We start from the raw sequence: 57671 nt of genomic DNA on the forward strand, positions 1-57671 counted from the left end.
GAGCCGGCAAAAGGGATGCGGGATGATGTCGGCAGCCGCCTTGGGGTTGACTCGATTGTGCTGTTGCAAAGTTTTGCCAAGCCATTGTTGAAAAAAATCCAGACAGGGACAATTGGGAAGCATCTGATTATCCGGGCTTTCAATAAGCTATATAAACGCAATGTTCCGATTCCCCAACGTGAATATCCTGAAGATGATTTTCCAGCTGATGATAGCGATGCATTGGTCGCTGAGATGGAAGAGTTGTTGCCCCATGATGATATGAGCGGTGGAGAAACCCAAGCGAACGCTGAAAAAGGTGACGGTGAGGAAAAGAATCTTAAACTGGACTTTACCGATAAGCATATGCACTAACGTCTTGTCATCACAAGAAGGTCAGCTCATCAATATTGCCAGATGCTATCCTGCCCGCGTGGCAGGATAGCGCAACGAAAGCATCAGACTGTCTTCTGGTGCTCTGCCTGACAGACTGCTGCGGTGAACACAACATCTGTTGAACTGTTTAGCGCGGTTTCTGCTGAATCTTGAATCACGCCGATAATAAATCCGACTGCAACGACCTGCATTGCTACATCATTGGAGATGCCGAAAAGGCCACACGCCAGCGGGATAAGGAGTAGAGAGCCTCCGGCAACACCCGAAGCGCCACAAGCCGATATCGCGGCAACAAGGCTGAGCAGTAATGCACTCATCATATCGACTTCAATCCCCAGCGTATTGACCGCAGCCAGTGTCAGAACTGTGATGGTGATAGCAGCACCTGCCATGTTAATTGTCGCACCGAGAGGAATCGATACAGAGTAGGTATCCTCATCCAATCCCAGTTTGTCACACAGGTTTAGGTTGACCGGAATATTGGCAGCACTCGAACGGGTGAAGAATGCAGTCACACCACTTTCACGCAGACATTGCAAAACCAGCGGATAAGGGTTGCGACGCGTTTTAACATAAACAATCAGTGGATTGACGATCAGAGCGATAATCAGCATTGATGCCAGCAAGACGGCGAGCAGATGGGTATAGCCCGCAAGTGCCGAAAATCCGGTTGTCGCAAATGTCGAAGCCACCAGACCAAAGATACCGAACGGGGCGAGGCGAATCACGAAACGGACAATCATGGCAACACCGTGACTGAGATCTTCGAGCATCGCTTTGGTCGATGCACTGGCATGGTGTAAGGCTAATCCTAAACCGATCGCCCAAGCCAGAATGCCGATATAGTTGGCTTGAACAATGGCATTGATTGGATTATCGACAATCTTAAACAGAAGGGTATGAAGCACTTCTGTGATGCCTTGTGGGGGTGTTGCACCATCAGCACCGGCAACCAGTGTCAATGTGGTTGGAAACATAAAACTTAACACGACTGCGGTGAGTGCAGCGGTAAATGTCCCCAGTAAATACAATCCCACAATAGGGCGCATAAAGGTGTGTTGGTTTCTCTTCTGATTGGCAATTGAAGCCGCAACTAAAACGAAAACGAGAACGGGTGCGACGGCTTTCAATGCACTGACAAAAAAGCTACCCAGCAAGCCGGCTTTATTGGCGGTTTCGGGAGCGAATGTCGCCAGAAGTGCTCCGAGAACAATGCCTGCGATGATTTGCAGCACTAAGTTGCCTCGGGCAAAACGAGCGAAGATGTTGTTGCTTTGCATACTAATTCCTGCGATTTAGTGATGGGGGGATGTTGATCGTCGTTGATTTTGGCCGGAGGACGGCTTGTCTCTGTCTCAGATCACATCCGGATTCGAATTATAATATTTCTGAACAGCAGTGATACTGAAGCAGTGTGTTGTAGATTCATACCACCAAAGTCCAGAAAAAGTCATATTATAGAGACAAAATGATGTGTCTAGAATTAATTAGATTTCAGGCGGGAAAATTGCTGCTTGGGCGTAAAAATGGATGATTTTATTGCAGATGTTAATTTTTTGTGACTAAAAATGTTGCGGCGTGTTAATCTCATTTTAAGTGTTTGATTGTGTATTATGGCAGGGGAAAGAAGACTTCCCCAAACCATTATCATCTGACGACATTCTATTTTTGTGAGGGACTGGCAAACTTGTCGAGCGCCAGAACCAAAATAATTGCGCTACACATCATCACGATTGCCAGAAACAGTTGCGCAGATTGAGATGTGAGTTGCTCATACGCCATCGGTGACAGATTGTGTTGTACCAGCGGGACTTGCTCACCATGAGAATTGGTGCGCCAAGTCAGGGTTTCTTTCCACGGCCAGATCTTCGGTAATGTGCCGACCATGAGCCCTGTCAGACCTGACAGGGTGACATCCCGGTAATGTTTCAGTAACCAAGAGAGCAGGTGAGAGAAACTGAGTAATCCTGCAACACATCCGACCAAAAATACCATCAGAATATTGATTTGCATGGCTTTCACCGCATCGAGGATTGGTGCATACATCCCAAGTAGCAGCAGAATAAAGCTCCCTGAAATGCCCGGCAGAATCATAGCGCAGATCGCGACACATCCGGCAATAAAGACATTCAGAAGTGAGGGTTCTAAGTTCAGCGGTTGTAATACCGTGATGGTATAGGCGAGCGCTAAACCAGCCCCCCATGCGAGGATATCTAATAAACGTCGCTGTTCAATCTGTCTGAAGATATGGTAGACGGAAACTAAAATGAGGCCGAAGAAGAATGACCAGAGTGGGATCGGATGCGTGTCCAGCAACCAAGAGATCAGTTTGGCAAGCGTGAGAATACTGACAAAAATGCCACCAAATAGACTCAGTAAGAATAACGCATTGATATGACCTAATGTCGCGGCTACACCGTGTTGGCGCAGATAGGAAATCAGTCTGGGATTAATACGACGAATACTTTCTAACAGTTTGTCATAGATACCGGTAATAAAAGCAATTGTGCCACCGGAAACACCCGGCACCACATCAGCGGCTCCCATGGCGAGACCTTTCATGAAAGTGATGAAATAGTTCATTGAGTCAATCAAATATAAAGAGTTATCGGGCATTCAGTATATCGAATTCTGCGAGAAATCCCCATAGACTTTGCAAAATCGGTGTTTGAATTCTGTTTGCTTTTTGCAAAATAGAGACGATTTTTTGCAAAAAGCAAATCTTTTATTCGTATGAATGCATTCAATGGTTGACTGTATCATCTAAGTAACTGTATTGAATGATTATTTAAAGTTGGCATGGTATGTGCTTTATTGATCATGACCCTTTAAGCCGAGGGTCACCTAGCCAACTGACGTTGTTAGTGAACCCTGTTGTTCACATTGATTGTGCCAAGTGCGGATTGCACTTGGCTTTTTTTTGCGCGTGAATAAACGGTTTTTCAGGCGCTGTTTTTGAGTAAATCAATATCATTATCCCATCAGTATTTTGATTCATCATATTCATTGAGTGAACAATGTTGAGAGCAGGCGTGAACGTTGATGTGTTGGTTAACATGCGTTCTCATTTTTATTCGAACAGCGTATGATGGAGTTTTTTTGAAATATAAGTGAACACTATGTTAAATCGGCAAGCTCATCGCTGGCAGACACCAACCCACTTTTTATTGATTGTGTCGGTGATTGTTCCGATTGCTTTCTCAAGTTGGATGGCGCTGTTGAACAATTTTGCGATTGAAAAAGCACAGTTTAATGGCGCGGATATCGGGATTTTGCAAAGTGTCCGTGAAATTCCCGGCTTACTTGCGTTTACTGTCGTATTTATTCTGCCGTTTATCAAAGAGCAACGATTCCTTGTGATTGCTTTATTTATGTTGACGATTGGTACCGCAATAACCGGTTTCTTCCCATCGTTTTCTGGATTGCTTTGGACAACGTTATTGATGTCAGCGGGGTTCCATTATATGGAAACACTGAAGCAGTCGCTGGCATTACAGTGGATCAATAAAGAAGATACCCCTGAAATGCTGGGGCGTATGATTTCAGTGGGTGCATTTGCATCGTTACTGGCTTATGGCGCGCTATGGGTCATGTTAGAAGTGCTTGCATGGCCCTATCTGTGGGTTTATCTCGTCAGTGGCGGCATTGCCTTTTTATTGGCTCTGTTTGTCTGGATGACTTTCCCACAATATCAGGCTCATACAATTCAGAATAAGAAGTTACTGCTGAGAAAACGTTATTGGTTGTATTACGTTTTGACCTTTCTGAGTGGTGCCCGGCGGCAAATTTTTACGGTATTCGCCGGTTTTCTGATGGTGGAAAAGTTTGGTTATTCTGCAGGAGATATCACATTCCTCTTTCTCATTAATTATGTGTTTAACTTTCTGTTTGCCAAGAGAATCGGCCGGGCCATTGGCAGAATTGGTGAGCAACGTGCATTGATGATTGAATATCTGGGGTTACTGTTTGTATTTCTTGGTTATGCGGTGGTTGAGAATAGTCATTATGCGGCAGGACTGTATGTGATCGATCATCTGTTTTTTGCACTGGCGCTGGCGATCAAAACTTATTTTCAGAAAATCGCGGATCCGGCAGATATGGCATCTACAGCCGGGGTTTCTTTCACTATTAATCATATTGCGGCAGTCGTTATTCCTGCCTCTTTCGGTTTGATCTGGATGATCTCTCCAGCGATGGTATTCTACCTTGGAGCTGGTTTGGCTGGTCTGTCTTTGCTGTTGTCTTCGAACATCCCCCGGATTCCTGCCCCGGGAAATGAAGTTAAAATCTTGCAGTGGTAATCGAGAGTGGTCTCCGTAGCGAAGGGATGAGCCGCGACCAACAGAAGAGATGAGGAACAGAAGAAATGAGGGGCCGCCGGTCTATAGTTCGTTGCCCTTCAGTTCTCGGTTATTCCTCAATACAGACTTGATTACGGCCGTTTGCTTTTGCCCGATAGAGCGCCTTATCCGCACGATAAAAGGTGCGTTGCGTGTTCTCGCCTTCCCGATGCAACGTAATGCCAATACTGACCGTCAACCCTCTTTCTCCCAGAATTTCTTGCCAATTGAATTGGTATATGTTTTCACGGAAGTGTTCACCATGGGCTTGTGCGGCTTCCAGCGTGACGCCTTCGAGAATGACCAGAAATTCCTCGCCACCAAAGCGGACACAGGAGGCCTGTTGAAAACTGAAATACTCACTCAACTGTTGGGATACATTGACAATGGCTTTGTCTCCGACCAGATGACTGAGCTCATCATTAATTGATTTGAAATGGTCAATATCCACGACAAGAAAAGCGAACGGAATTTCATGAAGCAACAGATCCTTGAGTTTTGCGTCCAGCCAACGGCGATTATGGAGTTTTGTCAGCGGATCGGTAAATACATCTTGTTGGAGCTGGGCAACGGTATTCTTTTGGTTTTCGGTTGTTTCTTTGAGCTCGCGGTTTTCTATCTCTGACAAAATCAGTTTTAACTGAAGTTCGAAACGAGATAGCCGACGGAGCTGCGTTGTGCCCAAATCGCCGATCGGAATTCGTTTCATCAGTTCGACTTCGACCTGAAAAGCGCGCTTCTGACAGTCCAGTGCCTGCTGATATTTATGTTGGTATTCATAAATATGACTGAGAACCTGATACAGATCTTTTTTCAATTCCGGATGAGTAAATGAAGCAATCTTCTTATTCTGACTGAGGAGCAGCATTTCAGCGATGTGGACTTTGCCGATTTGAGTGAAGCAAAGCGCCAACTCAATTTTGATTAAGCACGAGAGTGACATCAGGTAATTATGTCGAGTGGTATAAGGGACGGAGGCAATGATATGTAAAGCATCGTACACATTATTTTTAGCGAGACAAATCTTTGCTTTGTATAACAGAATCTGGCCTGCCAGCGTTTTGTCACTGACCAGTATACTGAGTTCCTCACACTCTTTGATGAGCTGTTCTGCCTGCTTATAATTTTTAAGGTCGATATAGCAGGCGAGCATCGATATTTTATAGCGAAGACGGAGCGCACGACTGGAAAGGGCATGGTCAATACTATCGATTTTTTGATAAAAGCGAACTGCTTTAGCTGGTTCGCCATAGCGATGACAGAGTGAGCCCATCCCCAGGACAGCCTGAGCGTATTCGTCAATAAAACCATACTCAACCGCGAGGTTTGAAATAGCAGTATAGGCTTGTAAAGCAGTTTGATAATCCCCGATAGCGATAAAGCGTTCACTTAAACTGATTTCTATCGACAAGATTTTTTCAGCATCTTGTGGAAATTGCAGTAACGCACGGGCGGCTTTAAGTTCCTCGATACTTTGCTGAAACTGATTGAATGATGCCCGGTATTCGGCACTGATGATATAGCACTGTGCTTTTTGCCACGGTGTTGAGGCAATGTCATTTTTGACTTGTTCCCAGAACGTGATCGCTTCTTCCCCACTGACCGCAGTGACATCAAGACCTGCATCTTTTACTTTATCGAGTAAGTCCTGCATTTTACGACCCTTTCAGTGGTAATTCAGTGAGTTGATCTAATGTAAACGGGAAAGAAAGGATATCATGCAGAGAAATATCCGGAAGGTCGTCTGTCAGACCTTTTCTTCCCCAAGGATAAATCTGAATCATCTGCTGCAAAATATCGAAGATCTGCTGAGCATTTTCACCGGTATCTGCCAGTAATAATCCCAATCGGTCTGAACTCAGGCGAGAAACAAGGTCTTGTTTTGAACAGAGGGAATGGGTCAGCTCGGTACAGGCGTCGATATACCGAGGGGTTTCATGATAGATAATAATGACGGAATAGTTTGATGATTTCAGTGCGGTTTTAAATAAGACTAGTTGCTCCCACCAGTAGGTTTCCGAAACAACATTGGTCAGGTGCTTCTCCGGGTCATACTCATATTGACCGCGGATCCGGTTGATGAGTTTTCTCGCTCTTTGTTCCAGCTGTTTTTTGGAGTTACGGACTTTGTCTTTGCTTTCCCGCTTATTTTGAATATTTAGCTGCGACGTGGAACAATTGCGATAGCGCTTAAAAGCCACTAATGCGTTTTGATAGTCTTCTTGCTGTTCAGCAACCAGAGACTGTTGAAAATAAACTAACGCTAACAACTCATCATTGGCCGAATCCCGGGCAGCTTGTTCAGCTTTATCGAGGAGTGCGACGGCTTCCGCCATATTCTGACGGAGCATTTCCAATCGGGCACGGTTGATATAAGAGTGTGTCTTTACCCAAGAAAGATTATTGGCCACAGCTAAATCATGTGCATATTGTGCCGCTTCTTCAGCATCTTCCAGACGCTCGAGTCCCAGTAATGCAAGGGCCCGAAAATCCCAGACCTCTGCAACTTCCTGAAGGAAGTTTTTGTCCTCCAGAACTTCAAGCGCCCCATCTAAAACCGTTAACATATCGACATAACGGTTGAGCAGATATAAATCCCAAGCCCATAAAATTCTGGCTCTGCCTTCGAGTGACTCCTGACGGGTATTGTTGGAGACTTTGACGGCCAGTTCATGGGTCGCACAAGCGAGGTGATATTCGTGGGTACTCCGCCAGATATTGCCGAGACCGAGTAGACTTTCGATCAGAATATGGATGTCTTCTTCAAGCGTTGCCTGCTCTAAAGCATGAATCCAGTGTTGCTGGGCGGTATAAAATTTCCCTTCTTTCCATGAATGTAAAGCATGGAGGTGCAGAATTTCCGGCAAATATTCGTCATTGTCGAGCTCATTCAGAGTCGCCAGTGCTTCTTTAGCATAGCGGATCCCTTGTGTATGTTTTCCGAGTACCAGAGCACATCGGCACATGAGCATCAGGCATTGAATTGCCCCCTCAGCGGAATGAATTTGTCTGGAGCGAGTCAGGCACTGTTCTGCTTTAGACAGAACGTCTGTTGGCGCAATTTCGAGACGGCGCTTGAGTTGCTCTATTTCAAGTTCAAGGAGATAAAGGCTTTTTTCCAAACTTAATTATTCCTTTGTTACGTCACTCCGACAAGTTACATTGATGAGCTTAGTTGAAATTATCAATGCGAGCGATTCTGGTCATAGTCTCCAGTCAGGGATTACTTTACAGACTTAGCTGTTCGTTAAAATCATCTATTTTATTTGCATAAATCATCTGCATAAAATATGCCAATAAGGGATAACTGCTGATAACAAACACATCAATTGTTTATTTTTCTTGTCTGTACAGTCATTATCATAAGATGATTTTAAAAAGGTGAGAAATTTTTCTGATCGATATTTTGACTGGTACAGAATTAAACGGGTTACAAATAAATTATACATGATTTTTTTTTGTACAATCTGCTATTATTGTTATACACATGTATTTTTTGTATAACTATTTGTATGACGATGAGGGCGGAATGATGGAAACGAAAATCCCAGTAGGTGTGAGTAGTTGTGTGACAGGCCAACAGGTCCGTTTTGACGGTGGACATAAGAAAAGCCATTTTGTGATGGGCGAACTGGCACCATTTTGCGAATTTATTCCGATTTGCCCCGAAGTCGGTGCCGGCATGTCGACTCCCAGACCAACCATTCGTCAGTACGAAAAATATGGTGTGATTCGATTAGTGGAAACGAAAAACGAGGCGGCTGACTATACCGAACAAATGGCAAAATTTACCGACAGAGCGCTTCAGGAGATCGGTCAGTTTCAGCAACCGTTGTGTGGTTATGTGGTTGCGGCGAAATCACCGACCTGCGGGATGAAGCAAGTGAAGGTTTATCATGACGGGGGCGTTCGTAAAGAGGGGGTCGGTTTATATACACAGCAGCTGATGGCGACCATGCCTTGGTTACCGGTTGAGGAAGATGGCCGTCTGAATGACCCGAACTTGCGTGAGAACTTTATTTTACGCGTTTTTTGTCTGCATGATCTGTATCAGTCGGTCGGTGATGACCCGACACCGGCTAATGTGGTTGCGTTCCACAGTCGCTATAAGTTTACGCTCATGGCTCATAGCCCTCAGGCATATCGCTCGCTCGGAAGAATGGTTGCCCATATGGGTGATAAAACACCGACAGAATTCTTTGAACAGTATCGGCTGGCACTGATGCAAGCATTAGCCAAACCGGCCAGCCGAAAAAATAGTACCAATGTGTTGATGCATTTTCAGGGATACTTTAAGCGGTTGCTCGAACCTGAGCAAAAAGCAGAGCTGACACGTATCATTCACGAATATCGTCAGGGGCTTGTCCCATTACTGGTACCGGTCACACTGATTCAGCATTATCTGACGCTTTACCCGAATCCTTATTTGGCACAACAGCATTATCTAAATCCTTACCCACAAGCATTGAAGTTACGTTATGGACTCTAAAGAAAAACGTTATGCGATTCGTGAAGTTTCCGCGATCACCGGTGTAAAGCCAGTGACGCTCAGAGCATGGCAGCGTCGCTACCATTTGGTCGAGCCGAGGAGAACAGAAAAAGGGCACCGATTATATAGTGAACAAGATATTCAGCAGATCCAGCAAATTCAGAGTTGGCTGGCGAAAGGGATTTCGATTGGTAATGTCGCGCAATTACTCCAAGCGGCAGACACGTCGGATCTTGAGCCTTCCGGTTCCGGTGGATTGGAAGAGTGTGAGTCATTTCTTTCTGCATTGGCTCAGTTGAATCGAGGTAAAGCTGAAGCGATCATGGTGGCGGTATTGAAAAATTATCCGCTGGAGATTGTCAAACGGCAATTCGTGATTCCGGTTGATGAGGCGTTGCTGCGGATGAAAAGTTCCCGGCAATCGATTCAGCGAGGGTTGTTTCAATCGATGTTGATAGGGCAGTTTGCTTGGATGATCACGACAGCGAACCGAGCCAGCCATCTGGGAAAATGTCTCTGTGTCAGCCTTGATCCGGTGGGCAGCATCTGGGCATGGCTACGTGCGTTGCAGATTGCCGAACAGGGATATTTTACTGCATTACTCGATGGTGTTGAGGAGTTGTCCGGACTGCTTGATCACGCCAACGAAGGAACATTTCAGCGGATTGATTTTTTTTCTAATCGAGCCCTGACGGGCAAGCAGCAGCAAGTGATTCGTCAGCTACAGCAGTCACAAGAGCACGGCGCTGATTTACCTGAACAGATGCAGCGACAGGGAAAAGAATTGCGAGGACAGACACCGCTGGTCGTGACCTGTGATGGTCTGTTACAACCATTTGACAGCGAAGCATGATATCGATAAATAATTGATCTTATTAAATATAATGGCTCATAAGGGGAATAAGCATGAAGCTGGTTTGGTTCAGACGTGATTTGAGGACGGTTGATCATACGGCGCTGAATGAGGCAATCGGCAGTGGTGAGCCGGTTTGTGCCATCTTTGTTGCTACGCCGGAGCAGTGGCGACAACATGATATGGCACCGATACAGGCCGATTTGATTGCACGGCGTTTGCCGGTGATTGGTAATGAGCTTCGGCAATTGAATGTGCCTTTATACTATCGGGAAGTGCGTGATTTTGCTGAGAGTGTCGAAACGGTTGCGGATTTGGCCCGGCAACTGCAGGCAAATGCAGTTTTCGTCAATATTGAATATGAACTCAATGAGCAGCGGCGAGATCAAAAACTCAAGCAGTGTTTACAACAGCATGGCATTGCTTATCAGGCATTCCATGATAAATGTTTATTCTCACCCGGACAGATTTTAACCAAGCAAGGGGAATTCTTTAAAGTTTTTACGCCCTTTCGCAAAGCTTGGCAAGCACAGTTCACTATACCTTCCGTGGTCGCGCCCTCATCGGCCGCAAAGATACCATCATCAAAGATACCATCATATGATGCAGTTGATCTGAATGACGTTTGTGAGCCTTTTTCTTATCCGCGAGAGTCCAGCCATGCATGGCCGGTAACAACTCATGAGATTCGTGACCGGCTCCGGGCTTTTTGCCGAGAGCGGGTCGATGTTTACCATCAACAGCGTGATTTTCCGGCACTAAATGCAACCAGTAGCTTATCTCCGTATCTGGCCATTGGGGCGTTATCGGTACGTCAGTGTCTGGCAAGGCTGTATCAGACGTCAGAACATGGCTGTTTATCTGCAGGGGCCGAGTCTTGGTTAAATGAACTGATCTGGCGGGAGTTTTATCAACATTTAATCGCTTTTCAACCCTCACTGTGCCAAGGCAAAAGTTTTCATCCTTGGGGTGAACAACTGCGTTGGCATGATACATCAGAAGCCCTGACGCGTTGGCAGCAGGGAATGACCGGCTATCCGATCGTCGATGCCGCGATGAGACAGTTGAACCAGACCGGATGGATGCACAATCGTCTGAGAATGGTGGTGGCAAGCTTTCTGACGAAAGATTTACATATTGACTGGCGAGAAGGCGAGCGTTATTTCATGAGCCGGTTGATTGACGGTGATTTTGCCGCCAATAACGGCGGATGGCAGTGGTCTGCATCGACGGGATGCGATGGTCAGCCTTATTTTCGGATTTTTAATCCGGTCTCTCAAGGGAAAAAATTTGATCCGGATGGTGAGTTTGTGCGCAAGTGGGTGCCGGAGCTTGAGCCGGTATCAAACAAATGGATTCAAGAGCCTTGGCGTGATCCATCTGTGAATTATATGTCATATCCTCAGCCAATCGTTGATCATCAGGTCGAAAGAAAGCTAACCTTGTCCCTTTATCAAACAGCAAAGGATAACTGCTGCCATGATTCGTAATCTGCTGTTGGCATTTGTGATGAGTTGTCTGAGTCTACCGATTCAGGCCAGAACCTATCCTTTCCCTCCTCAGGGAAGCCGTATTGTCGGCAACATTGTTTATCATGAGGTACAAAAGGGCGAAACGGTCGCGAATATTGCGGATGCCTACAATGTGGGTTTTTTGAACATGATGGAAGCAAACCCCGGTGTCGATCCGTTTTTACCGCAGGTCGGGCACGTGATGACGATTCCTGCGCGGATAATTTTACCGGATGTCCCTTGGCAGGGGATTGTGGTGAATCTGGCGGAGCTGAGACTTTACTATTTCGAACCCCAAAAACGTCTGGTTCATATCTTCCCGGTCGGCATTGGCCGGATTGGACGCGATACACCGGAGATGGAAACGAAAATTAGTCAGAAGCGGCCCAACCCGACTTGGACACCACCTCAGTCGATCCGGGCTGAGTATCGTAAGAAGGGGGTTGAGCTGCCCGCGGTCATCCCTGCGGGGCCCGAAAACCCGCTGGGTTTATTTGCATTGCGGCTGGCTTACGGAGCCGGTGATTACCTGATCCATGGGACGAATAAAGACTTCGGCATCGGGCTGCGGGTGAGTGCCGGTTGCATTCGGATGAATCCGAAGGACATCGATTGGTTATTCCACCATGTGAATGTGGGAGAGAAAGTTCGGGTTATTGATGAACCTGTCAAAGTATCCCTTGAACCGGATCGCTCGGTGTTTGTCGAGGCTCATGAACCTCTGACACGCAGTAACGGTAGTAAGAAAGCGCTGGCTTTGCCGCAGGAATTGGTTTGGTGGATGGCAGAATTTAACCACTCCGATCAGAAAGCCAAAGCGGCATTGGTCAGTAAAAATGGGATACCGATTGAGGTTGTCAAAGCGCAGTAAGCTGAGGCAATTCAGCTCAGTTCAATTCAATGAGAGGATTTCTGTGGGTGCGAAGGAGAGACCGAGCCCTCGAAAGTACAGCCGCTGATAAAATTCAGGGCAACAGATGTTGCCCTGAATTGATATCGAAAAGAGGGGGTTATTTAGTGTAAGACTGGGCAATATGATCGATACGTTCATTCGCTCTTTGTGCTTCTTCCCGTACCGCATTGACAGAGTCTGAAGTCTGATCGATTTTATCGCTAAGCATCATCTGACTGCTTTTTAGGGAAGCGACTTGGTCACTTAATTGGCTGACTTGGTTGCTCAGCTCATCCATTTTTGCCGTAGTTGCACTATCTGTGCTAGAAGCACACCCGGAAAGAAAGACAACACCTGACGCTGCTACTGCCAAAAATACTTTGTTCATTATGAACTCCTTGATTGTTCCTTCGGATCAAAGTCACTTGCTTTCCATCATTTTGACGATACGACGGCAGCAAGCAGTATGTTATATGATTGTAGCACTGAAATAGGCAATGAAAGTCAGAGGAAAATAAGAAATATGAAAAACTTATGAGAAAATCATTTCGATTCCGTTGATTTTTACCCGCAACCGCAGATGTCTTTTTCTATTCACCTCTGGGGAATTGCGTTATGATAGCGCGTTTTATTCAGCCCTCCCTGTTCATTGGGGATAGACATTGATTTAGTCACAAATAATTGGAGACTCCTTTGCAGTTTAAAGATTTAGGCTTAGATAATCGTTTACTTAAGAACGTCAACCATTACGATTTCAAGCAAGCAACGGAAATACAACAGAAAGCGATTCCTCTGACAATTGCCGGAAAGGATTTACTGGCGTCATCGCAAACCGGTTCAGGCAAGACGCTTGCCTTTGTACTCCCTATGTTGCATAAGTCATTAAAGAGCAAAGCGTTTTCTGCTAAAGATCCGCGAGGATTGATTCTGGCACCAACGCGTGAACTGGCAAAGCAGGTATACGGAGAGCTGCGTATCATGCTGGGTGGACTGGTGTACGATGCAGCGTTGATTGTCGGTGGTGAGAACTTCAATGATCAAGTGAAAGCGCTGCGGCGTTATCCGCGATTCATTGTGGCAACACCGGGACGTTTGGCTGATCACTTAGATCACCGATCTCTGTTCCTCGATGGCTTGGAAACCTTAATTTTGGATGAAGCCGACAGAATGTTGGATTTAGGGTTCGCTCCCCAACTGCGACGGATTCACCGTGCTGCCAAACATCGTCGGCGTCAGACGCTGATGTTTTCAGCCACACTCGACCATGCTGAAGTCAACGATATTGCAATGGAAATGCTGAATCAGCCGAAACGCATCGCTGTTGGTCTCTCGAATGAACAGCACCAAGATATCCGTCAGCGTTTTTATCTGTGTGATCACCTTGATCATAAAGAGGCGATTCTTGATCGTGTGCTTGAGTCTGAATCTTACCGTCAGATGATTATCTTCACGGCAACCCGTGCGGATACTGAACGATTGACGACAAAAATGAATCAGCGCAATTTAAAGGCTGTGGCCTTGAGCGGTGAGCTGAATCAGACGCAACGAAATACCATCATGAGTCAGTTTGAGCGGGGTGTATTCAAGATTCTGGTCACCACGGATGTTGCTTCCCGGGGTTTGGATATCAGTACCGTGACGCATGTAATCAATTTTGATATGCCAAAGCATACCGAGGAATATGTACACCGGATTGGTCGTACCGGCCGGGCCGGCAGCAAAGGTGATGCGATTTCGTTGGTGGGACCGAAAGATTGGGACAGTTTCAAACGGGTTGAAGCATTTTTGGCACAAACCATTCAATTTTCGGTCTTTGACGATTTAAAAGGCAAATTTAAAGGGATTACACCGAAGAAAATCATTCCGCGTCAACCGACGAAGAAGAAAGCCCCGGTTCGGAAAGCAAAACCGTCGGATCAGAAAAAGGCACCGCAACGGGATAAAAGCTTTTATCAGAATACACCGGTGGGAGATGCGGTCTTTATTCCGCGTAAAAAACCGGCTGCGCAAGATGATAATGGTTGAGTCATTTGATTGCGTGATTAAATAATGAATGCCGTGGCAGAAGATGCCACGGCATTTTTTTCGATATCAGTTTTCGATATCAGAATGGTACTCAACACGCCGGAGGCATGACCATCGTTCAGCTCAGTTTAAAGTAACTGAGTTGTTGTGACTGTTGTTCGGCAAGCGATGAAAGTTCCTGACTGGCCTCTGCTGACTGAATCACACCTGTTACATTTTGCGTGACCAGTTGGTAGATATTATTAATATTCTGGCTAATGTCAGCAGTTACTGAGCGCTGTTCTTCAGAAGAAGACGCAACCTGAGTATTAACGGATTCCAAATGAGTAATCGATTCGACGATGTCATTGAGTGATATCTGAACTTCTTGAACCATCGCTTGATTCTTATCCAGCATTCCCAGACTGGTGGTCATACTCTCGTTGGCGAGCCCGGACTGTTGTTGAAGGGTTTCTATGATTTCCTGAATCTCTTTGGTCGATTCTTGCGTTCTGGCTGCCAACAGACGAACTTCATCGGCAACAACCGAGAAACCGCGTCCGCTTTCTCCGGCCCGAGCCGCTTCAATCGCAGCGTTGAGTGCCAACAGGTTAGTTTGCTCGGAAATATTTTCGATCACTTCGATCACCGTACCGATTTGTTCGGACTGCGCTTTCAGTGACGCAACCACTTGGGCAGCATCTCCGATTTGTCCGGCCATTTGCGTGCTGAGACGACCGGTCTGTTCGAATATATTCAGACTTTTTCTCGCGCGTTCGCTGGCTTGATGCGCGGCGGCATCGGCTTCTTGGGCGTGATTTGTCACATCGTTGGCGGTCATCTCTAATTGAGAAACTGCCGATGCAACTTGTTCAAGATCGGTTTTCTCATGATCGAAGTTGACCCGGGATTGCGTCATGACAGTTGCGAGTTCTGTCGCTGCTGATGCTACATCGGCACTGATAGATGTCAGTGTATGAGTGGTTTGCTTCAACAGTATGACGGTGGTATTGACATCTCGCGCAAGCGAAGACAGTTCATTATTTCCCTGCGCTGTAATATTGACCGTCAAATCTCCTTGAGCAACCTGCCGCATTGCAGCCTGTAATTGATGGATCGGTTTGACAATCACGCCCGCCAGTATCCAGGCAAAAACAGCTATGCTCACTAAAATAATCAGCAGCCAGATGATCGAGTCAGTGAGGATCGAATGGTGTTCTTGGGCGTGAATATTAATGTCTTGTAACGCAGCACGGTTCATCTGTTCTGATAATTCCTGAACGGCTTTCACCATGTTGCGTCCCGCAGTGCGGTAGTTCTCAGCGGCTCGGTGGTAACGCTGTTCAAAATCTGAACGAGGTTGCCCGAGACGATGCTTTTCGTTCATCAGCGGCAGCATGACATCGATAGAATAACGAACATATTCATCCATTGCTTGATGAAGTGCCCGGGCTTCGTTTTTGATCGCTGGTAACTGACTTAACTGATTCAGCATTTGCGCATTCACTTGCTGCTTTTCACGTAGCGTTGCAGTCAACGTTTGTGCATCGTCTGGTTGGAAAATACTGTAGATAGCACGGATCCGCATGGCATAGATATTGTCGATGATTGCAGTCAGATTATCCTTATTCTGAATGATACGTGTTGTTGATGTGGATACGCCGTTAAAGGCCTGACTGAGCTGGTTGGTTGCAAATAGGACACCTGTTGTTAATAGGACCAGAGCTATCAGGACCGGAATCACGACTTGGACCTTGATAGAGCATCGACTGATGATCTGGCGCATACTTTTACCTCGAATAATTGATTAGGTTGTCGATTCTAGCCCGTCATCTGAATAATTCAACGTCAAATATGACGTGTTACAGATGTAATTACTCAGGTTAATCAATATGTTGAATAGTGAGTGATTGTTGATGTAATGGTTTACTGCGTTGTCTTATATAAGTTTTCAGTCAGTGCAGTTGGAGCACTGTTGGAAGCGTTATCACATAAATAATTTCATCATTTGTCATACATGCTTCAACTGATTGAAACACAATTGTCATATTTCCGCCCTAAAGTGACCCTCGTTGAAACAAAACACAAACGGCAATCAAGCCACTTAAGGATATAGTGATGAAAAAAACAGTTATCGGTGCAGTTGCTCTTATCAGTGCATTATCAGTGAACGTTGCTTCAGCGAAGGAAACGATTTCAGCAGTGGGCTCTAGTAGTGTGACTCCCTTGATGGAAGTATTTGCAGAAACTTATATGAAAGATCACTCAAATGTTTTTATTGAGGTTCAAGGCCCGGGTTCTTCTGCTGGTATCAAAGCTGCAAAAAATGGTAGTGCAGATATCGGTATGTCTTCTCGTAATCTGAAAACTTCTGAAAAAGAACCAACATTAATTGAAGAAGTGATTGCTCGTGACGGTATCGCAGTTGTAGTAAACCCAAAAAACCATCTGAAAGGTCTGACTTCTGAGCAGGTTTCTGCAATTTACCGTGGTGAAATCACCAACTGGAAAGATGTTGGCGGTAACGACAAACCAATCGTCGCAATCACGCGTGATACTGCATCTGGTACTCGTGGTGCATTCGAAGAAATCATGGAACTGAAGAAAAAAATTGGCGATAAGAAAGTTTCTGCAATCTCTCAACGTGCGCAAGTTGCGAATGGTAACGGTGGTCTGAAAACCATGGTTGCATCAAACCCATACGCAATTGGTTATATTTCACTCGGTTCAGTTGACTCAACAGTTCATCCTTTGTCTATCGACGGTGTGGCTGCTGATGTTGCAAACGTGAAAAACGGTTCTTATAAAGTTGCGCGTCCGTTCCTGGTTCTTTATCGCGAAGGCAAACCTTCTGCTGAAACGAAGAAATTCCTGAACTGGATGCTGACTAAAGAAGCTCAGAAAATTGTAGACAAAAAAGGCTACATTTCTATCCACTAAGTTTGGCTCTTATTTGAAATATTGCTCAGCCAGCGTTGGCTGAGCCTTTTCTATTCACGCGGATTTGTCCGATAAGTGAGAAGAAGATTATGACCATCGCAACAACAAATAGTGACAAGTTTATGAACGATAGCTCCGCTCAAAGCTCTGTTTCTTCACCCCGAAAACTACGGATTGGCAAACGTATTGATTGGAAGGAAAGGATTTTTCATGGCCTGTTTCTGACCAGTGCGACCATCGGTATCGTTTCACTTTTTATCATTGCTTATTTTATTGTTAAGGAAAGTATTCCTGCCTTTGAAGAAGCCGGTGTGCTGGGGATTGTCCTCGGTGAAGACTGGTTACCACCTGCTCTGTACGGTGTAGCGACGATGATCGTTGCATCGGTCGTTTCTACCTTCGGTGCGGTAATGATTGGGGTACCAATCGGGATATTAACCGCCATATTCATTGCTGAAATTGCTCCGAAACGTCTGGCGAACATCATTCGCCCGGCGGTTGAACTGTTAGCGGGGATTCCTTCCGTCGTTTATGGTTTCTTCGGATTAATCATCATTGTTCCTTTGATTCAACAGATATTTGATGTCCCTGCCGGTAACACAATTCTGGCGGGAATGATTGTTTTGGGAGTGATGATTCTGCCAACGGTTATCACCGTTTCTGAAACATCGATTCGTGCCGTGCCTGCTGCTTATAAAGAAGGTTCTCTGGCGCTCGGTGCATCCAATATCTTTACGATTTTTAAACTGCTTGTGCCGGCGGCTCGCTCAGGGATTATGACAGCGGTTATTTTGGGGATTGGTCGTGCTTTGGGTGAAACCATGGCCATCATTATGGTGATGGGGAATGCCCCTGCGATGCCTCAGGGAATCCTCGATTCAGCCCGGACATTGACCGCGAATATTGCCATTGAGATGTCCTATGCCAGTGGTATTCACGCCAATGCACTTTATGCGACAGGTGTGGTGTTGCTGGTCTTTATCATGATGCTCAATGCAGCCCTGTTATACCTGAATAGAGAGAAGGCGAAGTAAGTTATGAATCGCGCAAAACTAAAGCAGTCCCGAGTGTTGAAAGATAATATCCTCAGAACGTTTATCTGGTTATCTGCGGCGTTTACGGTCGGGTTCTTATTCTGGATTATCTGGTACATTCTTTCTAATGGTATTCAGCATGTCGATTGGGATTTCATCACGGATAACTATACGCGTACCGGTGATGAGCATGGTATTTTCCCGATGATTGTTGCGACCCTGTATATGGTCATTGCGTCAATTGCCGTCGCAGCTCCAATGGGGATCATGACCGCTATCTATTTGACGGAATATGCCAAAGTTGGCAGCCGATTGGTGAAAGTGATTCGGTTCTGTACTGAGTCTCTGGCGGGGATTCCGTCAATTATTTTCGGTTTATTCGGTATGACATTTTTTGTGGCAATTCTCGGATTCGGATTCTCCATTCTGTCGGGCGCACTCACATTGAGTATTCTGATCTTACCGGTGATTATCCGGACCACTGAAGAAGCGCTGATGGCGGTACCACAAACTTACCGGGAAGGGTCATATGGTCTCGGCGCATCCAAAATCTATACGATTTGGCGTCTGATTTTACCCAGTGCTATCCCGGGAATTCTGGCATCGGTCATTTTAAGTATCGGTCGGGTTATCGGTGAGTCTGCACCGGTGTTCTTAACGGCCGGGATGGTTGCCCGGATTCCGGACTCTCTGTTTGACTCAGGGCGGACACTGACGGTCCATCTGTATAAGTTAACCACCGAACTATTTACTGTGGAAGAGTGGAATCAAGCTTACGGCACCGCAACGGTTCTGATTGTGGTGGTACTGCTGATTAACATGGTCACTAAGCTGATTGCTAGGCGATTCAATACGGCAACTTATTAAAATAGCCAGCTTGGTTACAGGTCATAAAGAATTATTTGAGATTGAAGACAATGAATAAATTTGCGATTGAAAATTTAGATTTATATTACGGTGACAATCAGGCTTTAAAAGCGATTAATCTCCCGATTCCACAGCGTCAGGTCACGGCACTGATTGGCCCGTCCGGATGTGGTAAGTCAACGCTGTTACGTTGTCTGAACCGGATGAATGACCTGATCGAAGGGGTGAAAATTACCGGTAAGCTGACCATGGACGGTGAAGATATTTACGGTGATGTCGATGTTTCTGATCTGCGCATTAAAGTCGGGATGGTATTCCAGAAGCCAAATCCATTCCCGATGAGCATTTATGAAAATGTTGCCTACGGACTACGTGCGCAAGGGATCCGCGATAAAAAACATATTGATGAAGTGGTTGAGCGTTCACTACGGAGCGCAGCTTTGTGGGACGAAGTGAAAGATCGTCTCAAGTCTCATGCGTTTGGTTTGTCTGGCGGCCAACAGCAACGTCTGTGTATTGCGCGGACAATCGCGATGGAACCGGATGTGATTCTGATGGATGAACCGACTTCAGCATTGGATCCGATCGCAACGCACAAGATCGAAGAATTGATGGAAGAACTGAAGAAAAACTACACTATCGTGATTGTGACCCACTCTATGCAGCAAGCACGCCGTATCTCTGACCGGACAGCATTCTTCCTGATGGGAGAGCTGGTTGAACATAACGATACTCAGATTATCTTTAGCGAGCCGAAAGATGACCGCACTCGTGGTTACGTGAATGGCGATTTTGGTTAAGGCTCAATCGTCGCAATTGATACACGCGATACGAAAGAAACATCCACTGACGGCTGTCGGTGCGCATAAAACAATTCATATAATAATAAGCGATGGTAAACTTTGCCCCTTCATTGAAGGGGTTTTTTTATTCGACCGATATTTTATTCAGCCGATATTTTATTCAACTAATAATCACGCCAACCGTCATGCTTAGATCAACACGATGTCTGCCACTGATCTCCCAGATCGATTTCTCCTTATTGCCCACCGGTCACCCGCCCGATGACCAGCATTATCATGCCTTTGGATACTATTTTTTTTAAAATATGATCTGCACTTGCCCGGAGGGACAAATGTCCGTTGCTGGTTCTCTTATGTTGGTTATGTTCGGTAAAGATTAAAAAAACAAAAAAGGATGATGGTATGGATATAGCTTCATGGTTCGACATTAACAACACTTTTGTCGTGATTCCCATTGGTGGCGGCTATGCAATGTCGTGGATAGAAATGGTTGGTACCCTATTTGGTTTACTGTGTATTTGGTGCGCCAGTAAGGAGAAAATCATCAACTATTTATTCGGCCTTATCAATGTCACATTATTTGCGATTATATTTTATCAGATTCAGCTTTACGGATTGCTGATTCTACAACTGTTTTTCTTCTGTGCGAATATTTACGGTTGGTATGCTTGGTCACGACCGGACGCGATGGACGGTGAAGCGTTGAAAGTTCGTTGGCTGGCAAAAGATAAACTCATCAAAACGTCAGTGATCAGTGTCATGGCGATTGTGCTGCTGACCATGTTTATTGACCCATTTTTCTCAGCGTTAGCCAGTTTATCCGTCGGATTATTGAACGCTTTTGGTGCTTCGATAACGTTAGGTGCGCTTGATCCGGACGCATTTCCGTTTTGGGATGCAGCGATGACCGTCTTGTCGATAGTCGCGCAAATTCTGATGACACGGAAATATGTTGAAAACTGGATTTTATGGGTGGTGATTAACATCATCAGTGTTGGTGTCTACGCCGCACAAGGTGTTTATGCAATGTCGATTGAGTATGTGATTTTGCTATTCATTGCACTCAACGGGACTAGGGAATGGATACAGACGGCGAAAATCAATGCAAGTGAATTTAAGCATCAGGAGTCAGCACTGTGATACAGCCGCATATTAATGTAAAAAGCCAACAAATTACTGAGCGGGTGATTGTATGTGGTGACCCGGCTCGTGCAGAGCGAATCGCCAACTGGTGTGAGGATGGCGAGCATTTAACAACGAACCGGGAGTTTAGTGTCTATTCTGCTTGGTTTCAGGGCGTTAAAGTGACGATATGCAGTACAGGAATCGGTGCGCCATCGATGCTCATCGCACTGGAAGAGCTGAAACAATGTGGCGCGACTCATATTATTCGCGTGGGCTCTGCCGGTGCGCTGCAAAACTATGTTGGGCTTGGTGAACTGATCATTGCCGAAGGTGCAGTCCGAGATGACGGTGGGTCGCTGAGTTATTTGCCGAAGAGTTATCCTGCGGTTGCCGATCTTGCGCTGACGATGCGCTTGCTTGATGCCGCCGGAAAGCTTGAAGCCGTTCATCATTCAGGGTTAGTTCGTTCACACGACAGCTTTTACACGGATGGTGAAACACAAATCTGCCAATTTTGGCATCAACGCGGTATTTTAGCGGCCGATATGGAAACTTCGGCACTTTTAGCGGTCGGACGATATCGCGGCTTAAAAGTCGCATCCGTGCTGAACAACGTCGTGTTGTACGAGCAAGATGTTCAGCAAGGGATTACTCAGTTTAACCAAGCTGAAGCTGACATGATGCAAGGTGAAAAGCTTTCCGCGTTGATTGCGCTTGAGGCATTGGTGACCAGCTAAACCGATAACGGCACACGGAACGAGCTGTTGCAGTGTTAGTAATGAATGAAAAATATAGTGGTGAATAGACAAGCGTATCGTTTGCCTTATATGCTGAGCTTATCGATAGAATGGACGATAAAATGGTATGCAAGTTCAGCCGAACAAAAATACACGTTTTTATGAATACTTACAGAGCAAGCTACCGCTGTTCAGGCAAGTTTTGGACAATAGCTGCGTTACACAACGGCGTTTTTCTGCGGGTGAATCGCTGCTGACCCAAGGGCAAAAAGTCGATCATTTGTATGTGGTGTCTGTTGGACGTGTGTCGATGAATATTACGGTGGCGAGTGGCAAACGCTTTCAGCTTGGTGAAGTTCAGTGTGATGATCACATTTTTGGTGAAATGGAGTTCTTCACCCAAATCTTATGCCAGTGGAATGTCGTGGCCGAAGAGGACATCGACGTCGCAGTGATTTCTGCGGCCCGTTTATCTCAGGCAATGCTTGGTTATCCAGAACTCACTATGTTCTTTGCCAGCGCTCTGGCCGAAGATTATCAAGATTCACTGAGTATCTACACACAACGCTTACTCTGGCCCATCATGTATAACATTGCTTATGATTTATGGATTCGCCATCAAAGTGATGTCGCTCTCGGTGGCTTTGAACGGATTGACAGCGAAGCGGAGCGATTTGGTACGACCAGCCGGGTCTATCGTCGTGCAGTCAAAGCTTTGCTGGATAGGGGGCTCGTTGTTAAACACGGTCATCATTTATCGATTGGTGACCTGTCTAAGCTGAAAGCGTTTCTCGATGATAAAATCGATAGCGATTAGAGGCGTAGATACTGCCAGTATGGATGACGAATGTGACGAAATCCCCCGAGGGGGGATTTCTATGACTAAAACACTAAAATATCAGATGAGCGATACCCGTGATGACCGGCAGCGTGATCAGGGTGCGCAAAATAAAGATAATAAATAGTTCGACAATATTGACCGGAATACGACTGCCCAGTAACAAAGCACCGACTTCCGACATATAGATGAGCTGGGTGACCGACATGGCTGCGATAATAAAACGGGTCATCTCATTATCAATCCCTGAAGCCAGAATGGCCGGAATAAACATATCGGCAAAACCGACAACAATGGTTTCTGAGGCTTGAACGGCTTCAGGTACACCGAGCAATTGTAAGAACGGGATGAAAGGCTGACCTAACATCGCAAACACCGAGGTATGTTCTGCCACGATGAGCGCAAGTGTACCCAATCCCATCACCACCGGTAACACGCCAAAAACCATATCTGCGGCATTACGCAGCCCTTCTGCCACAATGGCGCGACCGGATTGCACTTGTTGTGCCCGCCGGATTGCCAGCTTCATTCCCCAGGAAAATGAATGATGTCCGTCAGGAATCGCATCCGCAGCACGTTCGGGCTGGCTACCATCGACGTACAGATCTTTTTTCAGGCTTAATGGGGGAATTCTCGGCAAAATAATTGCAGCCGCAAGGCCGGCGAGACAGATCGTGCCATAGAATGGCAAAAACAGGTGCTCTAGCTTGACCTGAGCAAGTACCACCAGACTAAATGTGATCGACACGGCAGAGAAGGTAGTACCGACAACCGCGGCTTCCCGTTGGGTATAAAACTTCTCTTCGTACTGTTTGCTGGTCAACAAAATACCGACACTGCCGTCGCCCAGCCAAGATGTCATGCAGTCGATCGCGCTGCGTCCCGGTAAGTTAAAGATCGGCCGCATCACCTTACTCAGGAGCGTGCCGAATAACTCCAGCAAGCCGAAGTTGAGCAATAAAGGCAGGAGTAATCCCGCAAAAATAAACACAGAAAATAGCGTTGGCAGCAGGCTTTCCAATACCATACCGCCGGTATTCTTTTCCCAAATCATCGCCGGGCCCCAGTGATATAAACTGGAGAATGCCGCAACACCCCCGATGACCCGGACAATCAACCAAAGCGGCGATGGGGATAAGAGTTGATCTAAAAACGGCTGCCGACGAATGACAGCGGGTTGATAGCAGCGGTAAAGCAGCGATAGCCCTGCCATACCTGCGATGATTAGCGTAATGATCGTGACAATATATTCGTCTAGGAAATCGCGCAACGTCGCAGCAAGAATCGCAACGGGGATAGTTAAGTCACCCTGATAGCGTAGCGGAGCCATGAACAGGAAAATCCCTGCTAATGATGGAAGCAGAAAAAGCCAGAAATAGCTTCTGGATTCTGAAGGTTCAACGTCAAGCGCTTTTGTATTGTCTTGCATGGTTATTCTCAGATATGTCAGTGGCCTATGCATCGTGAACGCTCTCGTTCTGAGGCGAGTTCGCAATGCCTGACACCGGCAAATATTCAAAAAAGTAAGTCGTCTATTCAGACTCAATATGTTCGATAGAGCCCAGATGATAAGGCGCGAAGAATATCTGTTTTTGAATATCGTCGCAACACTATTCATCTATCCTATCTATTTATTCACTATTTTTGTGCTATGAATACCTTTTAAGTTAGATAATTGTATCTTGGTGTTGCGTCGAAGTTACGTTGATGACTCAAGATGATATGCGCTGATGAAACCGTGAAACTTGAGTAACATAAAATCAGTGCTTCATATCATCCGTATGACAGTGTGTTTGTTTTGGTCTTCATCTATGATTGTAGATGTGTGCGATATTTCTTATGATAGGTTGAGTCTGGTTATTTTTTGCTCACATGTGAGGGTGCTACTCATTTTCGTCAGCAAATCATAGTGATCAGACTAAAACAAAGATAATTGGCTATATGATAAACGGAGTTTGCAGATGATTAGGAAGCGCTTTTTTAAAACCAAAGATGAAGTAGAAGTCATTTTTGAACTGGACATCCCTGAGACAGCATCCAATGTTGCGATTGTCGCGGACTTTCTGGATTGGAAACCTGAGCCGATGAAGAAAGTCGCCAAATCTTCGACATACAAATACAAAGCGCGTCTCCCGAAAGATAGTGAATATCAGTTTCGCTACTTGCTAGGAGAAAGTCAGTGGATGAATGATCCCAATGCTGATCAATATATTCCCAATGGATACGGCGAAGATAACGGTCTTGTTTCTACCCATCAGTAACATTCTGATTTTGATGCTGAGTTGACTTCAACAGCGGTGAATCATATCCGTGTGATTGACTTGTCGGGTCTGGAGAAAGGGTGCTTTGGTACCCTTTCAATTATGCTTTGACTTTACTCTGGTATTGATTACGTCATAAAATCCTATGCTTGTACGTTTTTGATCTATTTTGCAAGGTGGGGTTGTGGTTAAGTTAATCGTTGAACGTGTGATGTCGCTGTCCAGACGACAGCGTGTTTTCATCTTGGGATTACCTTTGTTGGTTGGGGTTTCTTTTTATATGCTATTGAACGATCACACCACACGTCATAGCCTTGATGTCAGCATTGCTGCAGAGCAACAGCTTGTCGATTCGTTGGTTGCAGAACAAACCCAAGCCCCCGCAGAAAACCTGCCTGATTATGAGTATGTGATTCGTCCCGGAGATAACCTCAGTACCATTTTTGAACAACTTGGATTCGGCTACCGTGATTTGTTGAAAATCATGGAAACGGATTTGAACTACTTGGCCCTCGATACGATTCAGCCCGGTGATACCCTGAGATTCTGGCGGAACAAGGAAGATCACAGCTTAGAAAAAATGTCGCTGCAATTTAGTTTAGTCAAACAGGTCGTGTATACCCGTTTGGATGATGGCAGCTATGCGTATAAAGAGATCAAAATCCCCGGAACTTGGAAACCGTTCCCACTGATTGGTGAGATTGAGGGATCGTTTTCACAGTCGGCTTATCGGCTGGGGCTCAATAGCAATGAAATTGAGCAGATGGTCACTTTACTGAAAGACAAAGTGAACTTCACAAAAGATTTGCGTGCTGGCGATCAGCTTGAAATCGTCCAATCGAAGCAGTTCGTCGGAGATCAACTGACCGGCAACAGTGAAATTCAGGCAATCAAAATATTTACCCGTGGTACGGTGGTTGCCGCTTACCTGCATACTGACGGACAGTATTACGATCAGGATGGCCATAGTCTGCAAAAGGCATTTCGTCGTTACCCGACCAGCCGTCATTGGCGGATGAGTTCGCCATTTAATCCTTTCCGCCACCATCCGGTGACGGGGCGCATCATGCCACACAACGGAACTGATTTTGCGACACCGGTCGGAACCCCTGTACTGTCTACCGGTGATGGCACGGTGATTATTGTCCGTAAGCACCCATACGCAGGGAATTATATTGTGATTCGCCATGACAGCACTTACATGACGCGTTATCTGCATTTGAGTAAGATTCTGGTTCATCGCGGACAAAAAGTGTCCCGGGGGCAAAAAATCGGATTATCCGGTCAGTCGGGAAGAGTGACAGGCGCACACCTGCACTATGAGTTGATAGTGAAGGGACGCCCAGTTGACGCCATGAAAGCCAAAATCCCGATGGCAACCTCTGTTGCCAAGAAAGAGATGGAGCAATTTATTACGCACCGGAACAAAATGAATCAGTTACTTGAACGGCAAGAGTTAAAGCTTGCTGCGCATACAGAAGACAAAACAGGGCAGAGTTAAGCGCATTTAGCGCTGAGCTTGATTTATCCCGAGTATTATCATTATCTGTTTGATTCTTTCCGTCCGAGCAATTGGTGAATAACCATCTCGGGCGGGAGTGGTGCCGAGAATAGATAACCCTGAATTTGCGTACAGCCCATCTCATATAACCGCGCCAATGATTGCTCCTCTTCAACACCCTCCGCAACTAAATCTACATCCAATTGATTGGCAAGTTGAATGATCAAACTGACGACTTTCTCGGATGTATCGTTGCATAGCATATTTTTGATGAACGATGCATCTATCTTGATACAATCAATCGGATAATTATGAATATAATTCAGACTAGAGTAACCGGTACCGAAGTCATCCAGCGCAACTTTGAAGCCGGCATCCCTTAGGTTTCTGAGAATATTTCGGGAGACTTTTCGTTGTGACAGCAATGCCGTCTCCGTCATTTCGATCGTGAACTCTCCCGGATAAAAACCATAGCGCGTGATCAGTTTCGTCAGTGTCTGAATATAATCCCCCTGCTGATTTAACTCATAGGCTGAACAGTTAATACTCAGTCTAATCTTTTGGCCCAACGACTGCTCAATTTGCTTTTTGGCAAGGCAGGCGAGTTCAATAACCCGATGGCCAAGTTCGATAATGAGGCCGGATTGTTCTGCCGCTGCGATGAACTCGACCGGAGAGAGCTCTCCGAGTACCTGACTCTGCCAGCGACAGAGTACTTCAAAGTAGTTCCAGGTTGATTGATGTTGTCTGACGATCGGTTGGAGCACGACATAAAGCTCCTGTGGCTCGTCGATATTTTTGCTCAGAGTGTCTCTGAGTGCATCAATCACTTGATTCCTACGGTGATACGCCTCGCTCAGATGGGTGTCGTAACAACAAATTGCGGGCTGACAGAGCTTCTTGCTATTTTTGAGTGCCAGACTGGCGTTGAGCAGCAATTGATCTGCATCGATCGATTCTTCCATATATCTGGCAGTACCGATACTTGCTGAGAGTCTGATGTGATGGGTTGTATCTTGATATCCGGCACGAATCCGGGTGAGTATCTTTTGGCAGACCTCAGTGGGATGTGGATCAAAGGTGATGAAAGCAAATTCGTCGCCGGCAATCCGAAATGTCAGTTGCTCGTCTTGAATACATGCAGCAATCGCGTGGGCAACAAATCTTAACACCTGATCACCAATATAATTGCCGTAGAGATCGTTAATATATTTGAAATCGTTGATGTCCAGCATTCCCAGGGTAAAACTGAATTGGCTTTGAGATGCTGACACGAGCCTTTCCAGCGTGTCGGCAAGAAAACTACGGTTCATCAGATTGGTCAGGTCATCGTGGGAAACTTCATAATTCAGGCGGTTGAGTAATACATCCGTTCGGTTGGTTTGATGTTTAAAACGACGGTATTGCATCACGACCTGCGAGACCAGACGATGCCACTGTATGATTACAGATGGTTCAGCAATCGGTGACTGTGTTAATGAAATAAACAGATAGATCCGATCACCGGATACCGTATGGTTCACCATGGTTCCCAGATAGCCTTCAATTTGATGTTTTACCAGATAACTTGCATGAGGGCAGCGTTGGTGAACCTGAGCCGGGATTAAATAATACTGATGTGGCTGATGCTCAAGCTGATACATAATCAGAGTATCCAGATGCGTACCGATATCTTCATCAAACAACTCCGCTGCAGATGCAGCGAGCAGACGTTTCTGTTGTTTGACTTTATCGATCTCAAACAGCAAAGAAGCAGTTGCATCTGTTGCCTGCTGTAACATCTCGGTTGATTTTTGATAGAGAGAACAGTCGGTAATCGAAATCAGTTCAGAGATCGATTGCAAATCCACTTCGTTGAACGAGAGTGGTCCACTTATATTCATACTGAAAGCCTGCTGACATTGTGATTTTATTTTGTTTTCCCATATAACTTTGGGCTAAGAGTAATGCTTTTTCCAGTTTTGGGCTCGATTTACGCCCATTGTCTGAGGTCTGGCATGGGTTAGTCTTGAGAATAAATGAATTTGTGAGAGTATACGCGGGTTACCCGATGATGTGTTTTTGCATGTCGGGATGATTTGACGCCAGCAAAAAACAGAGACGGAAATAAAAATGTTACAGCATGATTTTGAACAGATGGTGAAGCAGGCCTGTGAGACCGGAAGTTTACCGCTCGCACTTGCCTATTTGAAGCAGGTTGACGAAGCAGAAATTGCTTCAGCGGCTGAAGCTTTAAGCGGGCAATTTATGATTGCAGAGATTGAGGGTGAGCAACGTATTTATCATGTGACCATCCAAGAAGATGAATCGGGAACGCCTGAAGAGCTTGCTGAATACGTGATGACTGAAGGGGATGATGTGATTCGGTTTGTGGCTTGGTTTTTCGATACGCAGTTCAGTATCAAAGGGAAAGAAACCTATCAGGCCGCGGGTAAAACGTATACTCAGCCAAAGCGCAAATAATATGATGGACGTTGGCGTCTGGCGCTGAGTCAGCGACGACATTCCCCTTAAAATAGCCGTTATAGCCGTTAAAAAAAAAACCTCCCTGATAAAAGGGAGGCAAAGAACATGAAGTGACCAGTGATTCTGCCATATCACTGTGAAAGAAGCACAAACGCTGCCTGCATTTGTCACTGAATAGATTGCAGAGATTGTGCCAAGTTATTAATGTTAATTAAATCAATTATTTATTTGTTTTTCTGTTATGGCGCACTTTGACAGGTGCGTTACAATGGGGCAAAACTGTGATGAAATGGTGCAGTGAGCGCCGTGTCACGACGGCCTGACCATAAAAAAGGTCAGGCATCTCTGCCTGACCAATCGTGGATTATAGGGTTCTGTTCGTTGGGGTTAGAAATCGTAACGAATACCCGCTTGGAGTTGATCGTCCGTGTTCTCCAGCTGTTCAAACTTGTAGCCGGTATAAACACGCAGATTACCATTGAATTTATGCTCGACTTCCAGTGCAAGATGATCGACCGTATCCTTGTTATCCACTTCCTGGAAGTTATATACAGCGATCAGTGAGGTTTTGCCCAGTTTGTATTTTGCACCCAGCTCATAGTCATCGGCATCAACTTCTTTACCGTCGGAAACGGCTGTACCAGTGCCGTATAGGGCTCCCAGTGTTAATGCATCCAGTTTAAATTGTCCGCCGATATTGAATTGGTCTTCAGAGTTAGAGCCATTGTCTTGAGTCACATAGCCCAGACCAACGGTCAGATTTTCAGTAAAACCATACACAGCAGAGATACCGAAACTATCATTGTCTTTCTCGTCTGAGGCAATATAGTTCGCCTGAAGACTCAGCGCATCGAATTGACCGGAATAAACAAAGTTGTTGTCACGCTTGTCTTTATTACCATCGACAAGGTCAGCAGCTTCTTCATCAAATGTGTTCATCAGATCCGTAAAGTTTGTCACCTGTACCTGAGCTGAATCTTGCTTACCATAGGAGAACTCTCCAATGTTTGTGCCCATACCAGCATAGAAATAACGGTTGGTCAGGTTATCGCCATCCCCGTCTCCTTTGCTGCTGCTATTATTGAGTTCAGCTTCATATTTACCAAAGCCATATAAATCATCAGAGAGCGCTGTTTTTCCGACTAAGTTAACCCGAGCCCGAGATTTGTCTTTAAAACGGCTATTTTTAGTAGACTCATTTTCGTCGGAAAGATTGAAACGCGCTTCAGCACGACCACCCACTTTCAGGGTCGTGCCTTTGCTATCATAGACTGTGGCAGCAATAGAAGAGCCGGATACCAATGCTGTGAGAATGGCTGTTGTCAGAACTGCTTTTTTCATCTTGTTTACCTTATTCCATTGTGATTGAGCTTCTTTGCTCTTTTTTGTAATGACTGGAGTAAGTTAGAAGGAAAAGATGAATATTAGATTGCAGAACTCTTACTATTACATGTTGTTTTTATTTGATTTTTTTATGATTTTTATGAAAATAAGCGTTCTGATGTGTATCAAATATAAATGTATATTACTAATGTATATTTATATCTGATGATTTGGGCGAGTTAATCTATGGTGCTATGCATAGGGTGGTATTGTATATATGAGTGGTATTGATAGTCATGACTATTCTAGTGAATCATCCCGTTTTATGGTTTGATGAAACATCTTGAATTACGGTGGTAAAGATTATGAATTTTTTAGCGCACTTGCATCTTGCTCAAGTCTGTCAGTCGAGCCCGCTGGGAAACCTGCTGGGGGATTTCGTCAAAGGTGATCCGCAGGGACGCTACCCGGAATTAATCGTTAAGGGGATCCGCTTACATCGCTTTGTTGATGCATATACGGATCGACATCCCGTGGTGCAGGCACTGAAGTCTTGTTTCCCGGCAGAGAGCCGCCGTTTTGCCCCCATCGGACTCGATTTATTCTGGGATCACTGTTTAGCCCGTGACTGGCATGATTTACATGACCACCCACTCGATACATTTTGCCAAACCGTGCATGGGCAAATTGAGCAAGAGTTGACGTTTACGCCGCCGGAATCTTTTATGCAGGTTCACCAACGGATGTGGCAAGGGCGCTGGCTGGAGTCTTATGCTGAATTCGATAATATTGAGTTTGCTTTACAGCGGATGTCTCGTCGCTCACCCCGGATGCAAGCGCTCACCAGTTGTATTCCATCGCTGAAGACACATTATCAACATTTGTCTGAGAACTTTACTCAGTTCTATCCACAAGTCCTGGAAGCGGTCAGTGTGGCGTTTTCAGAGATGGAATAATGGCACGAATCATTGTATTCGTGAGGGCCTTAGACTATCGCTTCTCTGGCTGTCTGCATGTTTTGAGTTTTTCCGAGAGCATAATAAAAATCAGACAGAATCCCCCTATACAGAGCACAACAGTCGCTAGATAGATCGTATTGTTATCGGGCAAACGGGCAAAGTAGGTTGATGTCAGGCTGACCAGAATCATCTGCAAGCTACTGTAGAGCGCACTCATTCTACCGCCGGATGTGGCCGGAAACAGTTGCAGTGCCGATGCTATCGTATTACTGAATATCAGTGCCTGACCGAATGTTGCAATCATGAATGGGATAATCAATACATAAATATTTTGGTATCCGTTCAGATTGGCAAAGAGCATGGCTGCCCCGGCAGTGAGAATAAATATACTCCCGATCATACATGAAAAGTAAATGCCGTGTTTCAGGACAATCTTACGGTTCATCGATGCTGCCAGATAATAGGGGACCCCGATAAGAACAGCGAGATATCCATACTCATCCGGAGAGAAGTTAAAATGTTCCTGAACTAAAAATGGTGTCATGAGATTGTAGGAAATCACAATACAGTAGGCAAAAAATCCCCCCAATACATTGATCATAAACTGCGAATTGGATATCGCATGAAGATAATCCTTCAGGGTTATTTTTAATAAATTGTCCTGCTGTTTTTCAGGTGTTGCTGTTTTGGTTTCCGGAAGATAGAAAAAACACAAGACCATGATAAACAGATCAAACAGAGCCAGAAAAATAAAAACGGAGGTCCAGTGAAAGGTCTTGGTCAGCAGACCGCCAATCACCGGGCTTAATCCAAAGCCCAGCGCAAATCCCATCGAGAGATAGGATGAAGCACTCGCCAGCTCTTTTCCGGAGAAAACATCCCTGACAATGGAACGTCCACTGGTCAGTAATCCACCACATCCCAGCCCTTCCAAAATTCGGCACAAGGTGAAAATTTCAAAAGTCGAACTGAATATATTGCCGACAAATCCGACTAGCGCCAGTAATAAAGCGGTGAACAGAATCGGTTTTCTCCCGATACGGTCAGAAATAGGGCCGAAAAACATCGGAGATATACCAAAACCGATAATGAAGCATGTTACGGTTAATTTGGTTTGGAATTCATCAATCACCAGACCACGACTGCTCTCGGGCAATGCAGGCAGATATAACGCAATCGATGCCTGACCTAAAATCGTGATGATTAGGATCAGTTTTTTTATTTGTGATTGTTGGGATTGGACGTTGTGCATCTTGAGTACATATTGTTTGAACGGTATTAGGGATTGTATTCAAATGCCACCGGATTAATATAAAGATTCTTGCAATACAGCTTTGCGTAAGGTGCAAACCCGTGAATCATTATCCCAGTTCAGAGCAGCTTTTTTTATTTTCAACGGTTGTTGATCAGGGCAGTTTTTCGAAAGCTGCCGCGCATATTGGTGTGCATGTCTCAACGGTCACCAGGCAGATTGACCAACTGGAGCAACTCATCAAAGCGAAGTTACTGATTCGTTCAAGCCGTTTTTTAGGGTTAACGGAAGCGGGCCGATATCTTTATGAAAGGTCGCAGCCGTTGTTAAAAGATATTGCCGATACGATTGAGACGATTCGTTCAATCGAGCAGTCGACATCCGGCGTTATCCGCATGAGCTGTCTGCCGACATTTGGCAAAATGATCGTCATCCCTTTTCTTGCTCAGTGTCACCGGCAAGGGATGAATATTGATATTCATTTGAATTTAACGGAAAGACTGATTGATCCGATTGTAGAACGTCTGGACTTAGCCATTCGCGTCGGGGAACAGCCAAACAGTAGCTTATATCCCCAAAAAGTGGGGACTCAAACGTGGCATATCTGTGCCAGTCCTGCTTTATTGTCCCGCTATTCCGCTGAGCAGATTGGCCAGTTAAACCATTTACCGCTGATTGATAAATGCGCCGAGTACAACTCGCTGTGTTGGAAAGGACTGGAAAAATCAAATGTTATCGCGGCCAGATGTGACGATTTTCATGCTCAGCTGATGCTGGCAATGGCAGGCATTGGCGTTTGCTGCTTACCGAATTGGGTGGTTGCGGCCGCAATTGCCTCTGGGGAGCTTGTCAAAGTGATGGATGACCCGTTTGATCGGTGTGAAACGATTTATGCACTCAGGCCATTCCGGAAAGCCAGTGCAAAAGTGAGCTTAGCGATGGATGGTATTGAAGCTGCGCTGGCAACTATCTCCGGGACGATGATGGCAACTGGTAGCCAATGAGCCTCAAGCGGCTCATTGGTCGGAGCAGGAGTATTCAGGAACCGTTGTGATTGTATGACTTTACTGGTCCGTAAAGCGGGCAAATTCAGTCGTGTATCGTTCTCCTGCAACACCGAGTTGCGCGGTGATCTCACTGAGCTGACGTACTTCATCGGCTTGGAGACGGAGCTCGGCGGCACCAATGTTGTCATCAAGGTGAGCAATCCGTCGACAGCCCGGTATCGGTACAATATCGTCGCCCTGATGGAGTAACCAAGCCAGTGCGATTCTGGCTGGCGTCGTGGCCTTGTCTGTGGCGAGCTGACGGATCGCATCAACCAGCCGCAGGTTGGTGGCGTAATTCTCGTCACTTAGCCGTGGATCGCCCCAAGCGCGAAAGTCATTCTTAGCGTAGGCGGAAGCGGGTTTGGTATCACCGCTCAAGAATCCCCGTCCCAAGGGGCTGAATGGCACTAAGCCTATCCCCAGCTCGCGCAGTAGTGGCAGCGTTTCGTGTTCCAGATGGCGTTCCCACAGCGAATATTCGCTTTGTAGCACCGAAACCGGACAGGTTTGGTGAGCTTTACGGATGGTTTCCGGTGCCGCTTCAGATAAACCAAAATGGCGAACTTTCCCCGCCTCAATCAATTCGGCGACTGTCCCTGCAACGTCTTCAATCGGGACGTTAGGATCCACCCGGTGTTGATAGAGAATATCGATATAATCGGTCTGGAGCCGTTGCAGAGAGGCATCCACCACCTCCCGGATATGTTCCGGGCGACTGTTGAGTCCGGGAAAAGCGCCGTCACGGATATCAAAACCAAATTTTGTCGCAATGACGAGTTCTTGCCGTTGACCTTTCAGCGATTTGAGCCATTTCCCCAGTAATATTTCATTGGTATATGGCCCATACATTTCAGCGGTATCGAAAAAATTAACGCCTTGTTCCAGCGCATGATTGAGTGTGGCAAACGATGCACTTTCATCATAACCCCCATAAGCATGGCTCATTCCCATACAGCCCAATCCTAACGCTGAAACTTGTAGACCCTGACTTCCTAAATGACGCTTTAGCATGTGTGTATCCTTAATCATTGATGAACAGGGTTATTATGCGCACATTGACATTGTTTATTAATACTTCAGAATATTCATTAACTATGAAGGATAAGATTGATAATTATCTCACGTCTATCGATATGAACCCCATTTATCTCAAGAGCTATATCAATGAAAAGCAGTGAATATACAGAAATGAAAGCGTTCAAAGCCGTTGCTGAACAGGGGAGTTTCTCTGCTGCCGCGAAGGTATTACGCATCACGCCCTCGGCCTTGAGTCAGATTATTAAACGTTTGGAAGATAATCTGGGCAGTCGGCTGTTTAACCGGACGACGCGCAGTGTGGGACTGACGGAAATCGGGTTGCGGTTTTATCAGCGCCTGCGGCCGGCACTGGATGAAATCGAAGCTGCGTTCAATGAAGTACAGACTCAGTCGGGCGCGCTGGCTGGCACGGTTCGGTTGCACCTGACCACAGCTGCGGCTGATGCGATCTTACAGCCGGTTTTAGGGCAGTTTTATCGGGCATACCCCGATATCGTGCTGGATATTCTGGTTGAAGATGCTGTGATTGATTTGGTGGCTGATGGGTTTGATGCCGGGATCCGGTTGTGGGAGTTTGTTGAGCAAGACATGATAGCCTACCCGATCGGACCGAAAGTCCGCATGTGTGCTGCGGCTTCGCCTCAGTATCTACAGACATATGGCCGGCCTGAAACTCCGGCTGACTTGCGTGATCATCTGTGTCTCAACTGGCGTCTTTCCGGTGACAGGGCTGTGTACCGGTGGGAGTTTTTCCAGCACGGGCACTGGTTTTCAATGGCCGTTGACGGGCCATTGATCACCACCAGCAGAGAGCTGGCCGTGACAGCGGCATGTGAGCATCAGGGGATTGTTTTCTGGACGGAAGACAAACTCAGGCCTTGGCTGGAAAGAGGCGAGCTATTGTCTGTTCTGGATGATTTCTGCCCATTCTTTCCGGGGTGGCATCTCTGTTATCCACGTCACCGACATACTTCCAGCGCTTTGCAAGCCTTTATCCAGTTTATGCGTCAGGCTTATCCGCTACCACTGCCTGCCGAAAAAACACGGGAAAATAACTAAGCTGACCGAAACCCGTCGACACAAGCGGGTTTCGGTCAATAACCACACAATTGAAAGCCTGTTTAGCAATTTCCTTTCTTAGCCTGTCCCGGCGGGCAGAACTTCCCTTTGCTATTTGTTTCCGTGGTGTTCACTTTCACCTTGGTGTCGTTAATTTCTCCTTCAACCCGGGTCAACTGGCAGCCGGATAAAACAATGCATGTGACGACAATTATGAGAAGCTGTTTCATATATTCACCAATAGAATCTTTATGTATTTATTTATACATAATAGTTGGTTCAAGAGCGCGTTTGTCTAGGAGACGTAAAAATTCTGGGGATTGATGAATTTGAAACACAGTCGGTTAACAGGCGAACGGGTAACCGATATGAGTGGATTTGATGGTGATGGTGATGGTGATGGTGATATGGGCTTATTTCGACGGACTTACGTTCGATGGGCTTATATTGGGTGAGCTTATATTTGGTGAGAACATACCGTAAATCGCATGACTCAGAATTCGGTCTCCGACTTTTTCCTGATGGCTGATTATACCTTCCAGAGTCATACCTAACCGTTCGCAGACGGCTCTGCTCGGTCGGTTATCTTCAGCGACCGCAATTTGAACTTTTTCGACATTGAGTGTTTCGAATGCGTAGGCAATTAAAAAACGACAGGCGCGGGTAATAATTCCGTTTCCCTGATATTGCTGACCGATCCAGTAACCGATTTCGGCTTTTTTCAGTTCATGGTCAATCGTATTAAAACCAATATTTCCGACCAGCTCTCCTCGAAACTCAATTGCGCAATCCAGACCATCACCATCAATATATTTATAAAGTGAACCTTGAATAAAAGTTTTGAAATCATCAGGGGTACGACAAACTCTAGGCCAGTTTAACCATTGTGAGAGGTATTGTTTATTTTCTTGTACGAGTTCAGCGTATCGGGGCGCAAGTGATTCATGCAACTGGTATAAAATAATATCCTGATCGATCGTCCATTTCAGCATAAGGTGATTTACTTTCCTCTGAATTATTATCGGTTATATTGAATCTTTTAATTGAAAGCCATCTGAACATTCATTCAATACAGATTAAAGGAACATCTCAGCAAACAGAAGATAAAATGCCCGGTTATTTTATCTGCTATAAAACATTGTGATGCGCTGTCGTATTTTTCTTCCGGTTTATCGAATTTTTTACAGTAAAGAAAATTATCGTGTTATGGTTTGATATGATATATGAATTCATAAGCATATGTTGTTAAATACGGTATTGGAACAATGGAGAAACCATGAAACTAAAAAATACGATATCCATCGCATTGTGTGCTGCAGCGTCTTTCATTTCCATGAGCGCTTTCGCGGTCGATAAAGATTCGATTGCAGCCCGGTTGGCATCTCAGTTACATGATTCAGGTCATTTGAATCAGCAAATTATACAGATCGAACGCTCACATACACCGATACGGGTAAACACATTTTTAGCCCCGCAAAGTATGCTGGCACATCAGTCAATTGATGAAACGATGGAAATGTGGTTATTCCTGCCTTCAGATCGTGCGCTGGATGATGATATGACTGATCTGGTGGTCGCATATCCGCCATCCGGTGATGAAGATTCATGGACTAAAATCGTGGGTTATACCCTCAGCGGCGACAAAGTATCGCTGGCTGTCGATCAGGAACCCAGCGTCCCGGTGCTGGTAGTGGATGACAACGGTTATTACGCCATGAAAGAGAGTGTCAAAAAACTAAATACACTGTTACAGGAAAACGGCTTACAGGCAAAAACATCGCATACACCTCACTTCAGTGCACCAGCAAATGAAGCAACTGGTTTTGATGCTACCAAATTAACCAAAGTGAACGTCAACAATGTGCGTGAACCCTGGATTAAAGGAGCAGCAGAAGTTTATAGCGTTGTCACTGGTGTTTTGAGTGGTAATGAACCACAAATCATAGCTGTTGAAATGCCTTATCTGGATTACAAAGAGACCAACTATTATCCCAATCAAATCGTGATTAATTGGTCGGAATATAATTATCGGGTCGTTGACATGCTCATGTACGAACATGATTCAGGAACCAATTACAAAACGTTGGTTCAAGCGCTGGTGGCGGCTGTCGGAGAAGCCGGTTCTCTGGCTGGCTGGACACCTTCATCTGCGATTGCGGAAATTACCAGTCGTGTGATTGCAGCGATGCCTGATTCCGTGTTTGTTGATGATGATGACTTCATTGATGCGTGTTATACCCTTGAGCGCGGCAAATCTTATATTGATTTCCATTGTTCAGCCGATAATGCGGTTATCAGTATGGAACCGTTCTTTGTTGAACCCAATTAAATCAGTTGAGTATTCAATGGCACATTGTGCCCTTGAATTCCGGAGATACTCCGGGAAATAAAAATCCGGCCCAAATGAACTGACCCCCAATAGTTGGACACGAATTATTGGGGGTGTTTTTATGGTTTTGATCTTAGTTTGCGTCCTTATTTAAATCACGGATTCAAATAACGAATAGCAATAACGTACAATCTTTTTTATGCAGGGTTGATTATGATAGGACAAAAACGACAGTGGCAGGGTAGGGAAATGACTCTTAATCCGTCTCTAAAAGTCTGTGGTGATATTGATTTTTTGATTGATTATAATCATCCGTTCCGTCGAGCGGAACGGACATCTGTTTAAGTGAGGAATAATAAAGCCATGACGATGATTACAGAAGCGCATCAGGCATCAGATACACCGGTAAGACTATTTTTCCGAGGCTCGCTTGCGATGATGCCTTTAAGTATTGCCGTGTTACCTTGGGGGCTGCTGGCGGGATCTTTTGCGGTCGAATCCGGGTTAACCGTTATGGAAAGCCAAGCGTTATCTGCGATTTTATTTGCCGGTTCTGCCCAGTTGGTTGCCACTGGGATGCTAAAAGCCGGTGCCGGATTATTCTCTCTGCTCTTGACGGTCTTTTTTATTACCTCACGCCATTTTCTCTACAGTGTGTCGATGCGCTCGAAAATCAGCCCAATGCCGCTGCGCTGGCGGGTCATCCTGGGATTTTTACTGACCGATGAACTGTTCGCTTTACTCAACCACCAGGAGGATGCCCGCTTTAACCGCTGGTATGCATTCGGGGCCGGATTGAGCTTTTATTTGTGGTGGAACCTCGCAACACTCGTCGGTATTGTTGCGGGTCATGCGATTCCGCAACTGAGTTCGCTGGGGCTTGATTTCGCAATTGCAGCGACGTTCATTGCGATTGTTATTCCGAATGTCAAAACGGTACCGGTAACAGTCTCTGTTCTGACCAGCCTTGTGATGTCGGTAACGCTGAATTTGTATCAAGTGGAAGGAAGTTTGGTGATCGCCAGTCTGTCTGCGATGATCGCCGGTTATGTGACTGAAACTTATCTTGAGAGGAAATAGTATGGTGCTCATCCAAATTGTAGCTATGGCAGGGGTGGTGTTTCTCAGCCGCTATCTCTTTTTAGAACCTAAATTGCCATTGCGTTTAGGCCCTCATTTACATCGGTTTTTGAGCTATTCCGGTCCGGCCATCTTAACCGTGATCTGGGCACCGATTGTATTCATGCCGGAAAAGTCGTTATGGATCGACTGGCACAACCCTTATTTATGGGGAGCACTGACGGCGGGGATCATCTCTTGGAAAACCAAGAATGTTTTACTGACAACCGTGTTGAGCATGATGGTGTTTCTGGTACTTCATCTGGTAGTTTTCCCGGCGTAATGGTCGGGTTACTGAGCGACCCATTCAATTTCGATTAAGGTTTTTTCCTCACTTTTCAGCCGTGCAAGAAAAATATCCCCCGTTTGGACAATCCCCACACCTTTGGGGGTTCCGGTCATGACAATATCCCCGTCTTCCAGTGTGGTGTAACTTTGCAACTCCTGCAAAATTGTATCGGGTGAATACATCATTTGCGTGACCCGGCCATGCTGAATGCGGACGCAATTGATCAGTAATTCCAGATTTAGCGTCTCGATATCAATATCTCTTAAGGCAATAAACTTGCTGAATACGGCCGAGCCGTTGAATGCTTTAGCCCGCTCCCAGGGTAACCCCTGTTGCTTGAGCCGGGATTGCAGGTTTCTTTTGGTGAGATCCAACCCGAGCCCGACACCGTGAAAACGGTTATTTTTGACCAAAAAGCAGATTTCGGTTTCATAGTGAAGTGGTTCTTCATGGAAGGCATGCAGTTGAGCAGTGATACTACTGTTGGGTTTATGGAACACCACCATCTGTTCAGGAACGGCATTATCTAATTCATGAATATGTTCGATATAATTTCTGCCGACACATACAACTTTTGAAGGTGTGATTTTCCGGTTGCCGAAGCGAATGGTGTTCATGATCCTGTCCTTGATAAAGTCTCTCCTGTGAACCTCTGTATCGTATTGTCAGAGATGGTCAGAGAATAGTCTATCCGATCTGAGATAGAATGAATATTAATATATATTCAATAAGTTATTTGCCATCCTGAACGGATACTCACACTCAGAATTGCGCTTGATTGAGCCACATATGAGTCGCAATACTGGCGGCATAACCTAAAGCAATGATGGGCGTCCACCGCAAATGACTCAAAAATGTATACTGTCCGTGAGCGGCACCCATGAGAGCAACACCCGCAGCAGAACCAATCGATAACATACTGCCGCCGACACCGGCCGTCAGGGTAATGAGGAGCCAGTTACCGGTGGACATCACCGGGTCCATAGTGAGTACGGCATACATAATCGGGATGTTATCGATAATCGCGGAGAGTGCGCCCATAAAGATATTCGCCCATTCGGCTCCCCAATGCGGATAAATGGTGCCCGAAATCAGGCTGAGATAGCCCAACAGACTAAGGCCACCAACACTCATGACGATGCCATAGAAAAACAGCAAGGTATCCCATTCGGCATGCGAAATCCGTTTAAAGACATCAAAAGGCACAATTGAACCCAGCCGCTTCAGGGTTGTTTCATCATGATTGGCCTGTGCGAGGGCTTTCTGTTGAGCGAGAAAACGGGGCAGGGATTTTTGGAGGTAGTAGCCGAAAAACTGGAGATAAGCCAATCCCATCATCATACCAACAACGGGTGGGAATTCGAATAAGGCGTGAAAACTGACCGCGGTGAGAATCGTCAGTAAAAACAAGGCCACAATCCGTTTTGCACCCCGTTTGGGGTCGATACGTTCTTGAACGAGATCCGGACGGCCTTTGGGTAAAAAGCATGACATGAATATGGCCGGCACGAGGTAATTGACGACCGACGGTACGAAGAGGTCAAAAAAGTGGAGAAAACTGGCCATGCCCGCCTGCCAGACCATCAAGGTGGTAATGTCTCCGAACGGACTGAACGCACCGCCGGCATTGGCGGCAATGACGATATTGATACAACACAGGTTGACGAAAGACGGATTATTTTCACTGACTTTCATCACCACAGCACACATCAACAGAGCTGTAGTTAAGTTATCTGCGACCGGAGAAATGAAAAAAGCGAGTAAACCGGTCAGCCAGAACAAAGTTGCGTAGCTGAACCCTTTACTGACCATCCATGAACGTAATGTGTCAAATAAGCGCCGTTCTTCCATAGCGTTGATGTACGTCATCGCCACCAAGAGGAAGAGCAACAGTTCAGCATATTCCAGCAAATTTTTCTCGAAAGCTGCTTTGGCGACTTCAATTTGATCAATTTGTTGATAAGAGAAACCGATAATGGCCCAGATAATCCCGGCAGCCAATAGAACCGGTTTCGATTTTTTGAGCTTGATGGCTTCTTCAAAAGTGACCGTAATGTAGGCGAGCACGAAGAGAATCACACAAGCATAGCCCGCCCAGGAATGGGTCATATCAATTGAAAGTGATGGGCTGGAATGGGTCGATGCAACACTGATAAAGGGAACTAACAGGAGTAAAATCAAAAAGCGTCCGGTTGATCTTGTCGTCATCACGTTATCCTTCTGATGAAAAAGCGTATTTAGTGTAGACCGCATTCATCGTGCTAACTGTGAGTCGAATCAAAATCAACTATATTCACTCTGTTCAATATATCAGTCATACCATCATTGGTTTATGTGAGATTACTTACTGGTCACCAAACGGGTCGCCAGCCCCAAAAATATGATGCCGAGCAGGCCATCGACATGACGTCCCAAAGTCAATTTGCCCTCGAAATAAGCACTCAGTTTGCTGAATATCAGCGCAAACAATATATTCATGACGAAAGCTGTCACACTGAGCAATAAACCCAGTACGAGAATTTGCGACGTCAGTTCAAATTGTGAACTGGTAAATTGTGGCAGGAACATACTGAAGAATAACAGTGCTTTCGGGTTCATGAGATTATTCCAAAGGCCCTGACACATCAGTTGCGTCATGCTCAATGAGCGGGTCTGCGCATCATTTTTGACAACCATGTCACGCCGAAACCATGATTTCAGCATCCTCAAACCCAGCCAGGCAAGGTATAAGGCACCCATAATTTTAACGCCCAAGGCGATAACCGGGACGGTCTGCATCAGTTGACCAAGACCAAAAGCGACCAGCGTTGTCTGAACGAGCCCTGCAATCAATATCCCTAAAGCGATGGCGACTCCGGCGTGAAACCCACGGATAGAAGCGTATGTTGAAATCAACAATAAATCCGGCCCGGGAGAGATCACGAGGAAAAAAACGGAGATAAAGAAGAGCGGTAAGATACTGAAATCAATCATGTGAATCTGTTTCCTTCGTGAAAGTCGCTGCACCCATCATGCTGTACGTACATAGCGATAACATCAATCTCTTTGCCGCATGCTGGCATCAATTTCCAGTTGCCAGTAGCCGACGGAAATGTGGCGATTAAACTTGAAGCCGATATCGTGGAACTCACCGACCTGATTGAACCCCAAAGATTCATGTAACCGAACACTGGGTCGGTTCGGCAGGGCAATCACACCCATTACGTTTTTAATCCCTTGCTGTTTCAGGCGCTCGATAAGCTTGCAATATAATGTACGTCCGAAGCCCTTTCCTACAGCCGTAGGCGCTAAGTAAATGGTCGATTCTACGGTAAATCTGTATGCAGAACGGACATGCCAAGGGCTGGCATAAGCATACCCAATCACTTCATGATCAACTTCTAAAACAAGACATGGGAAACTTGTGTCCAATATCTTTTGCAGCCGTGCGGACATTTGATCGACTGATAAGGGCTGCTCTTCAAAGGTGATGGTTGTATCACGGATAAAATGATTGTAAATCGTGGTGATTGCCGCTGAATCATTTAAATGAAAATCTCTGATTATCATGCATCCTCCTTGATGCTAAAAGTCTAATTATGCCCCGACCCATTTACTGATGCCAATAGCTTCCATAATAAACTCGACAGACAACGCTGCCAGTATCATGCCCATGACTCGGGTCAGCAGAGACGCTCCGCCAATGCCGATGATTCTGATAATTTTGCCCGAGAAAATCAGTAAAACCAGTGTCGTGGCTAAGACGCTCAACATCATAAGTGACGTGATAATCTGCTCTTGGATCGTATAAATATTGTTATCCGTAATCAGGATGACCGCCAAAATTGCTCCGGGCGACGCAGTAGCAGGAATCGCGAGTGGGAACACCGCAATATCATGCAACGGTTCTCTCGCCTCTTCCTGATTCCCATTGGAAAAAATCATCTGTAGCCCGAACAGGAACAGAATAACGCCCCCCGCGACCTGAAATGAAATCAGGCTGATTCCCATTGCTCCAAGCAGTAACTGCCCGACAACAATTGCACCCATTAAAATCAGTGCGGCATAAAAAATAGTCTTGTATGCGGTTTTTCTGCGTTCTCTGGCTGAGAATTTGACCGTCATACCAGCAAACAGCGCCATCGTCCCAATTGGATCAATGGTCGCCCAAATCACTAGAAAATCGTGTATTACCTTATCTATCACTCGTTTTTTAGTCCTTATTTTATAATCAATGAGATGAATTTTCCTCTGGCGAGGGGCTGCCACACGAAAGTGATGCATCATTGTGTCGGAGGCATCATGGCATCAACTAGAACGACGGTGATTATCCTAAATATTATGGGCAGAGATGGAAGTCTATGAAACCTAAATATGACGAAAAATTAACGATCAATGCAATACTTATTTTGTTAGTTTCTATTGCTGATGTTGAAGTGTCGGTCTTAGCCCCCGCACCTTATAGGGCCACTTCTCGCACAGGTCACAGGGTTGAATCAGTACATTCGAAGTGTTGGTATTTCGTTGTGGTGGAAGGCTGGCTATGGGGTAGACGGGGCGCGATCTTGTCCTGATGTTAACGCCCATCATCGGGGCGCAAGTCACTGAAATTCACTGCCGTGATTCTCTAATATGACTGCAGAATGAGTTCTCGGTTTTAGAGATATAGGGGCTTGAGTGCTCTAGAGCGATTTTGATCTTATCCTCCGGCTCCCTAATTTGACGCACAATCAGCGTCAGTGATTTCAGCGGCATTAGTGCTCAGTGCGCCAGTTCATCTTTCAGAGATGAAAGATGAACCAGAAAATCTTTTTTGTTTGGCTTGGGTGATCGCTTTCCAGAACCAGCTTTTACGGGCGTCCTGCCCGGAAAAGCCTAACCATTCTTCCTTGAATGGTTTTCTTTGTTTGGTGGTTGATTTGAATAGCGTGAAACATTGAATCAACAAAGCTCAATTGATCGATGCTCTCAGGGTGAAAAATCATGGACGATTTTTCAGGATTGCTTGAGCAGGATGCGAATCAATCCGACCCTGATTACGCGCGCTGAACTCAACCCCTAGGCCTTTTGAGGTACTTTTTCGGCCGTGAAAAAGTACCTGGGGCGCAGTCGAAGATGCTAATGAAACCGATGAACTTGATTGCGTCCCAAACTCAGCATCATCCTTTTACTTTTCCAGCCTCCGGCGTTGCAGTTTGACGCACAATTGCGTTCCTCAATTTCAGAGGCATTGGTGCTCAGTGCGCCAGTTACTCTTGCCAAGATGCAAGAGTAACCAGAAGATCTTTTTTTGTTTGGCTTGGGTGATCGCTTGCCAGAATCAGCTTTTACGGGCGTCCTGCCCGGAAAAGCCTAACCATTCTTCCTTGAATGGTTTTCTTCGGTGGGTGGTTGATTTGAGTTGGGTGAAACATAGCAAAAGCTAGAAAAACAACCTAAATCAAAAAATGTCATGTTTGTGTCAATTTTTTCTGGCGGTTTTCTGTAACATATTCAATGCTATGTAGAGTATTCAGATGCTTACTTGCAAACAAATGGGACTTATCCGAGATGTGTATGGCGGGTGGGAACGCTAGTCAATCATTTGTGAGCAAATTAGACAGTGTTGTGCTGTGGTTTCTGACGTAGTGATGTTTTTTACCGACATTTTGTCTGTCTTTTCATACGATTAGGACAGAAGTTTCATTGGTTGGCGGTAAGTTATACAGAAGCATTCCTATAGAGTGGTTCTGTATAATGAACTGTTAGTAATCAAACCTGAGAGATCACAGTGTTTAATTATTTTTTGAAGAATATTTGGAAAACAGAATTGCTGGCATTTCTTACAGCTCTTGCAACACTGTCGGCATTAGTTGTTGATAGTTTCCTTGCCGTAAAATTTGAGCCGCTAAAGTTAATTCCAATTGCTTTAATTTCTATATATTTAGTATCTCATATCTATAAAACATGGACGTTTTCATCGCAGACATATAGTGCAATTCCATTGCCTTACTTCATATGCCTTGCTCAAAACCACGAGTGGTATATTAGTGCTGTTAAGCAACAGGAGGCTCATATCAAAAGAGAGGGTGTCGCTTGGGAAGGTATTCAGAATAACTTCAAAATTCATCGACAAGATTGGGCTTTTTTCGACTCATCAAAACTAAGCGATAAATCTTCAGATTGGATACATAAGGCGAGAGAAATTTCGAATCATTTTGATCACTTATCCAATCGTATTGAAGCTCAGCCCTTATATCACATTTTTGTGGCTGCCCCCGCACCGATAGCCCTAGGAGTTGGTGCTCTATTTGCCGGCAGAGTACCTTTTACAGTCCATCAGCATGCGGGAATGGTTAAGAATCCGTACAAAAGAGTTCATAGTAGCGAAGAGGTTGCTACTGCCGAAGATGGCTATCATATCCTCAATCGAAAAATAACCGAGCTAAAGTACATTGAGATAAAAGAAAAAGATGATAGTGATTCGCATGATAAAACTCTCATTGTTCTAGATTTTACAGGTCACAGGCTGCCTAAACCTTATCCAATTGAAAACGGAACGAAAGTTATTCGGTTGGGAATGAAAGGTGAAGAAGGTCATATCCCACTCAGCAGCCAGTGGATGTTAATAGCTCAAGAAATTAGCAGTGTAATTTCAGAAGAGTTAAATAATGAAAGCTCAGTTTCAATCTTACTAGGCGTACCATCTACTATGGCCTTCTTAATAGGAACAATCTTGCGAACATCAAGCAGGGTGGATATTTTCTATTTCAATAGAAGCTTAGGTGTATACCATAAGGTATACAATTTGAGTGAGCTTGACTAAAAATTGCTAACAAGGTGTTCCAATTGACCTTGTACTGTCTACTAACGATCTGAAATAGTAGTCTTGCATAACAAGCGCCCGAAAACTAACCTTCGGCAGTTGATGCGGGCGTTATGCGTCATAAGGAAATTCATGTCAAAAGTAACATTGAAAGGTTTTATTTTAATTCCTGAATCGGAACTAGAATCAGTTAAAAGAGGGTTGGTACATCATAAGCGTCTTACTCTCGAAGAGCCGAGTTGCATCATGTTTAGTGTAACCCAAAATTCGGAAAATCCCCTTCGCTTCGACGTTTACGAAGAGTTTACGGATAAAGTGGCTTTTGAACAACATCAGAAAAGAGTCAAAGCATCTCATTGGGGTAAAGTGACCGTAAATGTTGAACGTCACTATGAGATTTTGGAGTAAACACATAACAAGATAATTGGACTCTCGCTCTAATGACCGACTAACCTTTTTAGGCAAGTCAAAACTTTGGGAGAACGACATGGGTACTACGATCATTGGTGTTGACCTAGCCACTAAGGCTATCCATGTATGCGTTTATTCGAACTCAAATATAGCTTTGAATTGAATCGCATTTTCCTCAGTAAAAGGCATAAATCAGGGGGTGATGGTATTCTTTGTCTGCGCCTTCTTTTATGCTAGCGCTATTCATCCACAACGAGCTTCAATGCGGCGATTATGAAAACCTCCCTCGACCATCTGCCCGAATATAAACAGCATGAGCTGGCCACGATTTCAACCATTCTGCGTGACACGTTAGAAGATTACCTGCAAGGCAAAACCGGCAGTAAGAGCGAATTTCGTATTCTGAAAATCATCTTGTTCGGTAGCCATGCCAAAGGCAGTTGGGTTAAGGATCCGGTCAATGGTTATATCAGTGATTACGATATTCTGGTGATTGTGAACAAGGCCGCTTTGGTGGAGGACGATGTGGTCTGGCAGCGTGCTGAGGAGCAAATTGATCGCAAAGTGAAATCCGCACCGTTGGGTTTGATTGTCCACGATTTACAGGAAGTGAATGAACGCTTGCAACAGGGGCATTATTTTTTTAAGGATATCCGCGAAGAGGGCATTGAACTGTTTGCCGCAACGCCGAAACCGTTGGTTATGCCGGGCGATTTGAGTGAATCTGAATTGCGGGAAATTGCTCGCAAACACTATGAGCAGTGGTCTTATTCAGCATTTCGCTTTTTTCGTAATTATGAATTCTCTATTTCCGAGGATGATTTGATTCACGCAGCCTTTATGTTACACCAAGTCACGGAACGTTATTTAGCCTGTACTCTACTCGTCTGCACTAATTACCTACCCAAATCCCACAATATTGAAAAACTGGGCAAACTCTGTTCGCAAATCGACCCTGAGTTTGCAACGATTTTCCCGATGGACAACAAATTCCATCGTCGTAGTTTTCGGCGTTTGCAACGCGCTTATATTGATGCCCGTTATTCGGAGCACTACGAAATAACCGCAGAAGAATTGAATTATCTGGTGACAGAAGTCCGACGTTTACAGGCGCTGGCGGAGCGGGTTTGTTTAGCGCGGATTGATTCTGCCTAATTATTCTCCCTGAATGGTTTTCTTTGCCTAGCCTCCGGCACCGAAATTTGACGCACAATCAGCGTCAGTGATTTCAGGAACATTGGTGCTCTGTGCGCCAGTTACTCTTGCAGAGATGCAAGCGTAACCAGAAAATCTTTTTTTGTTTGGCTTGGTCGCGCGTTGTCCTGAACCAGCTTTTACGGGCGTCCTGCCCGGAAAAGCCTAACCATTCATCCTTGAATGGTTTTCTTCGTTTGGTGGTTTGTTTGAATTGGATGAAATCTCTTTAAGGCGAAGCCAACTTGTTCGATGCTCTCAGGGTGAAAAATCATGGACGATTTTTCAGGATTGCTTGAGCAGGATGCGAATCAATCCGACCCTGATTACGTGTGCTGAACTCGAAAAGATGCTTTTGGTTCCTTTTGCATCCATCAAAAGGAACTGGGGCGCTTTCGAGGATGCTAATGAAATCGAAGAAAGTTATTGCGTCCCAAACCACAGCATTACCCTTTTACTTTTTCAGCCATTGGCGTTGCAGTTTGACGCACAATCAGCGTCAGTGATTTCAGGAACATACTCTTACAGAGATGCAAGCGTAACCAGAAAATCTTTTTTTATTTGGTTTGGTCGCGCGTTGTCCAGAACCAGCTTTTACGGGCGTCCTGCCCGGAAAAGCCTAACCATTCTTCCATGAATGGTTTTCTTCGGTGGGTGGTTGATTTGAGTGAAGTGAAACATGTTTAAAACGAAGCCAAATTGATCGATGATCTCAGGGGAAAATTCAGGGATGAATTTTAAGCTTTTCGTGAGCAGGAGCGAATAAAAGCGACCCTGATTATGCGTGCTGAACTTAAACCTAGGCCTTTTGGGGTACTTTTTCGGCCTTGAAAAAGTACCTGGGGCGCAGTCAGAGATGGCGATGAGAGCGAGGAACGGGATTGCGCACCAAATCAACAGATTTACTATTGAACACACCAAGCTACAATTTAATCACCTCAACCGAGCCTTCCTGTTACTCCCATTCCAAAAATAACCACTCCCCATTAAAACCCCAAATTTAAACATGTTTTATAAATCCATTTGAGTATAATTGTGGATTCATATGAAAATAACTTTATCAATAAGCATTCACCAATAAAAACAATCACGGCTCAGTCAACAACGTCAATGAACTATCAAATCACTCAAATCTATAATCTGATGCGTTATGAATTTGCTCAAGTTGAAGGGGATTTTGCCTCCTTACGTGAGTCAGATGTGAAATCTGTCATGCCTGCCGGAATGCGCTTTGCAGATTTTCTTGAACAGCTGCGTAGCGGTCATCAGGTATTGCTGACGGATGTGCCATCGATTCCGTTGCTGATTCGGGATCGGGATGAATGGGGCAATCTATACTGGCGAGTGAATCCCGAGGTTGAGCCTCATCTCGATTTGCTGGCTAACAAGGCTTATACCGCCAGAGTTGAATGGGTCAATCATGGCATTGGTTCATCTTATTCCGGCAGTGTGAATGCCTCTGTGTATACCGAGCCTTATGTCGAACGCGAACCTGTGAAACTCACTTTAGCAGAGCGGCTGGTCAGGCAGCGTCAGGAGCGGTTACGGGAGCTGGATAAAATCCCACTGCCTTCATCCGCATGGCAGAACGCATTTAACAAGCCGCCCGTTAAACCCTCCCGTTTCGCCAAATCTGCGCTGGTGCCAAACGGTACGTGTGACATCGGTACACAAAGAGAGTCGCTTTCTGCGCTGGGGGATTATGCGGCTTATACACTGGCCGTCGGGCAGGGGATTAGTGCTTCTTCTGAAGAAGCTTTTTTGACGCGTATTGGTGGTGCAGCGCTGGCAGAACTGCCGGGAATGGCGATTAAAATTATCGGGAGAGCTGGCATTCTGGCTGCATTTGTGCCGAACAAATTAGCGGACAGTACGCTCTACAGCGCTGCTGATATGAGTAATAAAGACACGGTTGAAACAAATATTCGCTTGGGTTTCAATACGAAAGGTCGGATTTACGGCTATCACGTCAATGGGACGAATATTTCTAAGCGTGAAGTAAAACGGGTCGGTGATAAATTTGTTGTTGAGTTAGAGCCGGATATCACCATTGAATGGGTGCCGATTAGCGGCGATTTTGGCGGCAAACCGATTCTGGTTAATCCCATCCCGGAGATGGAAAAGTTCGATATCTGGATCCATCCGCAAGCGGAGCAAGGTCAAGAGTTTGATAATACCTACATCACCCCAATTGCTGATGCAGATCTGCAAGACTATATTCTGACTTTTCCGGCAGAGACTGGGTTACCACCGCTGTATGTGGTGTATAGCCATCAAATCCGCAAACCGAATGGTCAGTTTGGCGCGAGTAAGTATCCCAAACCGGAACTGAACCGAACATCCCTTCGGGCTGAAACCAAAAGACAGATTGAGGAAGAAGCCTTCAAAGATGCAAATGGCCATTTCACCGATTCAGATGGTAATGTTTTAACTGACTGGCATTATGGACATAGATATGGTCTGGAAAACCGACGGATACTCAGAGCCGCTGATCAGATGGGGATGACTCAGGAAGAATTAAATGATTTCGTGAACGCTCATCCTGACTATTTTGTGATTGAGGATGCCAAGACAAATCTGAGTCATGTGAATGAGAAACCGGACAGTGATGATTTAAGAAAAATTCTCAGAGAGATGCGAATTTTTTTGAAAAACAGGAATACATAATGAGTTACGAATACGAATTATACGATGCTGTATTGGATGGTGATATTGATGAAGTCAGAGCGCTTATTGATAAAGGTGCTGATATTCATGAAATCACGGAATCAGAGCACTGGACATATCTGCATCACGTATTTATGTCTCCCTCAACAAAACGAGAGGAAAGAACACCACTTGAATCGGTGCAGTTTCTGATTGACCAAGGGCTGGATGTCAACGCAATTGATAGCTACGGTTATACACCGCTACTTTTTGCAGTTCGTCAACGCAACGTAGAGGGGATGCGGCTGTTGTTAGAAAATGGCGCAGATAAACTCATTGGTCACAGAAACGAAGATGGTGTTGATGCTTTAAAAATGGCATTCGATAGGAAGCCTAGTCATTTTGATGTTGTAAAGTTATTGCTGGAATATGGTGCTGATCCTGATGATAAGAGAGAAGGCGGACGGTCAGTTCGGGAATTATTAAACATCATTGTCGGGGTCGATTCTGAGATTATTGAATTAGTAAACCGTTACTAAATAGTGTTCAGTCATCAATAAAACGATTGTTTCAAACGAAGCGAATTGAGAGCCACATTATATTGTGGCTCTTTTTGTATCAGCCCTTTCCGGCAGAGACCGGATTACCACCGCTGTACGTGGTGTATAAAGAAAGCCCTCGCAACGAGTCGGGTGTCGTGACCGGCAACGGTGAAGATATCACCGGCCTGTGGTTAGAAGCTGCCGGAAAAGAGTTAGGCTCTCCGGTGCCGGCGCAAATTGCAGATCAGCTCAGAGGCCGTGAGTTCAGTAGTTTTGACCAGTTCCGGAAAGCGTTCTGGGTTGAGGTTTCCAAAGATTCAGAACTCAAAACACAATTTATAGACAATAATGTCGAGAGAATGAGTAAAGGATATGCCCCTCGTGCAAGGAAAAAAGACTCGGTTGGTGGTAGGAAAGTTTTCGAACTGCATCATGTGGAGGAAATCCAGCATGGCGGTAAAGTCTATGATGTTGATAATATTCGTGTCACAACCCCCAAGAATCATATAGATATACATAAGGGCAAATAAGTGAATTTGAAAAATAGTATTAATGAATATTCTGAAGATGAATTTTTACGGCTATTACAGAAAATCTGCAAAGCTGATGCTTCTTCAGAAAGTGAACTGGATGCCTTAGTCGATCACTTTGAAGATATAACAGAACACCCTGATGGTTCAGACCTGATTTACTATCCAGATGATCCGGCAGATGCTACACCGGAGCGTATTGTTGAGATTGTCAGACAATGGCGGATGTCGCAAGGCTTGCCATGCTTTAAGAACTGATTCGGTCTTTTTAATTTCCAGCCTTGGGCTCCCAGATTTGACGCACAATTTCTTTCCGCGGTTTCAGCGGCATTCGTGCTCAGTGCGCCAGTTACTCTTGCAGAGATGCAAGCGTAACCAGAAAATCTTTTTGTTTGGCTTGGTCGTGCGCTTTCCAGAACCAGCTTTTACGGGCGTCCTGCCCGGAAAAGCCTAACCATTCATCCTTGAATGGTTTTCCTCGTTTGGCAGTTGATTTGAATGGGGTGAAACACTGAATCAACAAAGCCAAATTGATCGATGCTCTCAGGGGGAAAATTCAGGACGAATTTTCAGGATTGCTTGAGCAGGATGCGAATCAATCCGACCCTGATTCAGTGCGCTGAACTTAAACTTTAGGCCTTTTGGGGTACTTTTTCGGCCGTGAAAAAGTATCTGGGGCGCATTCGGAGATGGCAATGAGATCGGAGAAGTAATTGCGTCCCAAACCACAGAGCCACCATTTCTCCCCCCAAACACCGGCATCACAAGTTTTATCTTCCCAGCCTCCGGCACCCAAATTTGACGCACAATGACGTTTCCCAATTTCAGAAACATCGGTACTCTATACGCCAGTTACTCTTGCCAAGATGCAAACGTAACCAGAAAGTTTTTTTGTTTGGCGGAGTTGCACGTTGTCCAACGCAGGTAAAGGTCATGAATCATCTATTCACTTATGTATCGGCGGTTAAAAATGCGCCGCATGAATTATCAATCATTGAAAAAATTGAAAATACCAGTCGATGCGAAGCCGATGGTATCGTTACGGAGAGTTGTGAGCTCGTTGTAAAATTTGACAATGGGGTCACACTCAGAAAATGTACTGAGCAAGATTTCTCTGACGATGTGACAGCAGCGGTTTGTGCTGAGTGCTGGATTTCATATGAAGTTATCGAGCAACCGGACAACTTGGCAGTCATGCCAAAGAGAAAAAGTTTTACCAACCCATGCCAAGAGTCTTTTTGGTTGAAAATCAACAAAGTACAATTCAACACATAATAACGAGTATGGCATCAGTCATCTATGTTTCGCCAGATTCGCGTCTCACATCGTGCTGTATCTGAACATTGAATTTAAAATCACATGATCGTTTTCATCTGTGGGGGAATGTTCTCACCTTAATATGGTGTTAGCCGCAAATAGCCATGGATATAACCGAAGATCATTATCAAGACGCCTTTAATACAATCAGAGACATTCATTATTTATATATTATTGAGCCTTACGAAAGCTTTGGGTATAACTCTGAACGAGGAAAGATTTTTTCGCGGCACATTTTTGCAATCTCTCCAAATATCTTAAATAGAGCTCATGGTTTCATAACAAAAAATATTTATAACAGTAAGTTATGTTGACTTCATAAAAGATTCTTGTTTCCCTAGTGTAAAGATTACCCACCCTAAATATTATATAAAGTCATCATCGGTAAAATGAAAAAATAATAACTCTGCATATTAGCCGAAAGACTCCCCGTAAAGAATTGCTAAGGAAGTATCCTGATGAAAAAATTCCTCGAAAATAGACTAATTGGCACAAAATTGGCTCTTGGGTTTGGCTCTGTACTGCTACTGGCCTTGGTTGTCGGTATTTTTGGTATTACAGGCGTCAATACCTTACATGTCCGAGCTGAAAAGGTACGACTTTCAAACGACCTTGATGACACTGTTGTCGATATGAGAATCAACCTAGAGCACTATGTTATTTCTGGATCAGAAGAAGACAATAAGCAGGTGCAACACGACATCAGCCAACTACAAGACTATCTTCAAACAGCCGAACAACTATACAGTGGTGTTAAAGTTAGAAATTTAACTCAGCAAACCCAAAACAACCTTGCTGATTACCAAAAAACCTTAACTAAACTGATTGCTGCCCGAACTCGATGGGATGGCATAGATAGAAATGCTGTGCAGTATTTGCAGTCAATTTATACGCAATACGGTCAGATCATTGCACAACTTCGTCAACAAAATGACCCTCAAGCGTTAACTGCGGCTTTAGATGTTTCAAATGATTGGTACGCGCTAACGACTGAAATGAACAAATACATTAGCAAAAAACAAGATATTCCTATTGAGCTTGTGACCACCCGGTTTCAGTCAGTCGTCAACAAAACCACAGCACTGCAACTCCCGAATGCATTGAATGATACTCGTAAAAACATTCTCTCCCGACTCAGACAATATGAAGACCTTGGCAAAATTAACCCCGAGATAAATAAGAACCTAGCAGATGCGCAAAATAGACTGATTGAGTTATCCGCTCAAATGGACAAACAAATCGATGCGATTACGACGATTCAAGAGCAAAATAGCATCGAAGATGGTCGCAAAGTTTCGATGTTATCTATTGCCGCAACAGCAATCGCCATTTTGATCGGCATATTTTTCTCACTCTTTATTCGCCACTTGATAGTCCAGCCAATGAATGAGGTTATAAAGGCAGTCGGCAATATTGCCAACGGTGATCTAACCCAGAATTTGTCCACTGACCGTAAGGATGAGCTTGGCCAGCTTTATAATCACATTGGTGAAATGAGCAAAACGCTTAACAAACTTATTTCTGAAGTAGTCTCGGGCGTCATGAACTTAAGCACCACAAGCGAGCAGTTAGAAAGTATCTCCAACCAAAGTCAACATATGATGCAATCACAGCGTGATGAAACGGATCAAGTGGCGACTGCGATCAATGAAATGTCCGCCACAGTCTCTGAGGTTGCTCGAAATGCTGAAACCGCCGCTGAAGCGACAACAAAAACCGACAATATCATTATTCAGGGGAATCACATTGTGAATGCCACTGCTAAAACGATAGATGCCTTAGCCAGTGACATCGCATCCACAAGCGAAGCCATGGAGCAACTCAAACTCCGGACAGATAACGTTGGCAATGTTTTGGAAGTGATTAAAACCGTAGCCGAGCAAACGAACCTATTAGCACTGAATGCTGCCATTGAAGCTGCGCGCGCTGGTGAAGCAGGCAGAGGTTTTGCCGTTGTGGCTGATGAAGTCCGTGGACTTGCCAGCCGAACCCAAAGCTCAGCCAAAGAGATAGAAGACCTGATTGTTGAATTGCAAAATGGCGCACAAGCCTCATTAGACAAAATGATTGGCAGCCGAGAGCTTTCAGGCAAGAATGCAGAACAAGCTAAGGAAGTGCTCACGTTATTTGAAAACATCAGCGAGCAAGTTCGCGATGTTCAAGACATGAACAATCAAATTGCCACTGCCGCAGAAGAACAATCTCAAGTTTCAGAAGACATCAACCGCAGTGTCGAGAATGTTCGCGAATTAGCCGATAAAACCGCGGAAGGATCTTTAGAATCTGTGAACGCAGTAGCCAACTTAAGACAACTCAGTCAACAACTTAAAAAATTGACTGACCAATTCTTGATTTAATCTCACCACGTCATTGAACAAAAAGTTACAATTAGGAGAGTTGCGATTATAAGCATACAAGGCGTAGGGATGCGCAACACTAGGTGTCATCCCTCAAGGAGGAGAACATGGCAAAGGTTATATCGGTGAGTAAGCGTGAAGAACATCACTTTTCCAAATCGGTCGTAAAATCAATTACCTTAATCCAAGGAGAGGGGGTTGAGGGCGATGCGCACAGAGGTACAACGGTAAAACATCGTTCTAGGGTAAAAGTTGACCCGACTCAGCCAAATTTAAGGCAAGTGCATCTCATCCATTGCGAATTATTTAACGAATTAGATCAGCAGGGGTTCGATATTGAGCCCGCTGCATTGGGTGAAAATATCACGACACAGGGAATAGATTTACTATCATTGCCCAAGGGCACAAGGTTACAATTTCCGAGTGGAGCACAAATTTCTGTAACAGGTCTTAGAAACCCATGTCCGCAAATAGAAAATTATAAGAAAGGGTTGTTATCAGCCTTATTAGGCCGGGACGAGTCAGGAAAAACTGTCCGCAAAGCCGGTGTCATGGGGATTGTGGTCATTGGTGGTGATGTGAATGAAGGGGATAATATTGACGTTGTTTTCCCTGATGAGCCATTTCAAAAGTTAGAGGTTGTTTAAGGGCTAATAATGAACAATCTCTCTCATTTTACGATTTTTTGCGATAAGTTTGCCGCAGAGCACAGGGGCAGGTTTATTGTACAACTGACTCACGGGAGAGCCTAATGATCCTAGAACGAATCCACCATGTCGCTATCATTTGTTCTGATTATCAAAGGTCTAAAGCATTCTACACGGAAATCTTAGGTCTCAAGATCGTTGCGGAAAATTATCGAGAAAACCGAAACTCATACAAGTTAGACTTAGCATTACCAAATGGTGAACAACTAGAGCTTTTCTCTTTTCCGTCACCACCACCAAGAGTGAGTCGCCCTGAAGCACAAGGTCTTAGACATTTGGCTTTTGTTGTCAGCTCTATTGAATCTACAGTAAACGAGCTACATTCACATGGTATCTATGTCGAGCCTATTCGCATTGACGAATTTACAGGTAAAAAATTTACGTTTTTCCAAGACCCTGATGGCTTACCGCTAGAGTTGTATGAAGAATAAACAGATCGGCATTCAAAAATGATTCACCATGCTCGTCAGTTTCAGTTCAAAGTATAGAGAAATTAAGTAAATTTTTAGCTCGCTTATAACTCTTAAAAAGAGACTGTTCACTATTCTTCCGGACTCCGCTCCCAAAACATGATGCACATTGCGTTTCAGCAAGAAAAATAAGAACACAATTTACGGTAGGCATGGAATTCGTTACTTGATAGCCTAGGGCACAATAAATTCAGTCAGCATTAGGAAATCTCGCATGGACAATTTTACTTACTTTAACCCAACTAAAATTCATTTTGGCAAAGGTCAGATTGCAACGCTGAAAGAAGAAATCGCTCCCAATAGCCGTGTTTTACTGACTTACGGCGGGGGGAGTATTAAAGCGAACGGTGTCTATGAGCAAGTGCTCGATGCGCTGCAAGCGTGTTCTGTGGTCGAGTTTGGTGGGATTGAGCCGAACCCGCATTACGAAACCCTGATCAAAGCCGTTGCTGTGGCAAAACAGGAACAGATCGATGTCATTCTGGCTGTCGGTGGCGGTTCGGTGATTGATGGCAGTAAGTTTATTGCCGCCGCTGCATGTTATGAGGGGGACTTCTGGGACATCATGACTACTGGTGGCGCTTGTGTCAGTCGCGCTTTGCCTTTGGGCTGTGTGCTGACTTTGCCTGCCACAGGCTCAGAGATGAATAAAAACAGCGTCGTCACGCGGGCAGAGACGCAGGATAAACTCTCTTTTGGCTCTGATTTCGTTCGTCCGGTATTCTCGATACTGGATCCGCAAACGACTTATACATTGCCGCCACGACAAATCGCCAATGGTGCTGTCGATAGCTTCGTTCACATCATGGAGCAATACATGACTTATCCGGTCAACGCCAAAGTCTCTGACCGTTTTGCAGAAAGTTTATTGCTGAATCTGTTTGAAGATGGCCCGGCAGCGCTGGCGACACCAGATGATTATGAGGTGCGCGCGAACCTGATGTGGACCGCGACAATGGCGCTCAATGGTACGCTGAAAAATGGTGTCCCGTCTGACTGGGCAACCCATGCGATTGGTCATGAACTGACCGCGCTATACGGTCTCGACCACGCTCAGACGCTGGCGATTGTCATGCCGGCGCTGTGGCGCTACAAAAAAGAGCAGAAGAAAGGCAAATTGTTACAATATGCTCACCGAGTCCTCAATATTACAACGGGGACAGAAGATGAGCAGATTGAGCAGGCGATTCAAAAAACTGAAGCCTTCTTCACCCAGATGGGCAACCCGACCCGACTGTCTGACTACAACCTGAGTGAGAA

At 45.2% G+C, this 57671-nt stretch carries 53 protein-coding genes and 1 pseudogene (2 of these 54 cut by a window edge); 35 read left to right on the plus strand and 19 right to left on the minus strand.

The genetic code is table 11. The annotated features are described in order from the left end of the window. A protein-coding gene (locus tag AC55NX_RS10850) for a tetratricopeptide repeat protein (RefSeq protein WP_496995740.1) crosses the window boundary here: on the plus strand, nucleotides 1-354 show its 3' portion. Its footprint begins 828 nt before the window's first position; only the last 354 of its 1182 coding nucleotides appear in the window; its start codon lies off the left edge, out of view; it ends in the stop codon at nucleotides 352-354. An 83-nt stretch (nucleotides 355-437) separates the two neighbouring features. Here the strand turns inward: AC55NX_RS10850 and sstT are convergent, their stop codons facing one another. Beyond that, nucleotides 438-1655, minus strand: a complete 1218-nt coding sequence (gene sstT, locus AC55NX_RS10855) for a serine/threonine transporter SstT (protein WP_496995741.1) — start codon at nucleotides 1653-1655, stop codon at nucleotides 438-440. Nucleotides 1656-2037: 382 nt separating this feature from the next. Beyond that, complete coding sequence (locus AC55NX_RS10860; protein WP_496995742.1) at nucleotides 2038-2958, minus strand: polyprenyl-phosphate transporter; 921 nt, start codon at nucleotides 2956-2958, stop codon at nucleotides 2038-2040. 536 nt (nucleotides 2959-3494) lie between these two features. Between AC55NX_RS10860 and AC55NX_RS10865 the strand changes: the two genes are divergently transcribed. Continuing rightward, the gene (locus tag AC55NX_RS10865) at nucleotides 3495-4676 is read left to right on the plus strand and encodes an MFS transporter (RefSeq protein ID WP_496995743.1); all 1182 of its coding nucleotides are present in this window, start codon (nucleotides 3495-3497) and stop codon (nucleotides 4674-4676) included. A gap of 109 nt (nucleotides 4677-4785) precedes the next feature. On the opposite strand, the gene AC55NX_RS10870 is transcribed toward AC55NX_RS10865, so the two are convergent. Both AC55NX_RS10870 and AC55NX_RS10875 read right to left on the minus strand, forming a co-directional pair. Beyond that, nucleotides 4786-6369 carry a diguanylate cyclase domain-containing protein gene (locus tag AC55NX_RS10870; protein ID WP_496995744.1) on the minus strand — a complete coding sequence of 528 codons (1584 nt, stop codon included), beginning with the start codon at nucleotides 6367-6369 and terminating at the stop codon, nucleotides 4786-4788. A 1-nt stretch (nucleotide 6370) separates the two neighbouring features. Further along, complete coding sequence (locus AC55NX_RS10875; protein WP_496995745.1) at nucleotides 6371-7837, minus strand: hypothetical protein; 1467 nt, start codon at nucleotides 7835-7837, stop codon at nucleotides 6371-6373. Between the two features lie 407 nt (nucleotides 7838-8244). On the opposite strand from AC55NX_RS10875, the gene AC55NX_RS10880 reads away from it, so the two are divergent. Genes AC55NX_RS10880 through AC55NX_RS10895 form a run of 4 tightly spaced genes read left to right on the plus strand, consistent with a single transcriptional unit; the run spans nucleotide 8245 to nucleotide 12439 of the window. Continuing rightward, nucleotides 8245-9204: a YbgA family protein gene (locus AC55NX_RS10880; RefSeq protein WP_496995746.1), complete on the plus strand. Its 960-nt coding sequence runs from the start codon at nucleotides 8245-8247 to the stop codon at nucleotides 9202-9204. Next, nucleotides 9194-10057, plus strand: coding sequence for a MerR family transcriptional regulator (locus AC55NX_RS10885; protein WP_496995747.1), 864 nt, complete (start codon nucleotides 9194-9196; stop codon nucleotides 10055-10057). Before AC55NX_RS10880 ends, AC55NX_RS10885 begins: the two co-directional genes overlap by 11 nt. Before the next feature lie 53 nt (nucleotides 10058-10110). After that, complete coding sequence (phrB, locus tag AC55NX_RS10890) at nucleotides 10111-11547, plus strand: deoxyribodipyrimidine photo-lyase (RefSeq protein ID WP_496995748.1); 1437 nt, start codon at nucleotides 10111-10113, stop codon at nucleotides 11545-11547. Further along, entirely contained in the window at nucleotides 11537-12439 is a 903-nt protein-coding gene (locus AC55NX_RS10895) for a L,D-transpeptidase family protein (protein WP_496995749.1), read from the plus strand. The genes phrB and AC55NX_RS10895 overlap by 11 nt, the downstream gene beginning before the upstream one ends. A 139-nt stretch (nucleotides 12440-12578) precedes the next feature. On the opposite strand, the gene AC55NX_RS10900 is transcribed toward AC55NX_RS10895, so the two are convergent. Next, nucleotides 12579-12848 carry an Lpp/OprI family alanine-zipper lipoprotein gene (locus tag AC55NX_RS10900; RefSeq protein ID WP_072954543.1) on the minus strand — a complete coding sequence of 90 codons (270 nt, stop codon included), beginning with the start codon at nucleotides 12846-12848 and terminating at the stop codon, nucleotides 12579-12581. A gap of 293 nt (nucleotides 12849-13141) precedes the next feature. Between AC55NX_RS10900 and AC55NX_RS10905 the strand changes: the two genes are divergently transcribed. Then, nucleotides 13142-14485, plus strand: coding sequence for a DEAD/DEAH box helicase (locus AC55NX_RS10905; protein ID WP_496995750.1), 1344 nt, complete (start codon nucleotides 13142-13144; stop codon nucleotides 14483-14485). Between the two features lie 118 nt (nucleotides 14486-14603). Here the strand turns inward: AC55NX_RS10905 and AC55NX_RS10910 are convergent, their stop codons facing one another. Next, nucleotides 14604-16250 carry a methyl-accepting chemotaxis protein gene (locus AC55NX_RS10910; protein ID WP_496995751.1) on the minus strand — a complete coding sequence of 549 codons (1647 nt, stop codon included), beginning with the start codon at nucleotides 16248-16250 and terminating at the stop codon, nucleotides 14604-14606. Nucleotides 16251-16582: 332 nt separating this feature from the next. Between AC55NX_RS10910 and AC55NX_RS10915 the strand changes: the two genes are divergently transcribed. From AC55NX_RS10915 to AC55NX_RS10945, 7 genes are all read left to right on the plus strand, one after another. Next, nucleotides 16583-17404 carry a phosphate ABC transporter substrate-binding protein gene (locus AC55NX_RS10915; RefSeq protein WP_496995752.1) on the plus strand — a complete coding sequence of 274 codons (822 nt, stop codon included), beginning with the start codon at nucleotides 16583-16585 and terminating at the stop codon, nucleotides 17402-17404. An 89-nt stretch (nucleotides 17405-17493) separates the two neighbouring features. Beyond that, nucleotides 17494-18438 carry a phosphate ABC transporter permease subunit PstC gene (gene pstC, locus AC55NX_RS10920; protein WP_496995753.1) on the plus strand — a complete coding sequence of 315 codons (945 nt, stop codon included), beginning with the start codon at nucleotides 17494-17496 and terminating at the stop codon, nucleotides 18436-18438. Nucleotides 18439-18441: 3 nt separating this feature from the next. Continuing rightward, a complete protein-coding gene (gene pstA, locus AC55NX_RS10925; protein WP_496995754.1) occupies nucleotides 18442-19305 on the plus strand; it encodes a phosphate ABC transporter permease PstA in 864 nt (287 codons plus the stop codon). A gap of 50 nt (nucleotides 19306-19355) precedes the next feature. Then, nucleotides 19356-20105 carry a phosphate ABC transporter ATP-binding protein PstB gene (gene pstB, locus AC55NX_RS10930; protein ID WP_496995755.1) on the plus strand — a complete coding sequence of 250 codons (750 nt, stop codon included), beginning with the start codon at nucleotides 19356-19358 and terminating at the stop codon, nucleotides 20103-20105. A gap of 405 nt (nucleotides 20106-20510) precedes the next feature. Continuing rightward, nucleotides 20511-21248 (plus strand): nicotinamide riboside transporter PnuC, encoded by a 738-nt coding sequence (gene pnuC, locus AC55NX_RS10935; protein ID WP_496995756.1) that lies wholly within the window; start codon nucleotides 20511-20513, stop codon nucleotides 21246-21248. Continuing rightward, nucleotides 21245-21970 (plus strand): nucleoside phosphorylase, encoded by a 726-nt coding sequence (locus AC55NX_RS10940; protein WP_496995757.1) that lies wholly within the window; start codon nucleotides 21245-21247, stop codon nucleotides 21968-21970. Before pnuC ends, AC55NX_RS10940 begins: the two co-directional genes overlap by 4 nt. Nucleotides 21971-22097: 127 nt before the next feature. Further along, a complete protein-coding gene (locus AC55NX_RS10945; protein WP_496995758.1) occupies nucleotides 22098-22787 on the plus strand; it encodes a Crp/Fnr family transcriptional regulator in 690 nt (229 codons plus the stop codon). A gap of 73 nt (nucleotides 22788-22860) precedes the next feature. On the opposite strand, the gene AC55NX_RS10950 is transcribed toward AC55NX_RS10945, so the two are convergent. Further along, entirely contained in the window at nucleotides 22861-24237 is a 1377-nt protein-coding gene (locus AC55NX_RS10950; RefSeq protein ID WP_496995759.1) for a YjiH family protein, read from the minus strand. 532 nt (nucleotides 24238-24769) lie between these two features. On the opposite strand from AC55NX_RS10950, the gene AC55NX_RS10955 reads away from it, so the two are divergent. Then, nucleotides 24770-25069: an isoamylase early set domain-containing protein gene (locus AC55NX_RS10955; RefSeq protein ID WP_496995760.1), complete on the plus strand. Its 300-nt coding sequence runs from the start codon at nucleotides 24770-24772 to the stop codon at nucleotides 25067-25069. Between the two features lie 184 nt (nucleotides 25070-25253). After that, nucleotides 25254-26570: a peptidoglycan DD-endopeptidase ShyA gene (gene shyA, locus AC55NX_RS10960; protein WP_496995761.1), complete on the plus strand. Its 1317-nt coding sequence runs from the start codon at nucleotides 25254-25256 to the stop codon at nucleotides 26568-26570. Between the two features lie 41 nt (nucleotides 26571-26611). Here shyA and AC55NX_RS10965 read toward each other — a convergent pair whose 3' ends face one another. Beyond that, nucleotides 26612-28453 (minus strand): putative bifunctional diguanylate cyclase/phosphodiesterase, encoded by a 1842-nt coding sequence (locus AC55NX_RS10965; protein WP_496995762.1) that lies wholly within the window; start codon nucleotides 28451-28453, stop codon nucleotides 26612-26614. A gap of 229 nt (nucleotides 28454-28682) precedes the next feature. Between AC55NX_RS10965 and AC55NX_RS10970 the strand changes: the two genes are divergently transcribed. Further along, on the plus strand, nucleotides 28683-29033 hold the full coding sequence (locus AC55NX_RS10970; protein WP_496995763.1) for a hypothetical protein: 351 nt from the start codon (nucleotides 28683-28685) through the stop codon (nucleotides 29031-29033). 390 nt (nucleotides 29034-29423) lie between these two features. Here the strand turns inward: AC55NX_RS10970 and AC55NX_RS10975 are convergent, their stop codons facing one another. Further along, the gene (locus AC55NX_RS10975) at nucleotides 29424-30377 is read right to left on the minus strand and encodes a porin (RefSeq protein WP_496995764.1); all 954 of its coding nucleotides are present in this window, start codon (nucleotides 30375-30377) and stop codon (nucleotides 29424-29426) included. A 347-nt stretch (nucleotides 30378-30724) separates the two neighbouring features. Here AC55NX_RS10975 and AC55NX_RS10980 point away from each other — a divergent pair, with 347 nt between their 5' ends. Further along, nucleotides 30725-31315 carry an acyl carrier protein phosphodiesterase gene (locus AC55NX_RS10980; protein WP_496995765.1) on the plus strand — a complete coding sequence of 197 codons (591 nt, stop codon included), beginning with the start codon at nucleotides 30725-30727 and terminating at the stop codon, nucleotides 31313-31315. A 34-nt stretch (nucleotides 31316-31349) separates the two neighbouring features. Here AC55NX_RS10980 and AC55NX_RS10985 read toward each other — a convergent pair whose 3' ends face one another. Beyond that, nucleotides 31350-32570, minus strand: a complete 1221-nt coding sequence (locus tag AC55NX_RS10985; RefSeq protein WP_496995766.1) for a multidrug effflux MFS transporter — start codon at nucleotides 32568-32570, stop codon at nucleotides 31350-31352. 101 nt (nucleotides 32571-32671) lie between these two features. Between AC55NX_RS10985 and AC55NX_RS10990 the strand changes: the two genes are divergently transcribed. Continuing rightward, nucleotides 32672-33574: a LysR family transcriptional regulator gene (locus AC55NX_RS10990; protein ID WP_496995767.1), complete on the plus strand. Its 903-nt coding sequence runs from the start codon at nucleotides 32672-32674 to the stop codon at nucleotides 33572-33574. 60 nt (nucleotides 33575-33634) lie between these two features. On the opposite strand, the gene AC55NX_RS10995 is transcribed toward AC55NX_RS10990, so the two are convergent. Then, nucleotides 33635-34630, minus strand: a complete 996-nt coding sequence (locus tag AC55NX_RS10995; protein WP_496995768.1) for an aldo/keto reductase — start codon at nucleotides 34628-34630, stop codon at nucleotides 33635-33637. Nucleotides 34631-34783: 153 nt separating this feature from the next. On the opposite strand from AC55NX_RS10995, the gene AC55NX_RS11000 reads away from it, so the two are divergent. Next, entirely contained in the window at nucleotides 34784-35716 is a 933-nt protein-coding gene (locus AC55NX_RS11000; protein WP_496995769.1) for a LysR family transcriptional regulator, read from the plus strand. A 62-nt stretch (nucleotides 35717-35778) separates the two neighbouring features. On the opposite strand, the gene AC55NX_RS11005 is transcribed toward AC55NX_RS11000, so the two are convergent. Both AC55NX_RS11005 and AC55NX_RS11010 read right to left on the minus strand, forming a co-directional pair. After that, a complete protein-coding gene (locus AC55NX_RS11005) occupies nucleotides 35779-35946 on the minus strand; it encodes a hypothetical protein (protein ID WP_496995770.1) in 168 nt (55 codons plus the stop codon). Between the two features lie 183 nt (nucleotides 35947-36129). After that, complete coding sequence (locus AC55NX_RS11010) at nucleotides 36130-36708, minus strand: GNAT family N-acetyltransferase (protein ID WP_496995771.1); 579 nt, start codon at nucleotides 36706-36708, stop codon at nucleotides 36130-36132. Between the two features lie 284 nt (nucleotides 36709-36992). Here AC55NX_RS11010 and AC55NX_RS11015 point away from each other — a divergent pair, with 284 nt between their 5' ends. From AC55NX_RS11015 to AC55NX_RS11025, 3 genes are all read left to right on the plus strand, one after another. Further along, nucleotides 36993-38045, plus strand: a complete 1053-nt coding sequence (locus AC55NX_RS11015; RefSeq protein ID WP_496995772.1) for a DUF3103 family protein — start codon at nucleotides 36993-36995, stop codon at nucleotides 38043-38045. A gap of 363 nt (nucleotides 38046-38408) precedes the next feature. Then, the gene (locus AC55NX_RS11020; protein WP_496995773.1) at nucleotides 38409-39125 is read left to right on the plus strand and encodes an AzlC family ABC transporter permease; all 717 of its coding nucleotides are present in this window, start codon (nucleotides 38409-38411) and stop codon (nucleotides 39123-39125) included. Nucleotide 39126: 1 nt separating this feature from the next. After that, nucleotides 39127-39447, plus strand: coding sequence for an AzlD domain-containing protein (locus AC55NX_RS11025; RefSeq protein WP_496995774.1), 321 nt, complete (start codon nucleotides 39127-39129; stop codon nucleotides 39445-39447). Between the two features lie 8 nt (nucleotides 39448-39455). On the opposite strand, the gene AC55NX_RS11030 is transcribed toward AC55NX_RS11025, so the two are convergent. The 5 genes from AC55NX_RS11030 to AC55NX_RS11050 all read right to left on the minus strand — a co-directional run bounded on the left by AC55NX_RS11030 (nucleotide 39456) and on the right by AC55NX_RS11050 (nucleotide 43638). Beyond that, entirely contained in the window at nucleotides 39456-40070 is a 615-nt protein-coding gene (locus AC55NX_RS11030) for a fumarylacetoacetate hydrolase family protein (RefSeq protein WP_496995775.1), read from the minus strand. Nucleotides 40071-40215: 145 nt separating this feature from the next. Beyond that, a complete protein-coding gene (nhaD, locus tag AC55NX_RS11035; RefSeq protein WP_496995776.1) occupies nucleotides 40216-41661 on the minus strand; it encodes a sodium:proton antiporter NhaD in 1446 nt (481 codons plus the stop codon). A gap of 132 nt (nucleotides 41662-41793) precedes the next feature. Continuing rightward, a complete protein-coding gene (locus AC55NX_RS11040; RefSeq protein WP_496995777.1) occupies nucleotides 41794-42426 on the minus strand; it encodes a LysE family translocator in 633 nt (210 codons plus the stop codon). A 63-nt stretch (nucleotides 42427-42489) separates the two neighbouring features. Then, nucleotides 42490-43002, minus strand: coding sequence for a GNAT family N-acetyltransferase (locus AC55NX_RS11045; RefSeq protein WP_496995778.1), 513 nt, complete (start codon nucleotides 43000-43002; stop codon nucleotides 42490-42492). Nucleotides 43003-43029: 27 nt separating this feature from the next. Continuing rightward, nucleotides 43030-43638 (minus strand): MarC family protein, encoded by a 609-nt coding sequence (locus AC55NX_RS11050; RefSeq protein WP_059122241.1) that lies wholly within the window; start codon nucleotides 43636-43638, stop codon nucleotides 43030-43032. 1564 nt (nucleotides 43639-45202) lie between these two features. Between AC55NX_RS11050 and AC55NX_RS11055 the strand changes: the two genes are divergently transcribed. The 7 genes and pseudogenes from AC55NX_RS11055 (at nucleotide 45203) to AC55NX_RS11085 (ending at nucleotide 51818) form a co-directional block, all read left to right on the plus strand. Continuing rightward, nucleotides 45203-46237, plus strand: a complete 1035-nt coding sequence (locus AC55NX_RS11055) for a hypothetical protein (RefSeq protein ID WP_496995779.1) — start codon at nucleotides 45203-45205, stop codon at nucleotides 46235-46237. A gap of 132 nt (nucleotides 46238-46369) precedes the next feature. Then, nucleotides 46370-46645 carry a putative quinol monooxygenase gene (locus AC55NX_RS11060; RefSeq protein WP_496995780.1) on the plus strand — a complete coding sequence of 92 codons (276 nt, stop codon included), beginning with the start codon at nucleotides 46370-46372 and terminating at the stop codon, nucleotides 46643-46645. Nucleotides 46646-46921: 276 nt separating this feature from the next. Then, nucleotides 46922-47803 (plus strand): HEPN domain-containing protein, encoded by an 882-nt coding sequence (locus AC55NX_RS11065; RefSeq protein ID WP_496995781.1) that lies wholly within the window; start codon nucleotides 46922-46924, stop codon nucleotides 47801-47803. A gap of 1074 nt (nucleotides 47804-48877) precedes the next feature. After that, nucleotides 48878-50509, plus strand: coding sequence for an S-type pyocin domain-containing protein (locus AC55NX_RS11070; RefSeq protein WP_496995782.1), 1632 nt, complete (start codon nucleotides 48878-48880; stop codon nucleotides 50507-50509). After that, nucleotides 50509-51027, plus strand: a complete 519-nt coding sequence (locus AC55NX_RS11075) for an ankyrin repeat domain-containing protein (RefSeq protein WP_496995783.1) — start codon at nucleotides 50509-50511, stop codon at nucleotides 51025-51027. The genes AC55NX_RS11070 and AC55NX_RS11075 overlap by 1 nt, the downstream gene beginning before the upstream one ends. 86 nt (nucleotides 51028-51113) lie before the next feature. Next, a pseudogene (locus tag AC55NX_RS11080) lies at nucleotides 51114-51560 on the plus strand (HNH endonuclease signature motif containing protein); the annotation flags it as partial. Then, the gene (locus AC55NX_RS11085) at nucleotides 51561-51818 is read left to right on the plus strand and encodes a bacteriocin immunity protein (protein WP_496995784.1); all 258 of its coding nucleotides are present in this window, start codon (nucleotides 51561-51563) and stop codon (nucleotides 51816-51818) included. 91 nt (nucleotides 51819-51909) lie between these two features. Here AC55NX_RS11085 and AC55NX_RS11090 read toward each other — a convergent pair whose 3' ends face one another. Then, nucleotides 51910-52089: a hypothetical protein gene (locus tag AC55NX_RS11090; protein WP_059122270.1), complete on the minus strand. Its 180-nt coding sequence runs from the start codon at nucleotides 52087-52089 to the stop codon at nucleotides 51910-51912. Between the two features lie 404 nt (nucleotides 52090-52493). Here AC55NX_RS11090 and AC55NX_RS11095 point away from each other — a divergent pair, with 404 nt between their 5' ends. The 5 genes from AC55NX_RS11095 to AC55NX_RS11115 form a co-directional block, all read left to right on the plus strand. Further along, complete coding sequence (locus tag AC55NX_RS11095; RefSeq protein ID WP_496995785.1) at nucleotides 52494-52835, plus strand: hypothetical protein; 342 nt, start codon at nucleotides 52494-52496, stop codon at nucleotides 52833-52835. A 500-nt stretch (nucleotides 52836-53335) separates the two neighbouring features. Next, the gene (locus AC55NX_RS11100) at nucleotides 53336-55234 is read left to right on the plus strand and encodes a HAMP domain-containing methyl-accepting chemotaxis protein (protein ID WP_496995786.1); all 1899 of its coding nucleotides are present in this window, start codon (nucleotides 53336-53338) and stop codon (nucleotides 55232-55234) included. A gap of 107 nt (nucleotides 55235-55341) precedes the next feature. Further along, nucleotides 55342-55881, plus strand: coding sequence for an MOSC domain-containing protein (locus AC55NX_RS11105; protein ID WP_311846746.1), 540 nt, complete (start codon nucleotides 55342-55344; stop codon nucleotides 55879-55881). 107 nt (nucleotides 55882-55988) lie between these two features. Beyond that, the gene (gene gloA2 / locus AC55NX_RS11110; protein WP_496995806.1) at nucleotides 55989-56372 is read left to right on the plus strand and encodes an SMU1112c/YaeR family gloxylase I-like metalloprotein; all 384 of its coding nucleotides are present in this window, start codon (nucleotides 55989-55991) and stop codon (nucleotides 56370-56372) included. 253 nt (nucleotides 56373-56625) lie between these two features. Continuing rightward, nucleotides 56626-57671: the 5' portion of an iron-containing alcohol dehydrogenase gene (locus AC55NX_RS11115; RefSeq protein WP_496995787.1), read on the plus strand. 112 nt of this gene lie beyond the right edge of the window; 1046 of the gene's 1158 nt are visible here — the first part of the coding sequence; its start codon is at nucleotides 56626-56628; its stop codon lies off the right edge, out of view.

The sequence above is a fragment of the Vibrio rubrogenes genome, assembly GCF_059641415.1.

Coding starts and splice junctions, on each gene's coding strand:
- sstT (WP_496995741.1), bottom strand. CDS start 1,655: ATGCAAAGCAACAACATCTTCGCTCGTTTTGCCCGAGGCAACTTAGTG.
- AC55NX_RS10860 (WP_496995742.1), bottom strand. CDS start 2,958: ATGAACTATTTCATCACTTTCATGAAAGGTCTCGCCATGGGAGCCGCT.
- AC55NX_RS10865 (WP_496995743.1), top strand. CDS start 3,495: ATGTTAAATCGGCAAGCTCATCGCTGGCAGACACCAACCCACTTTTTA.
- AC55NX_RS10870 (WP_496995744.1), bottom strand. CDS start 6,369: ATGCAGGACTTACTCGATAAAGTAAAAGATGCAGGTCTTGATGTCACT.
- AC55NX_RS10880 (WP_496995746.1), top strand. CDS start 8,245: ATGATGGAAACGAAAATCCCAGTAGGTGTGAGTAGTTGTGTGACAGGC.
- AC55NX_RS10885 (WP_496995747.1), top strand. CDS start 9,194: ATGGACTCTAAAGAAAAACGTTATGCGATTCGTGAAGTTTCCGCGATC.
- phrB (WP_496995748.1), top strand. CDS start 10,111: ATGAAGCTGGTTTGGTTCAGACGTGATTTGAGGACGGTTGATCATACG.
- AC55NX_RS10895 (WP_496995749.1), top strand. CDS start 11,537: ATGATTCGTAATCTGCTGTTGGCATTTGTGATGAGTTGTCTGAGTCTA.
- AC55NX_RS10900 (WP_072954543.1), bottom strand. CDS start 12,848: ATGAACAAAGTATTTTTGGCAGTAGCAGCGTCAGGTGTTGTCTTTCTT.
- AC55NX_RS10910 (WP_496995751.1), bottom strand. CDS start 16,250: ATGCGCCAGATCATCAGTCGATGCTCTATCAAGGTCCAAGTCGTGATT.
- AC55NX_RS10915 (WP_496995752.1), top strand. CDS start 16,583: ATGAAAAAAACAGTTATCGGTGCAGTTGCTCTTATCAGTGCATTATCA.
- pstC (WP_496995753.1), top strand. CDS start 17,494: ATGACCATCGCAACAACAAATAGTGACAAGTTTATGAACGATAGCTCC.
- pstA (WP_496995754.1), top strand. CDS start 18,442: ATGAATCGCGCAAAACTAAAGCAGTCCCGAGTGTTGAAAGATAATATC.
- pstB (WP_496995755.1), top strand. CDS start 19,356: ATGAATAAATTTGCGATTGAAAATTTAGATTTATATTACGGTGACAAT.
- pnuC (WP_496995756.1), top strand. CDS start 20,511: ATGGATATAGCTTCATGGTTCGACATTAACAACACTTTTGTCGTGATT.
- AC55NX_RS10945 (WP_496995758.1), top strand. CDS start 22,098: ATGCAAGTTCAGCCGAACAAAAATACACGTTTTTATGAATACTTACAG.
- AC55NX_RS10950 (WP_496995759.1), bottom strand. CDS start 24,237: ATGCAAGACAATACAAAAGCGCTTGACGTTGAACCTTCAGAATCCAGA.
- AC55NX_RS10955 (WP_496995760.1), top strand. CDS start 24,770: ATGATTAGGAAGCGCTTTTTTAAAACCAAAGATGAAGTAGAAGTCATT.
- AC55NX_RS10965 (WP_496995762.1), bottom strand. CDS start 28,453: ATGAATATAAGTGGACCACTCTCGTTCAACGAAGTGGATTTGCAATCG.
- AC55NX_RS10970 (WP_496995763.1), top strand. CDS start 28,683: ATGTTACAGCATGATTTTGAACAGATGGTGAAGCAGGCCTGTGAGACC.
- AC55NX_RS10975 (WP_496995764.1), bottom strand. CDS start 30,377: ATGAAAAAAGCAGTTCTGACAACAGCCATTCTCACAGCATTGGTATCC.
- AC55NX_RS10980 (WP_496995765.1), top strand. CDS start 30,725: ATGAATTTTTTAGCGCACTTGCATCTTGCTCAAGTCTGTCAGTCGAGC.
- AC55NX_RS10985 (WP_496995766.1), bottom strand. CDS start 32,570: ATGCACAACGTCCAATCCCAACAATCACAAATAAAAAAACTGATCCTA.
- AC55NX_RS10995 (WP_496995768.1), bottom strand. CDS start 34,630: ATGCTAAAGCGTCATTTAGGAAGTCAGGGTCTACAAGTTTCAGCGTTA.
- AC55NX_RS11000 (WP_496995769.1), top strand. CDS start 34,784: ATGAAAAGCAGTGAATATACAGAAATGAAAGCGTTCAAAGCCGTTGCT.
- AC55NX_RS11005 (WP_496995770.1), bottom strand. CDS start 35,946: ATGAAACAGCTTCTCATAATTGTCGTCACATGCATTGTTTTATCCGGC.
- AC55NX_RS11010 (WP_496995771.1), bottom strand. CDS start 36,708: ATGCTGAAATGGACGATCGATCAGGATATTATTTTATACCAGTTGCAT.
- AC55NX_RS11015 (WP_496995772.1), top strand. CDS start 36,993: ATGAAACTAAAAAATACGATATCCATCGCATTGTGTGCTGCAGCGTCT.
- AC55NX_RS11020 (WP_496995773.1), top strand. CDS start 38,409: ATGACGATGATTACAGAAGCGCATCAGGCATCAGATACACCGGTAAGA.
- AC55NX_RS11025 (WP_496995774.1), top strand. CDS start 39,127: ATGGTGCTCATCCAAATTGTAGCTATGGCAGGGGTGGTGTTTCTCAGC.
- AC55NX_RS11030 (WP_496995775.1), bottom strand. CDS start 40,070: ATGAACACCATTCGCTTCGGCAACCGGAAAATCACACCTTCAAAAGTT.
- nhaD (WP_496995776.1), bottom strand. CDS start 41,661: ATGACGACAAGATCAACCGGACGCTTTTTGATTTTACTCCTGTTAGTT.
- AC55NX_RS11040 (WP_496995777.1), bottom strand. CDS start 42,426: ATGATTGATTTCAGTATCTTACCGCTCTTCTTTATCTCCGTTTTTTTC.
- AC55NX_RS11045 (WP_496995778.1), bottom strand. CDS start 43,002: ATGATAATCAGAGATTTTCATTTAAATGATTCAGCGGCAATCACCACG.
- AC55NX_RS11060 (WP_496995780.1), top strand. CDS start 46,370: ATGTCAAAAGTAACATTGAAAGGTTTTATTTTAATTCCTGAATCGGAA.
- AC55NX_RS11065 (WP_496995781.1), top strand. CDS start 46,922: ATGAAAACCTCCCTCGACCATCTGCCCGAATATAAACAGCATGAGCTG.
- AC55NX_RS11075 (WP_496995783.1), top strand. CDS start 50,509: ATGAGTTACGAATACGAATTATACGATGCTGTATTGGATGGTGATATT.
- AC55NX_RS11095 (WP_496995785.1), top strand. CDS start 52,494: ATGAATCATCTATTCACTTATGTATCGGCGGTTAAAAATGCGCCGCAT.
- AC55NX_RS11100 (WP_496995786.1), top strand. CDS start 53,336: ATGAAAAAATTCCTCGAAAATAGACTAATTGGCACAAAATTGGCTCTT.
- AC55NX_RS11105 (WP_311846746.1), top strand. CDS start 55,342: ATGGCAAAGGTTATATCGGTGAGTAAGCGTGAAGAACATCACTTTTCC.